This is a genomic window from Moorena sp. SIO4A1, assembly GCF_010672065.1.
Taxonomy (GTDB): Bacteria; Cyanobacteriota; Cyanobacteriia; order Cyanobacteriales; family Coleofasciculaceae; genus Moorena.
On record NZ_JAAHHX010000026.1, the window covers coordinates 57,672 to 115,342 of the forward strand.

Genomic DNA, 57,671 nt, shown 5'->3' on the forward strand with positions numbered 1-57,671 from the left:
AAGAACTATTAATTAGTTTTCCTGGTGCTAGAGTGACAAATAACACGAACAGTAGTCAAGGGTAAGGGAATAAATTGAGAACTAATGTAATATATCTGTAGATATATCAGTGTATTTAGGGATAACTTTTGCGTCCGCTGAATGTGACTAGTAAGTATATCTACTAATCATCTAGGGATAACTTTTGCGTCCGCTACTCCGAGTGAAGCATTTCTGCTGTTTGATTTGAACCCTTGACCAATAACATTAAGGTTTTAACCTTCAAGTTAACACCTTGTTTTTTTGATTCTTAAGCTACGCAAACAAGTAGCTTCCAGCTGGGATGACCCCAAGCTAATACTGATCTTGCAATTAACTAAAGACTTTAGTGAGAATTTCTACAGAAGGGTCAACTTCCAGCCACACCGTAGCCCCACAATCCTTGGGACAATTGGGTTGATAGACTAACCGAGATGGACCCTTGATTTCTACATAATGACCGTAGGTGTTGCGATTGCCTTGTTTGACAGTGAGCACAGGCTTATAGGTGTCGTACTTTTTATTTTGCTTAATCACGTTCTGGTTGACGTGGATGTAAGTCGCCACCTTCTGGAAACCTCTTCTCCAGGTTCCCTTGGGTCCACGGCGACCAGGACTGACCCTAGGCAAGCCGTTAAATAGGGGAATTTGCCAAAATCTGCCTACTTTTTGAGCGCCCTTAATTCTGCCATTTTTGAGAAGTTGGCGAACTCGTTGGACGCAAATCCCTAGAAGAAAAGCTGCTTGGGTAGTTCCGACTATCTTGGTTTGTTGGTTCATTTTTTGTGATCCTTTACTATCGCGCTAACCTTATATCTAATATAACACATGAATTTCAGGTTGTGTTAGGTTTTTTGCAAAACTTTACATTTTATCTAGCGCTAGTTTTTGGAGAGCGCTAAGGGTTGTTTGCGTTAATTAAAGGGATTGTTGAATTAGCGCTATACTTTAGCCGAATTTATCTAGCGCTAATTTTTGGGAGTTTTATGGGATGTTTAACTTGATTAAGTTATGAGCTTAAAATAGCGCTATACTTTAGCCGAATTTATCTAGCGCTAATTTTTTTTACCCGATTCCCGATTCCCGATTCCCCCAAGACTTTGTTACAAAAAATTGCAAAATATGTTATAATAAAATATTTTTTATGTTATAATAGAATCATAGACGTGAAAGCGTTAAGAGCCAGCCCCAAGTTTTCCCAAGGCCAAAGGCTGGCTCTAGACCCCCAGTTAAGGAGATACCTAAAGTATGACTTACAGCGAACGCCTATACCCGTGGGCGTTCGCGTAGCGTGGCCGTAGGCCAATCATCCGCCTATTGCCGAGGATGCAACGGGTCGTTGTTGGTCGGTACCGGAAGCGGTCTGATGCGGAGGGGCATTTGCGGGCACTTAAACGCTTGATGCCTGATGGGGAATTTGTGATTATTTTTGATTTGCCCGAGCCTATAGATGAAGAACCTGAGGTTAGTGGGGAGTAGGGTTTGGCTGAGGGCATGATGAGCAGCATGATTAACTTTGTGGTCACCCTCTCAGGTATTGAATGGGATCGACCTTTGGTCACGCTACGCGATCGCACTCTCTCCAAAATTACTGCAATTTCCAACAGTAAAGGATTTTCACGCCTTGTTGCTGTTGCTAGCGCGATTGACATGCAGTCACGCTATGGGATCACATAATTTCTTAGATTGTTGAAATTTACGATAACTATCGAAGTTGCTCAACCTAACACTATCGTAATTATCCAAAATTGCTGTAATTTCCAACAGTAAAGGATTTTCACGCTTTGTTGATTAAGCTAACGCGATTGGCATGCAGTCACGCTACGCGATCGCACTCTCTCCAAAATTGCTGTAATTTCCAACAGTAAAGGATTTTCACGCCTTGTTGCTGTTGCTAGCGCGATTGACATGCAGTCACGCTAAGCGATCATATAATTTCTTAGATTGCTGAAATTTACGATAACTGTTGAAATTTCCAACAGTGAACGATTTTCACGCTTTGTTGCTCAATAAGGCGCTATCGTGATTATCCCAAATTGCTGTAATTTACGATAACTAAGGAAGTCGATTAAGCTAGGGCTATCGTGATTATCCCAAATTGCTGTAATTTACGATAACTAACGCGCATTGCTCAAGTTAACGCGATGCTCGCTACGAGCCGCTACGCGATCGCATGATTTCCCAAATTGCTATAATATCCAATAGTCAAGGATTTTCACGCTTTGTGGATTAAGCTAGCGCTATTATGATTATCCACAATTGTGGGAATTTTCGATAACTATCGCGCATTGCTTAAGTTAGCTCTATCATGATTATCCCAAATTGCTTAAATATCCAACAGTCAAGGATTTTAAGCAAAGTGGCTTAACCTAGCGCTATTGTAATTTGCCCAAATTGCTGAAATATCCGACAGTAAAGGATTTTCACCGAATCGTGATTATCCGAAATTGCTGGAATTTTCGATAACTATCGCGCATTGCTCAAGCTAGCGCGATGCTCGCTACGAGCCGCTACGCGAACGCATGATTTCCCAAATTGTTGAAATTTCCAACAGTAACGGATTTTCACGCCTTGTTGCTCAACCAGCGCACTATCGCGATTATCCCAAATTGCTGGAATTTTCGATAACTATCGCGCGTTGCTGTTGCTAGCTCTATCATGATTTTCCCAAATTGTTGAAATATTCGATAACTAAGGAATTGACTGAAGTTGCTCCAGCTAGGATTATCGTTATCATTCAAAATTGCGGGAATTTTCGATAACTACCGAAGTTGCTGAAGCTAGCATTATCGCGATTATCCTAAATTGCGGGAATTTTCGATAACTATCGAAGTTGATTAATCTAGCGCTATCGCGATTATCCTAAATTGTTGAAATATTCGATAACTAAGGAATTGACTGAAGTTGCTCCAGCTAGGATTATCGTTATCATTCAAAATTGTGGGAATTTCCAATAGCCAACGAATTGGACTGAAGTTGATTAACCTAGCTCTATCATTTAGATAGCGCTATACTAATTGAATCAGAGCGATCGCATTATTCCCGAAATTGCTGAAATTCTCGATAGTGACAGGATTCTACTGAAGCTAGTTAAACTAGCGCTATACTTATCCATCACCACTCTAATTGCTGAAAATTGCTGCAATTTCCAACATCAAGCTCAACCTTGGCTACCACAAGACCTAGGACTATACCAATTACTCTTAGGAGTAACATTATTCGGCTCAGCTGTCAAGATAATTGTACCATCCTCGCCCACAGTCCAACCCTGAGCTTCCACTATTTTCTTCTTACGACGAGGAGGAGTCGGAGTCTCGACAGTGCGCCGTTTCCCTCTCATGGGCAAGTAACTCACCTCAGGGGTAGGAGTAGAGGTAGCTTCTTCGATAGTCTCTTCTTCAGTATCAAGGGTAACCCAATCTACCAGTACAGACTGTTGATTGATTGGGTCTAGGGGACTTGGGGGTAAGCCACCTCGTCCAGTAACAATGAATTCACCCAGTTCATCTACTGCTATTTTTCCACTCCTGGGACAGTTAGCGACAATTAATGCTGAGGGGTCAACTAGTGATGTGGGTAGGATCTCAGGATCCTGTGCTGAGTTGGTAATATCCCTGGTCACAGTCCCAGATTGACCACCGCTAAAGCTAAGGGCTGCTATTTCACTATTATTATTCTGAAAAGCTAACGATGGGTCTATATTTCGATCTGAGCCAATAAACGCATTAGTATCTTCAAGTACATTTAGATTAAATAAGCCCTGGAGGGTGATGTTGATGTTTCCACCATCCCCATCCTGAGCATTGGCAAATATATCGCTACCTTTGTCTTGATTATTTAAAGGCAGCGCTACTAATACTCCACCTTCAATAGTGATATTTCCACCATCAACATCATCCCCTGTAGCATCAGCCAATATTAAACTGTTGTTATCAAGTATGATCACTCCTGGCACATCGATATCAATAGTTGCTGCTTGTTCGTTGTTGGTGGGATTTTTTCCAGTAGCAGCTACAAGTTGGCCGTTGTCTAGGGTGAGAGAATCAGCCTCAATGGTTAGTTTGCCAGCTTCTCCTAGCTTGCTCTGATCCACGTCACCGTTCTCATCCACTTCAGTCTCTGGAAACCCTTCTTCTGTTAATGGGACACCGCTGACTGCTATGCGTGCTCCCTTCTCGACAGTTAGCTCATCTGTTTCTATAGTCACATTTCTAGCAGTACCACCTTCGGTTGCTTGAGCGAATATTCCTGCAGGAGATTTAGACTTATCTGGTAGATTTCCAGTTAACAACACTGAGTCTTTAGCGTTCACTTCCACATTTCCGGCTGTACCTTTTTCGCTCGAAGAAGTAGAAGCAGAAATCTGACTGTTGTTTACGGTCAAGGTGTTTACATCTAATTTGATATCACCACCGGCAAAGCCACTTTCACTTTGAGCATTCAAAAGTGCGCCATCTGATAGACGCAAGCTCGGTGTTTCTATCTGAATAAGCCCTCCCCCAGCCTCAGCTCCGTTTCGAGTTTGGGTAAATATACCACTTTCTCTTGTCGGTTGGTCATCATTATCAAGCCCAATCCCAGAAATATCAACAAAATCCGTGGCATTGACTGTAATATCACCTGCTGCAATGTTGCCCTGAGTAAAAGCTTCTAATCTCCCTCCATCTTTGAGGGATAGAGAACGAGCTGTAATGGTAATGTTGCCGCCTCCTGGGGTGTTTTGCGCTCTCTCTGGGTCTCCCGCGTTACGCCCTACGGCAGTTGTGATGTCACTATTGGTAAGCTCAATCTTATCCTTAACCGTTATCGAGATATTTCCAGGATTTCCCGGACTGTTGTTTCTAGCCTCAGCATCGATCGCGCTTCTACGGCTTAAGAATAGCGAGCCAGCTTTAATGGTTATCTCGCCACCGTTGCCTGTAGCTCCTCTTTGGGATACTGCTTCAATTTGGGCTTGATCTTTCAAGATGAAGTCTCCCTCCACTATGATGTCGATGTCGCCTGCGTTTCCATTTCCTCGACTTGTTCTTGTACTAGTAGTTATACCATCAGGACCACTTCGATTCGGTCCAATAATCGTCAGGGAGCCAACACGGATTACGATTGGGCCAGCATTACCATTGTCATTAGTGTTAGTTGTAATTTGAGTTTGAGTACTTCTTGGTCTTCCGTCACCACTATCTGACTGAGACTGCAGATCCCGCCGAGAATCCATCAACAGCTCACCAGCAATGATTTCAATTTTGCCGCTATCTCCGTCAGCTCTTCCTACTCTATTCTCAATTCTGCTATCCTCTGTAATCGCAACTGTTCCCCCAGCATGGATGATGGTTTCTCCGCCATTTCCTGTTGCTTGATCACCTCGTCGTCTACTCCTTGATCCTCTTGTCCAAGCCTGAATTCTGCTTCTATCTTCCAAGGTGACATTGCCATTGGGAGCGTTAATCTCTATAGTTCCTCCCTGACCTGAACTGGTGGTCTTGGTCTTAATCGTACCCTTATTGGTCAGCAGTACATCACCAGTCACATTGATCTCAATATCCCCGCCGTCACCTGCTCTCTTCTCTGTTTTGGTAAAAATTCCTTCTTCTGTTTGATCCCTGATGTTTGCTCTAGACCGATCAGAGGTAAGGAAGACCGAGCCAGCATTAATGGTGATTTTTCCTCCGTTTCCAGCTTTGTTAGTAGTTTTGGTCAAGATGCCTTGGTCTTCAGTATCTTCTTCATGATTATCTGTATTGGAAAAAACTGAAACCTTTAGCTGGTCAGCAGTAAGGATAATCTCGCCGCCATCACTGCCAACTGCGGCTGTTTTGGTAAAGATGCCCTGGTCTTCTTCTACTCTTGACCGCTCTTCTGTTTCTTTAGACGTCGATACAGAGATTAAGCCAGAGGTGATAGTAATTTTTCCGCCTTCTCCACCGCTTTCCTCAGTTATGGTAAAAATTCCCTGGTTTGGTTTATTTTCTCCGTCATTGTTAGTGGTTACCGTAACTGAGGAATCAGTAGTGATAATAATATCACCACCTTTCTTACCATTTCCTTGAGTTATGGTAGAAATTCCTTGGTCTTTATTAGAAGTTTCGACTTCTAAAGAATCAGCAATAATCCTAATCTCACCACCATCAACATTTCCATTTTCTGGCACCAAGGTTTCTATAGCGCTATTAATAACTCGAACATTACCTTTCTTGACGCCATTGGGAAAATCTAAACCGAGCTTGTTACCGTCTCTAGTTAATGCTACTTGTCCTTCTGCTGCGCTCAATCCCGCTAACAGAATATTCCCACCTTGATTGGTGGATATCTTACTATCTTCGATAACCTCAACATCACCACCGAGTAACAACAGGTTATCAACGGCTAGCTTCTCTAACTTAGCTCGACTGGTAATACTACCACGAGTCATATTATCGGGAATTTGATTAAAGAAGAACACATTAGGATTAACCGTCAGCAATGGCGAAGGAGGCTCGGGATTAGAGGCACTAAACACTCCTTGATTCCCAAACCCAATCCCATCAGCAGTGGTGCCTACAAAAGAACCGCGTACATCCAGCTTGGCATTTTTACCAAACAAAATCCCCTTGGGATTAATCAGAAACAAATTAGCTCCACCATTGACTCCCAAGGTGCCAAAAATATTAGAGGGATTCTTACCAGTTACCCGAGACAGAATATTTTGAATCCCAGCTGGATTAGCAAAATAAACGCTTTGTCCGTTTCCCACATTAAATTCTAGGAAACTGTGGAACAAATTGATATCCCGGATTGCTCCTCCCTTAATTAGATCAACAATTTTCCCATTTACCTCACCCGAGCCCAGGTCTAGCAAAGACCTTTCCCCTGCGGGCAAAGTGGTATCAGGAGTAATCTGAGCATTAGCTTGGTTAGCTAGCAATGGGTACGCTCCACTAATGGCTAAGCATAGCGCTAAACTCAACTGAGTGTTATACCGTTTCAAGACATCTAATGCCATGGGATTGGTTCTCTTGATCTTGGGGAGGGTTAGTTAGCTTCAGCTATCAGTTATCAGTTATCAGCTTGCCCATTGGCGTACGCTACGTGGGGTTTATTTTAAGCTAACAGCTGACTGCTGATTGCTGACAACTGACGTTTGATTAATAGTTGCTTGAAGCTGCTATTGCTAGTAGCAATACTAATTATTCCTGCACGGAATAATAATAACAGAATTTATTATACCTATACTTTCTAGCCATTGATGTAAAGTTTTGTTAAATAATAACGTTAGCCAGGGCTACAGAGATGGGTATTTGTTTGCTGTTCCCTACTCCCGATACCCGATTCCCGATTCCCGTTCCCCTCCTGGGAGGGGAACGGGGTGGGTTCCGATTCCCTTTGTTATACATAGTCTGTTAATGTAATAAAATGTAAATAAATTTAAAAACTATTTATAAAATATCTGGCTAAAGACTTGACAGACGATAAAAGATATGTTAAATAAAGAAGCCAATGGGGTTTCTAATCCTGGTATGTCCTATACCCAGGAAGAGTGGGCAAGAAGCCTGACTACATATCGTTACTACATATGTTTAACTGTTTGGTAATAGGTTCCGGGCGCAGTGGCACTAGCATGGTAGCCGGTACACTCAGTGGTGCTGGGTATTTCATGGGAGATAGAATGATGTCATCTACAAGCATCAATACAAAGGGCTATTTTGAGTCCAAGAATGTTGAGGCGATTAACGAAGATATATTAAGCAAAGTTGTCCCACCTCGACCAAAGGGAATTTTGGGAAATTTGTTTAAAGACCGACCGACTAGATACCAACGCTGGCTAGCTAGGGTGCCTGTAGGCAAAAGGATTGATTGTCCTGAGGACATAGCCTCTAGAATAGAAACCTTAACTGAGCGACAGCCTTTTTGCTTCAAAGACCCTAGATTTTGCTACACATTGCCAGCTTGGAAACCGTTTCTCAAGGATACCGTATTTCTGTGCGTATTTCGGCACCCGGCAGCGACGGCATCAAGCATTATGAAAGTACATAGCAAGCATAAATACTTATATAGTCTTTCTATGAATTTTGAGCGAGCGGTAGAAATCTGGACACTTATGTATCAACATATTATTCAAACTCACTCCAAGGAAGGCAAATGGTTATTTGTACACTACGACCAAGTGTTGTCAGATCAAGGACTTGACCGCATTGAAGAATTTATTGATGGCACAGTAGACCGTAGTTTTCCTGACAAAGCTTTAGCTAGTGTTGAGGCAAATCAGCCAATATCTTCCAAAGCTCGTGAAATTTATTCACAGTTGTGTAGCATAGCTGACTATCAAGAGGTAACACCATAGGTGGTGATATAGGTTTTGATTGCGATCGCTAACTAAGTATAAATATTTATCCTATGAATCTCATATCCCGTAGGCATTTCAAAATAAGATGCGTTTACCCTGTAGTCTAAGGACTTTGTTAAAAACCATCTAAGATAAGTTTATCAAGGATCAGTTAACTAGATAGACTCATGACAATGCCCAACTTTTTAATCCTAGGTGCAGCTAAGGCTGGAACTACCTCAATTTACCGATATCTAAAGCAACATCCGCAAATCTACATGAGTCCTGCCAAGGAACCTAAGTTTTTTGCTTTTGAAGGAGAAAATTTAGATTTTCGTGGGTTAGGAGATGAAAAAGAAGCTGATTTCATTGTAACTAATATTGACGACTATCGTGCCCTATTTAAGAAGGTAACTAATCAAATAGCTATTGGTGAAGCATCTACAATTTATCTCTACATTGCGAAATCTGTTGAACGCATAAAGTACTACATTCCTAAGGCTAAACTGATCGCCATTCTTCGAGATCCAGCAGAAAGAGCCTATTCCAACTATTTACATTTAATCAAGCAAGAGCGCGAACCATTGGATTTTGCTGAGGCTCTTGCCCAAGAAGAGAAGCGCATTCAAAATAACTGGTGGTCTTTCTGGCACTATAAACACCGGGGACTTTACTATGTCCAATTAAAGCGTTATTATGAGGCATTTGAAAAAAGCCAGATTAAGGTTTATCTATACGAAGATTTGACTAATAATCCTCTAGGTATGCTGAAAGATATGTTTGGTTTCTTGGAGATAGACGATACCTTTACCCCAGATATATCTGAAAAAGTTAGGCAAGCTGCTCCCATTCCCAAGAACAAAGCGTTGGAATCATTTTTGAGCCAACCGCACCCAGTTAAATCAATTCTGAGTCCATTGCTTCCTAGTAGCCTAAGGGATAAACTAGTTAACAAGATTAGATATTTAAATCGTGGTAAACCTAAGTTATCACCAGCAGTGCGGAAGCAATTGATTGAATTCTATCGCGAGGATATCCTCCAGCTTCAAGATTTGATTGGTCGGGATATTTCCCAATGGCTAAAGTGTTGAAAATTAAGTGAACAAGTAAGTAGCGTGAGCTAAAAGCTCACGGCTGATTGCTGACAACTGATGCTTGATTAATAGTGGCTTGATGCCGTTATTGTTACTATAAATACTAATTATTACTGCTGGGAATAATAATATATATTATTATTCCTATACTTGCTAGCCATGGATGTAAAGTTTTGTTAAATAACCTTAGCCAGGGCTACAGAGATGGGTAATGGATATAGGGCTCCCAAATGAATTATGAGAATTTTTGTTTGCTGTTCCCTACTCCCTATTCCCTATTCCCTATTCCCTATTCCCTACTCCCTATTCCCTTTGCTATAGACAGTCTGATAAAGTAATAAAATGTAAATAAAGTTAAAAACTATTTATAAAATAATCTGGATAAAGACTTGACAAGCAATGAAAAATGTGTTAAACAAAGAAGCCAATGGGGATTCTAATCCTGGGATGTCCTATAGCCAGGAATATTGGGCAAGGGGTTATGAGTCCCAACCGGGCGAATACGATTATTGGATTGATCAGGTAGAAGGGGAAATTCCTGGGGAGTTGCAGGGGACTTGGTTAAGGAATGGTCCTGGTTTGCTGGATATTAATGGTTACCCGGTGCATCATCCGTTTGATGGGGATGGGATGATTTGTGCGATCGCATTTGATCACGGTCGAGCCCATTTTCGCAATCGGTTTGTACGCACAGAGGGCTTCTTAGCGGAACAGAAAGCGGGGAAACCCCTTTATCGAGGAGTGTTTGGCACTCAGAAGCCTGGGGGTTGGTTAGCGAATCTATTTGATGTCCAACTCAAAAATATTGCTAATACCAATGTAATCTACTGGGGTGGCAAGCTCTTAGCCTTATGGGAAGCAGCTAAACCTTACGGTTTGGACCCCCATACCCTTGAAACCTTGGGTGAAGATAACTTGGATGGAGTATTAGCAGGGGGTGAATTCTTTGCTGCTCATCCTTGGATTGACCCTAGTAGTAAGCTTGATGGTGGTCAACCCTGTCTGGTGAATTTCGGGATTCAGCCAGGTCTGTCTACCAAAATTACTATTTACGAATTCGACCCAACCGGTAAACTATTACGACGCCAAGCTTATATTGTTCCTGGTTTTGCCTTTATCCACGATTTTGCGATTACCCCAAACTACTGTATTTTCTTCCAAAATCCTGTTAGCTATAATCCTATTCCGTTCCTGTTGGGATACCGAGGAGCTGGTGAGTGTGTGGCATATCAGCCTGAGCAACCGACCCGGATTATAGTGATTCCTCGTAAACAGAATACAGAGGGAGTCAAAATCCTAGAAACCCAATCGGGCTTTATCTTCCATCACGCTAATGCTTTTGAGGAAGATGGCAAGATTTATGTGGATTCCATTTGCTACGAGTCATTATCAGCACTAGACGTAGGTAGTGATTTTCGGGAGGTTGATTTTAATGCGATTGCACCAGGGCAACTCTGGCGCTTTAGTTTAAACTTAACGGAGAAAACCGTAGCGAGTAAGTTGTTAGAAGAGCGCTGTTGCGAGTTTCCCAGCATTAACCCTAATTATGTAGGACATCCCTATCGCTACTTATTTATCGGAGCTACTGATCATCCCACCGGTAATGCTCCATTACAAGGAATTCTCAAAATAGATACGGCAACAAAGACACAACAATTCTGGAGTGCTGCGCCTAAGGGTTTTGTAAATGAACCAATGTTTGTGCCACGACCCAATGCTGAACGAGAAGATGATGGTTGGGTGTTGACCTTAGTATATGATGCTAGTCATCACCGATCGGATCTAGTAATATTAGATGGTCGTGATTTAACTAGTGGACCGGTAGCAACACTCCACTTGAAGCATCATATTCCTTACGGCTTACATGGTAGCTGGAGTTGTGAGTTGTTGGGAGTTGGGTTGAAGGTTGAAGGTTAGTTGGTTGAAGGTTGAAGGTTAGTTGGTTGAAGGTTGAAGGTTAGTTGGTTGAAGGTTGAAGGTTAGTTGGTTGAAGGTTGAAGGTTAGTTGGTTGAAGGTTGAAGGTTAGTTGGTTGAAGGTTGAAGGTTAGTTGGTTGAAGGTTGAAGGTTAGTTGGTTGAAGGTTGAAGGTTAGTTGGTTGAAGGTTGAAGGTTAGTTGGTTGAACGCGATTGCGTGGCCAATAGGCCAAGGTTGAATCAGGTTTTTTAAAGTTTTAACCAACATGAGGAGATAATTGAGCTAAACTTATTAGTTATTAAGCTTGCAGGGGAATTATAGGGTTGGAGCTTTGATAGTTAAAGCTAAGCTAATAGCAGAATTTTCCTCAGGGGTGCCAGATGAAATTCAGCGTTGTCATCACGACTTATAATCGCCTAGATTTACTCAAGCGTGCGATAGAAAGCGCACTTGCTCAGACATTTGCCTGTGAAATTGTTATCGTTGACAACGGTTCGTCTGATGGGACCGAAGGTTATGTCAAAGAGCGCAGCGAAGCCTTAGCACGTGGTGGTGAGCAAAGCTTAGTTTATCACCGAAATGCTTACAATAAAGGTCACGCGGAAGCGGTAAATCAAGGGGTAGAGTTGGCAACTGGTGATTGGATCAAGCTGTTGGATGATGATGACTACTTAGCCAGGAACTGTATTGAAGAAATGGCTGATGCGATCGCATTACATCCGAAAGCAGTGATTTGCTCTTGCCAATCGGCTCAAGTAGATACCTTAGGAGCCGAACTAAGTATAACACGGCGAGTGGGTTCACTGCAAAGGTTATATATTGCCCAAGAAGACATTCATTATGGAATGCTTCTGGAAATGGTACCGTTTGGGACCCCAGTACAAGTCGCTTTCTCCCGTGATGGGTTTCTCAGTTCCGGTGGTTGGGATTCTAGCTTAGATACCAACTTTGATGATATTGATTCCTGGATTAAAATTGCTCAGTTTGGGGATGCTATATTTATCAATAAGTGTTTAGCTTACCGGACGGTTTGGTCTGGTGCTTATAATCAAAAGTTTTCGTTCGGGAAACGTCTGAAGACCCATATTTCCATTAAGGAAAAAATCTATGCACAAATCAGTAATAAATACCAAGGTAAAGTGCCATTACTGTGGGAGCTGGGAGCTTATCTGAGATTACATTGGGGCTTAGTAGCTCTTAAACGAGGTAAGTTGCTCAGTGCCGCTAAGTTATTGTTTCCTGAGTGTTTTTCACCGATTGCTTTCTCACCCATTGCTTGGAAGTTACTGTTACTTAGAAAGACTCTAGGCGGCGAACCCTCATTATACCACAAGTTGCCGGTTTAATGGGGCAACTAACTTAAATCATTGGTCATTGGTCGGAAATTGCCTATTGACCATTAACCATTTTCTTTAACACAAAGTGATTAATTAGTCAACTAAAACTTAAAAATTGGAAATTGGCTAGTAACCAATTAGCTAGTAACCAATTAGCTAATAACCAATTAACAATTACCAATTAACCCTTAAACATTAAAAATTAACAATTTCCCTGAAGCCAAAGTGATTAACCGGATTTGATCTGACTACAGATTATCAATTTGTTTACGAAGGTCTTCCAACTCTTTGTCAACGGGTGAATCTGAGGAAGTAGATTTTTTCTCCTCTGAAGCTGGTAAAGCTTCTTGAGATACAGAACCACCAGCCAACTGAGCTTTCATTGAGGCCAACTCATCATCAACATCATTGCCTTCCAAGAGTCTAAATTGACTTTCCAAGTCAGCACCACCCAGCTCATGGGCAGCTTGAGAACGAGCCTCCATCTCCAAGACTTTCTGTTCCATACGCTCAAACGCTGCTAAGGAGCCACTAGTATTGAGAGACCCCATGGTTTGTTGTAACTTTTCATTAGCCTTAGCCGCCTGAGCTCGTGCTTTGAGCATATTCTTTTTGGTCTTGGCTTCGGAAATTTTGCCTTCGAGAGCAACCAGATTACGCTTAAGAGTATTGACCTGCTCAGTTTGCTGATCCAACTGAGTTTTCAGGGTAGCAGCAGTATCAGCATTGCTCTTCTTACGCACCAGAGCCTCACGAGCTAGGTTTTCATCCCCTTTGGTCAGAGCCAGCTGAGCTCTCTTCTGCCAGTTGTTAGCTTCTGTTTGGTTTTTGTTGTATTGCTGCTCTGTGCGTTTTTGTTCAGCAATTGACCTGGCAACTGCTTGACGCAATTGAACCAGATCCTCTTGCATATCAACAATAGCTTGATCAAGAATCTTTTCTGGATCCTCAGCCTTGCTGACCATATCGTTCAGATTAGCTCTGACCACTCTGCTCAGGCGATCAAATAATCCCATAACACTGTTTATCCTCTAGGAGTGTACATTGTAGGTAAAAAACTGGCTTGCTGGTGCGTAAGCCTAGTTAAGTTGTCTTGAGGGACAAGCAATTGTTGCTGTCGAGTCTCAAGTCTGGTTGGGTAGCTGAAAAATTCGCGGGCTTGACCCATACCCTAGCCATTAAGACAGGGAGCCTTTGATCCAGTGTAAAAACTTCTTGGGAAAAAGTGCTAGACAACAAGCTAAGGTTTGAACTCTCTGGCGGCTGAACCATGGGGGATTTATCGGGATTGCTGTTCGAGGGGTTAAAAACTGGTTTCCACAGGCGCTTATGATATAATAGTGCCATCTTCAGCAGAAAACGTCCTTGTCTTATTCTACCTATTTGCTTTGTGAGTATTCAGAAAGAAGATAGATAAAGGGATGTTTGCCTGTATAGTAACCCCTTGGGTCAAGGCTCTAAGGTGTTTTGATACAACGTTTCCAACCTGCAATTGAGCTGACCACAGGGACACTAATTACTTTTTCCAGCTATTTATCCAATTTTCCCAAATTTTTCGGTTATTCTGCCTGAGTTGAGGGTAATTTGGGAGTTTCGGTTCCTTGAATCAGATTAGCTTTCATGGCGGCTAACTCAGCTTCCACATCATCGTTAGCTTCGAGAGCGGCAAATTTCTGATCCAGTTGATTGCTACCTAACTCAGCCATTGCCTCAGACCGGGCTTCAAGCTCCATTACCTTATCTTCCATCTGCTCAAAAGCACTCAAGGCACTACTGGTACCTACATTACCGAGCATCTCATTAATTTTCATGGATGCCTTAGCTGATTGAGCCCGAGCAATATACAAGTTCTTTTTGGTTTTCGCCTCTGAGATTTTATGTTCTAGGGTACGCAGATCTTCCTTGAGCTTGGACACAATATCAGCTTGCTGGGACAGCTGAGCTTTCATAGTTGTGACGGTCACCTGATCAGATTTCCGCCGTGTCAGGGCATCCCGTGCCAACTGGTCGTCTCCTGCTGACAAGGCTAACTGAGCGCGACGGTACCATTGCTCAGCAGCGGCTTGAGCCTGAGAGGCTTGTCGCTCCGTGCGTTTTTGGGTAGCGATCGCTTGAGCTACAGCCTGCCGCATTTGAATCAAATCCTGCTGCATATCATCGACAGCCTGTTCCAGGATTTTCTCAGGATCTTCAGCTTGGTTAATCAGACTATTAAGGCTAGCGCGAATGATTCTAAACATACGATCTAGTAATCCTATGGCAGCTTTCCATCATGATCAGGGCTTAGGGAATGAAAACTGATGTTATTCAGATTGAACCTGACACTTAACACTTAAGTCAAGGACGATAAATCGAAGCAGAAATTCCCTGTTGCTGGAGTTTTTCTAGCAAACCTTGTGCTTCATGTTCAAATTTGAAGGCTCCCATCTGAATGCGGGTACCTTGAGATAATTTGCGCACATAGGCATCAGGAACAATTGTCCTAGCTTGCTGTAGGGAACGTTTACCATCGTAGTTGATCAGCACATAGTAGAAAGGATCGCGAGCAGGTAAAGAATCCTCTGCCACTGTTCTTAGAGATGCGGCTTGATTTTGGAGTGTTTCAGATATAGCTGGTTGAAGTAATCCCGACTGTACCCGTCTTTCTGGGGGTACTAAAGAGCCTGAAGTTGTTGGTAATGATGACAGGGGAACCTTTGGCAGTGGTTGAACAGAAGGCAAAAGTACTGAAGATAAGGAAGACCCTTTAGGAGGCATCGGTCTATTTACCACCTTAGGAGCTGATTCAACCACCTTAGGTAAAGGGAGATCTTTTGTATAAAAAGGTGTTTGCTGCGGTCTTGGAGTACCTTCTACTTGAGAAAGGGTATGTAAGTTCAAGTCTACAAATTCCTCAGATGCCAAATTAGGACCACCCTGTAGGGGAGAATGGGGAACTGACTCAGTCTGTTGTGGTTGATGTGGTTTAATTTCCTGAGGGGTTTTGGAGATCTTGGGGATGATGAAGCTGATCAGCCGCGACAGATCCAGATTACTTAACACCGATGGATTGGAGAAGATATAGGGTAGGGTAGCGCTTAACAACAGCAAAAGTACCATGAAACCGACATTCAACGGAGTCAACAGTTGGTAGGAAACCTGCTTTTGGTTGTCAAATTCTTCTTCGTCTTCTGCCAGACTCTGTAGTAGTTTTTCTGATGATTCCAGATAATCTTCTGGCTGGGTTTGGTTAGCCCCTAACTTGATCAAACTACCTGAGTCTTCAGGCAATTTTTCAGGAGGGTTAAGTTGCTCGGTAGCCTCTTTCTGAATTGCTAGGCTAGCACTTTCCCCATTATTATGCTGGGATACAACTGGTGGCTGAGTAGGTTTCGGGGACTGTGATGACAGGGAATTTAGGGATTCAGTCTCAACCAATGGCTGTTGTGGTTGTTTGAGAGAAGTTTTCCCTTTGGCAGTTAGGTTTGGCAGTGCAATGGTTGATGGCTGGTTTAGTCGAGGGATGGTCTGGTTTGTCGGTGATGGTGAGGGTTTCTGTTGTACCTCACCGACAGAAATTAACTCTAGGGGTTTACGGACCCGGTTACGACCAAGACCACGGTTAGTCATTACTGGGCGTCCTACTCTTCGACGTCGGTAGCGCGCTAATTCTTCCTCTAGTTGTACATCAAGGCTACTCAGAGCAGCTTGTAAAACTGAGTTGAGGTTGTAGTTACCGGTCGAGCTAGGGGAAGAATTAACTGAGGAGTTTTGGCTCATAGCGGACTCTATCGGTAGTTTGTGCTACAGAACAAGCAACAGGACTTACGCAGCCATTCTATCTTGAGGGTCACCCTACTAACTCTAAGCTAGTTTTTTGCCCAGTGTGGCACAGGCTTCTAGCGTGGCACAGGCTTCGACGCTGTTACCTAAGTCCTGAAGAAATTAATTAATTATAGTAAGGCGATATGCTTAAATCTCTCAATCAGATCTTAGATAGGATTACAAATCAGCCCGAGTGGCAAGGTGTACAACGCTTATCATACCTAATTAAGTGTTGGTCTGAAATAGTAGGAGTGAACATAGCTAATCATACCAGACCCTATGCTATCTCCAGGGATATCTTATATGTGGCTACGTCTAGCTCTGTTTGGGCACAAGAACTAAAATTTCAGCGCCGGATGTTGTTGAAACGGCTTAATGCTCGTTGGTCTGAGCCCCTAGTTGACATCCACTTTTCTCCAGCTCAGTGGCAGAAAACACAAGTTTTGGGCAATGGCTATTCACAATCTGAGACCCCAAGCCATAGACATCCTAGCACCATTTTGCCAATGTCTTCATCACTGGTTTCTGAGCAGTTGGATCACACAGAAAACAGAGAAAGTAGTGAAGCCACTGACAAAACTACTGACAAAACTACTGACAAAACTCAGGTACCCCAAGCAGCGTTTAAACGTTGGGCAAAGATGATGCAGATGCGATCGCAAAATTTCCCACTTTGTCCTCAGTGTCAGTGTCCGACTCCACCAGGAGAACTCCAGCGTTGGGATGTCTGTGGTCTTTGTGCTATTAAGCAATGGCAAATTTAGAGCAAGGTTTTAGTTGGGAGTTGGGAGTTGGGAGGTAGGGAGTTGGGAGTTGGGAGTTGGGAGTTGGGAGTTGGGAGTTGGGAGTATAGGGCATTCCTGTTCCCTCTTGGCTCTTGGCTCTTGGCTGTTGCCTATTCCCAATTCCCTGTTCCGGGATCTGCTGTTCCCTTGATTTTTAGAACACTGAACTGATACTTTTGCATAAGTTAATCCGAATAACTTCAGTATCTAAATACACTTTTGGTGTGTTTTTTTGCTTGATCCCTATGGGGTTTTGGTATAAAACAAGTCAATTCTTTCAGAAGCTATCGGTTTTTGTTACTTTTTGTAAAATAATTTGTATCTATTTGTAACAAAATAATTAAGAAAATATTAAAGCCTCAGTGGTTAAGGATATGGCTATAACCTAGGCTGGTCAACAGCTTGCTATCTATAACAAGCTGAGGTAAGGGGTAGCAGAATTAAATGTGAAGAGGATATAAATTTTTCCGGAAAAAAGAGTTATCATGAAAACATTGAATTTACCTATATCTAGTTGTCGATTCTGTCGGTATTATCAGTCAGAAGGACGCCGAGGGGGTGTGTGTCAACAACTTGGGGTGCCTGTCAGAGCTACCTGGAAAGCTTGTGCTTTTGCTCTGCCTACCTTTTCTTCTTCTTCTTCTTCTTGGGAGAAACTAGAAGAGATTTGGCAAGATGAAGAAATGATGCTCACAGAGGAGCTATCGGTAAAGTGTTCTGAAAACTCCTCTGGGTCAGACATGACCGTTGAAGGTGAGACCATCACCTCTAAGAATTCGTCAACAGACATCATGCTGGTGTAAATTGTTGATGTAAATTCTTCGTTTGATCAGCAAGAGCAGCTTATTAGCAAGATTAGCAGTATCTTACTAGTAACTTCCACCTTAATACAATCAATAATTCAAATAAACAAATTTCACAAAAACCAGTTTAAACCAAATCTTCTAGTTCTAGTAGTTACCTGCTCAAAGGTGTCAGCTTAAAAAGCCAAATAATTTCATAAAAATCGGCACCTGATATTTGCTATTAAAATAGCTTTCGTCGCACTTTGATTCAACATAAGGTGCGTTTTTTGTTGATAATCAAATTTTGCACCAAGTTTAAAATTGTTTAAAATTAATCTGTAAAGGTAGGGAACAGGGAACGGGGAACTTCGGATCAGTGATAAAATTTGACTCTGTCTTGATGCAGCCCCTCCACACTCGTGCTTTGCATCAAGACAGCGGTAATTGTGCCCTACTCCCTAATCCCTACTCCCTACTCCCTACTCCCTACTCCCTACTCCCCAGAAATTTGTACCTCACCAATTGATAACTGCTATTATCTAAGGTAACCAAGGATATTGACGAAAATCTGGTGGACGCTTTTCTAGGAAAGCTTGTTTACCTTCGGCTCCTTCTTCTGTCATGTAATAGAGTAAGGTAGCATTACCAGCTAGCTCTTGTAGACCAGCTTGACCGTCGCAATCGGCGTTAAATGCAGCTTTCAAGCAACGAATGGCAATAGGGCTCTTTGTCAAAATTTCCTTTGCCCACTGTAGCCCTTCCGCTTCCAACTGCTCCACTGGAACTACACAGTTAACTAAACCCATTTCTAGGGCTTGAGATGCGGTGTATTGACGACAAAGAAACCAAATTTCTCGGGCTTTTTTTTGACCAACAATTCGGGCAAGATAGCTAGCGCCAAACCCACCATCAAAACTACCCACTTTCGGGCCAGTTTGACCAAAGATAGCATTATCAGCGGCAATAGTTAGGTCACAAATCAGATGTAGGACATGACCACCACCAATAGCATATCCAGCAACTAGGGCAATCACTACTTTGGGTATGGAACGAATCAGGCGTTGCAAATCCAATACGTTTAAGCGAGGAACGCCATCTTCTCCAATATATCCAGCCTTGCCTCGTACACTTTGGTCACCACCAGCACAAAAGGCGTATTTGCCATCGGTGTGGGGACCAGCACCAGTCAATAGGACAACACCAATACTGTGATCTTCGCGGGCATCACAGAAAGCATCATAAAGTTCAAAGACGGTTTTGGGACGAAAGGCATTGCGTTTGTGGGGACGATTGATGGTAATTTTGGCAATACCGTCGGTTTTATGGTATAGAATGTCTTCGTAAGTTTTGGCAGTTTGCCAGTCAATTTGCATAAAGTTTTCCACGCGATCGCTGTTTAAGTTCACAATGATATCAAATTCATAAGGTTCCCTTGTTTTTAAGCATTGTCATTCCCACTTACAATCGCTTACCGATTCTAAAAAAGTGCCTAATCGCGTTAGAACATCAGCAACTTAGACAAGATAGCCAGATCTGGGATTATGAAGTTGTTTTAGTGGATGATGGCTCAACGGATGGCACTTTAGATTGGTTGGCAGCACACGGGGATCAGTTTCCCCATGTACGCTCATTTGCTCAAAACCATGCTGGACCGGCTGCAGCCCGGAATCTAGGGGTGAAGGAGGCTAAGGGTGAAATAATTATCTTTATTGATAGTGATTTAGTAGTTACTGAGCATTTCCTCCAGTCTCATGCTGATGCTTTGGTACAGACACAGCAGCGTCTGGGATGCGATCGCTTATTCACTTACGGTTGGGTGATCAATACCTGTAATTTCGAGGACCCTACCAGCGAACCCTATAAAATTACCGATTTCTCTGCTGCCTATTTTGCGACGGGGAATCTTGCGATCGCACGAAAATGGCTATTAGAAGCTGGACTCTTTGATACTCGCTTCCAACTCTATGGCTGGGAAGACTTAGAACTAGGTGTCCGACTCAAACAACTGGGCTTAAAACTGATTAAATGTCCCCAAGCTGTAGGTTATCATTGGCATCCTCCCTTTAGCCTCGACCAAATTCCCCGGATGATTGACCGGGAAATTCAACGGGGGCGTATGGGTGTGTTATTCTACCGGAAGCACCCTACCTGGGAAGTCAGGATGATGATTCAGATGACCTGGCTACACCGATTACTCTGGGGGATTCTGTCTTTAGGTGGACGACTCAACGAACGCACCATGGCTCCCTTTTTACAATGGCTAATTGACCGAGGTAAATCCCAGCTAGCCTTAGAAATTGCCCGAATTTTCCTTAACTGGTATAACGTTCAAGGTGTTTATGCTGCTAATCGGGAGATGGAAGGTTGAAGGTTGGAGGTTGAAGGTTGGATGTTGAAGGTTGAAGGTTGGAGGTTGGAGGTTGGAGGTTGAAGGTTGGAGGTTGGAGGTTGGAGGTTGTTCGCGTAGCGTGGCCAATAGGCCAAGGTTAGAAGTTGAAGGTTGTTCGCCTAGCGTGGCCAATAGGCCAAGGTTAGAGGTTGTTCGCCTAGCGTGGCCAATAGGCCAAGGTTAGAGGTTGGAAGTTGTTCGCGTAGCGTGGCCAATAGGCCAAGGTTGACAGTCAACCCTCAAGAAAATAGTTAAGCTGATTTGCATTTAAATTGGTTATTCCCTGTTCCCTATTCCCTGTTCCCTATTCCCTGTTCCCTATTCCCTGTTCCCTGTTCCATAAAATATGTAGTGATTATTGGAAAGAGAAAGCAGCGATCGCTAAACAACCCCATCCTAGGATCAATGCTGCACCACCTAATGGTGCGATCGCTCCTAGCCACTTGATCCCGGTTAAGCTCAGGGCGTACAAACTACCAGAAAAAATTGCAATTCCAGCGATAAAAGCTGAGCCAGCTAAGGTAAGGGGAGTTTGTGCTACTTCTGCGCGGCTCAACAACAAGGCTACCAACATTAGCGCTAGGGAATGGTACATTTGATAGCGGGCACCAGTCTGAAAAATTTCCAATCCTCGTTAGCGCTACGCGCACGCTACGCGAACGGTCAGTTTTTCTTTCAAAGCGTGGCTAGCAAAGGCTCCAGCTACTACTGATAATGCTCCTAAGATTGATGCGATCGCTAAAAAAATCCGAGTCATCAATTTTATTAGTCCTAAATCCTAAAGTGTAAAATTATAAAAGATTCTCCCTTCTTCAGTAACCTCAAAGGTAGCATCATACTCTCTAGCTTTTTGATCGAGATAGTCTTGAGCTACAGCTATAGGAAGTTTGGCTGTCATTGCTAATTTCAATACTGAAATTCTACCATTTTCGTCTTCAATCAAGCTATAAAATGTATACTGAAGGTGTTCGAGGACTTCTTTTTGCTCTTGTCGATACATTCCCCATGCTAACCATACTCCCCAAAAGGTAGCTGGGATACCTACTATCAAACTTCCCAGCGCATCAACTTTATCCTGTGATGTTGCTTCCCTTCGATTTGAAACTACCACAGGTACCGTCAATAATAGAATACCCAAGGTAAGCACTAAGCCAGCAGATAGTTTTTTAAACCGTTTCATTATAATAGCAAACTTTTAACAAAGATGGTTTATTACCATGACCAGACAATTTCGATTAGGTGTAAGCTAAAGGCCTTTGGCAACGCTACTTGAGGTGCTATCAGCTAATCAGCTATCAGGTTTATTTTTAAACTGACCGCTGACGGCTGACCGCTGACTGCTTATTTTTTTTACTTACGAATAGCCTCCAATAAGCGAGAATAGTAAAAGCTAGTGCTAGTCATTTCTTGTCGCTGAATTGAAAACCCATTATTTTCTAAAATAGTAACAATATCTGCTTCTCGATGCTGATAGGCACGAGTGGTTTTACTTGGTCCTGGAAAAAACTCACCAATCTTTTTAAGTGCAGTAAGAAGCAACGTTTTCGGCGCAAAGCTAAGAATTAAACGAGACTCGGCCAAAGAGGCTAAGTGAGTTATCATTTCAGCCGCTTTATCCTGGGGATAATGAATCAAAACATCTAGACAAATTACGGTGTGGTAGCTACCACCTAACCCTTCCAAATCCTTGACCATAAACGAGAGATTGTCACTATTCCCTAAACTCTCCTTTGCCCTTACCTGGGCTTCTTCTACCATTTTGTGAGAAATATCACTCGCAAAAACTATAGCGCTAGATTTTGCGAGTGGAATACTTAGACTCCCAACACCACAGCCAGCATCACAAATCGACAAACTTGACAAATTTCCATCAGCCTCCAGCCAACTGATCACTTTATCCACAGTCTGCTGATGACCAATCCGGATATCTTGCTGTACCCGGTTAACCTCGCCATCACCATAAATCCGCCGCCAACGGTCAAAACCAGTGGCATTAAAATAATCCTTAACAATCGCCTTATCATTAACTGTATTCATATTTAATAACAAAAACTCTCCTGAGCTTGGTGTCTTTCCCGTATTTACGGTTCATCAAAAATCATCCCATGGATATTGACGACCTTCTCCAATCCTTTAAATACTTTGGCGTTGAGCTTGGCTTAGAACGCATACAGCAACTTCTATCGCGCTTAGGTAACCCCCACCAGAAGTTTCCAATCATTCACGTGGCTGGAACTAATGGTAAAGGCTCAGTTTGTGCCTACCTGTCTTCTATACTCACCAAAGCTGGCTACCGAGTCGGACGTTATACTTCTCCTCACCTGGTGGATTGGACAGAACGGATTTGCCTTAACCAAGAACCCATCTCCACCCATACCCTAGGCACAATTTTGGAGCAAGTTATCGCAGCAATTCCAAAAAACTGTTCCGATCCACCAACCCTATTTGAAGTGACTACTGCTGCTGCTTGGTTGTATTTTGCTCAGCAGCAGGTGGATGTGGCTGTAATAGAAGTGGGATTGGGAGGACGGCTGGATGCCACGAATGTATGCGATCGCGTTTTGGTTAGTATTATCACATCCCTGAGTTGGGAACATTGGCAGCGCCTTGGGCCGACCTTGGCTGATATTGCCAAGGAAAAGGCTGGAATCCTAAAGCCTGGGTGTCCTGCGGTCATTGGTCCCCTCCCGCATGAAGCTAGGGCAGTGGTTGAATCAAGGGTGAATCAGTTGGGATGTCCAGTGGTGTGGGTAGACTCGGCAGTGGAGTTGCCAGAGGGTAAGACCCCAAGCACCGGAAAGCATCTCAGATGGGTGGAGTATGGGGGGGTCAGCTATAGTTTGCCCTTGTTGGGGGAGGTGCAGTTGGTTAATTCCGCGATTGCGATCGCAACGGTACAAGTTCTGCAACAGCAGGGTTGGGAGATTCCAGAAGATGCGATCGCATTGGGGATGGCCAAAACCACTTGGCTGGGACGTTTGCAGTGGACTAGCTGGGAGAATCACCATTTACTGATTGATGGAGCCCATAATCAAGCCTCTGCTCAGGCGTTGAGACAATATGTTGATACCCTAGGTAAATCCGTCAACTGGGTAATGGGTATACTCTCAACCAAAGATCATGCTGGTATTTTTAATGCCTTGCTCAGACCAGGGGATCGATTATCTCTAGTGCCAGTACCTGACCATAGTTCAGCTGAGCTAGACTACTTGGCTACTCTCGCGCAACAAATTTGTCCAACCTTAGCCGATTGTGCTACTTATCCAGAGTTAGTGACAGGACTCCGTGCTATTTTTAACAAAGCCGAAGCTGACGAGAGGATTACTGTCCTTTGTGGCTCTCTGTACCTAGTTGGTCACTTTTTGCGAACACAAGCTTTTGTTGGAGGTAATGGGTAATGGGTAATGGCTAATGGCTACAATAATCAATTTCACGATTAATCAAAAAATTGTCATGATTGTGAGATAGATTGGGTACCATAAATAGCACCCTAATGTTGATTTCCATGACCCTGGGTTATACAAAAATTTCCCTGAATTCCCCATCTACCTAACTCAGATAGGGTACCTAAATCAATTGTGAAAATTTTTGAGCCCAAGTTTCCTACTCCCTACTCCCTACTCCCTACTCCCTACTCCCTACTCCCTACTCCCTTTGCTAGATATGGTTAACCGTTTGAAAAATTTATTTTCCCGGCGCAAGCAAGGTGTTGGTATAGAATTAGCCCCAGAACGAATTCATATTGCTCAATTGCAGCGGCAAGGTCAGAGCCTCAAAGCTACCACCCTATATGCTCATGAGGTTCCAGAAGGAATCTGGGAAGGAGGACAGATTGTTGATTCCCCTGGTTTAGCGGAACTGATTCGAGAAGCCCTACAGGAGAGTCAAGTCAAAGTGGAGCGGGTTGCTACTGCTTTACCAATGCGGGAAGCAGTAATCCGGATTATTCCCATTCCTGCTGAGCTAGATGATAACGAGCTCCGGGATATGGTACTCAACCATGAAGCTGGCTTATATTTGCCCTATCCCCGGGAAGAAGTGGATTTGGATTATCAGAAACTGGGCTTCTTCGTGGATGAAGATGGAATCGAAAAGGTACAAGTCCTGCTGGTGGCTACTCGTAAGGAAATCACCGATAGCTATCTCGATACCTTTGAGCAGGTAGGGTTACAAGTAGATGTACTCGAAATTAATAGCTTTGCCCTGATTCGGACTATCCGAGAACAACTGCGTCAATTTCCTTCCCAAGAGGCAGCCGTTCTGGTAGATCTTGAATTTGATAGTACTGAAATTGCGATAATTGTAGATGGTGTACCGCAGTTTTCCCGTACTGTTCCCATTGGTACCTACCAACTTCAGAGCGCTTTATCACGGGCGATGAATTTACCAGCCTCTAGAAATACCGAACTCCTCCAGGGGATGACTATTCCCAGTACCCCAGTTGATGGCATTCGCACCGGCTCGACCGGGGTAAATCCAGGGATGGTGGCTCTGATCCAAGTCTTGGGAGAAATTGCCGATGAACTAAGGCGCTCTATCGATTTTTACCTCAATCAGATGGACAATCTAGAAGTAGCCCAACTCCTACTAGCTGGTCCTGGGGGTGGTATCGGACAACTTGATGAATTTTTTACCCAACGGTTAAGCTTGCCTACGATTCAGGTGGATCCCGTGGCGGCTCTTTCCCTAGAAGTGGAGAAAGATATTCCGATGGTGCAACGACCGAGCTTAGGAACTGTGCTTGGATTAGGATTACGAGAGGTATAACACTATGTATAGTCTTGATATTAATTTTTTAAAAGACCGAAATCCTGAGGAGATCAAGTCTGTTCAGGAGGTCGGCGGTAGACAAGGGATGGCTCTAGGGGAAATGACCCCTCTACTGATTGGAGCTGCAGTGGGTCTAATCCTACCTGGATTGGTGGGAGGCTTTTGGGTAGTTCTCCAACATCAAAACGCCCGCTTGAAAGAAGAAATTGCTGATGTTGACAAGAAACTGGCAGCCTTGGGGGCGCAAAAGCAACGAATTAGTAAGCTAAACAAGGAACTCAAGCTGGTAAACGACGAAACTAATGCTCTTGCCAGTGTCTTTAATCAAATTAAGCCTTGGTCAGCAATGTTACAGGACATTCGTGAGCGCACTCCCCCCGGAGTCCAAATTAAAGACATCGAGCAACAGCAAGTCACTGACAAAAATACTTCTAAGGATGAGTCTAGCGCTAACTCACGACCTAAAATCGAGCTGGATATTTCCGGTACAGCTCGAACCTTTGATGATGTGAATTACTTTTTGCTGACCCTACAGAATTCTTCCTTTTTCGAGAAAAATGACACTCAACTGCTCAAAGCTCAGTTAGTCAATAATCCCACCAAATTAGAAATTCCTGAGAGTCAAAAAGAATTAGTAACTCAGGTCAAATATACCCTGCCTAAAGTCGTAGAATATACTATTAAAACTCAACTGAGTGATATCCCCGCTTCTGAACTCTTAAAAGAGTTAGACCGTAAAGGAGCAGTAGGATTAGTGACTCGGATTAGAAACCTTCAATCCCAAGGAGTGATTCAACAATGACCTATGCTACTGATGACGACTTTATGAGTGTTGAAGGTCAGGAGGAAGATCCTGAGTATCCTACTGCCTTCGGCATTACCTTTACTCCCCAAGTTTCTGGGATTACCTTTGCTATTCTTGGTCTGGCAGCTGCTTTCTATCTAGCGATGAACCTGATGTTACCGGCTTGGCAGGAGTATCAGACTTTAAAAAATGATTTATCAACCAAGCAAAATGACCTCCAAAATCCCGAAGTACTCCAGAAAAAAATTAAAGAGAAAGAGGAGGAACTCAAGCAAGCTAAACAGCAAAACCGCCGGGTATTGAGTCAGTTTTCCACAGAAAAAAGTATGGATACCTTATTGCTTGATCTCAATACCTTTGTTAAGAATACTAGAGGCACTTTGCTTAAATATGAACCAGATTCCGAGGGAATCAATATAGTTAATGATGGCTCTTTAGGAACCCTAGTTGATGGCAAATTAAAACGGAGAACCGTCAATGTGGAAATTGAGGGTAGCTTCCAACAAGTCCAGTCAATTATGCGCAGCTTTGAGCGGCTACAAGCGATGTTGCTGATCAAAGACCTAGAAGCTCAAATCAGTGAACCGCAAACACTAGTGCTACAGCAAGGTAGAGTAGTTCCTGGTCCTCAACCTAAGCTTAAAACTAGCTTAACCCTGGAAGCTCTTATGCCTGCTAGAGATTTGGATAAGGAGGAAGAAGAAAAAGCTGAGGAAAAGGATGGTAAGAACAAGTCAGGTAAGAAGAAATAATCCTAAGTTCCTTTAGTCTTGCTATATTATTGCTATCAATTTAATGATGGGGAGATGGCAAGATGGGGAAATTAAGCGGTAGCCAAGTTGCTGGAAATTGGGATAACCTACTGTTTTATGGAGCTGAGATAGTTATTGTTGTTCTTGTTTGTTGAGTGTTTAGTGTTTTCTCTTTGACGTCTCAACGGTCAATCGTCAATAGTAAACTGTCAATAGCCCTTAATATGACATAATTTCTGTGATTTGAGTCAGGAGATTTAATCAACCGTGAGACAGATTCAAGTATGTGGTGGAGTGGTCGCGGCTACAGCAGTGGCTTTATGGGCAACACAGCCTGTAGTAGCAGCAAGCCAAGTTAGTGCCATACGGTTCAACCAGCAAGGGAGTGAACTGGAACTTAAACTTGAGACAAAAGGGGGTAATGAGCCTCCACAGATTTTTGCTGTCAACCAAGGCAATGTCTTGGTAGCTGATCTGGTTAATACCCAGCTGAGTTTGCCCCAAGGGACTAACTTCCGTAAGACAAACCCCCTACCCAATATTAGTGCCGTTGCGGTAAGGGAACTGGATGACAACCGGGTCAGGGTGACGATTCGAGGCACTGACAAACTCCCCATTAGTTCACTGATCCAAAGGGATGCCCAGGGAATTACCTTAGGCATTGACACCACTACTGAGAATCAGGGGATAGTATCTATCCAAGACTCATCGGTGATGAAGCTGGCTCAAGTTCCTAATAGAGGAACTAATGCTGAAACGGAACAGATGGAGAAACCAGCGGAACTTTCGGAACCAGAACCAGAGCCAGAGGCTAACCCCTCAGAAACTCCTGAACCTCCAGAAATAGTCGCTCCTGAGCCAGATGTGCTGGTACCTGAGCCAGAAATTATTATTGATGGGATACCGGCAGCTCCAGCTAATGCGGTGCAACCAATTGCGCCAGCGCCCCCCTTCTTACCTAGAGCAGTAGCACCACCAGTGGGGGATATTGCTGTTTCCAATATTAATGCTGCTGCTAGCACTATAGATCTCGGCACAGCAACTCTAGTGCCTCGTTTAGTATTACGAGAAGCACCGATTCGAGAAGTGTTGTCTCTGTTAGCTCGTTCTGCTGGACTCAATCTGGCCTTTGCTGAGTCAGATGAAGACTCCGGTGCAGCACAGTTCACCATTTCTATTGATTTAGAAAACGAACCGGTTCAAGATGCTTTCAACTATATTCTCCAGCTGTCTGGTCTTCAGGCTAACCGTCGGGGAAGCACAATTTTTGTTGGGGCAAAACTCCCTCAAGCGGCTCGTAATCTAATTAGTCGTACTCTACGGCTCAATCAAGCCAGTGTCCAAGGGGCTGCTACTTTCCTAGCCACTCAGGGAGCAGAAGTGCAACAGGTAGTAATCGAGACGGAAGAAATCATCGATCCTGAAACCCAACGAGTGGTGCGACAAATCGAACGACCCCCAGAAATTCGAGCAATTACCAGTGAGCAGGAAGACGGTAGCCAAGGGGCACTGTTGCTGAGGGGATTAGCAGTATCTACGGATGACCGACTTAATTCCATATCTCTGGTGGGTGAGCCCAGGCAAATTGAAATTGCAACCTCTTTACTCAAACAGTTGGATGCTCGTCGCCGTCAAGTGGCGGTAAATGTCAAGATTATCGATGTTAACCTGGCTGGAACGGATGCCTATAATGCCAGTTTCTCCTTTGGGATTAATGATACCTTTGTAGTCAGTGATGGCGGAGCCGCAGCAGTTAATTTCGGTAGGGTTAATCCCCCCAGTAGAAACACTGTGGTTGATAGTCAGATTCCTACTGTTACCGAATTTCAATTCTCCGACCCAGAGGGAGATGGTGATATATTCCTAGAGAGACAAAATGCTCCCTTTGATAACCTAATTGAGGGTTTCAATGAAAGCGCTGGTACTCCAGCCGTCTTTGCACGTCCTGGCTTTGGTCGAAATAATAATCCATTCCAGCCAGGTTTGGCGGAGGTGGATGTTCAAGATGATGGAGTTGATTTCGGGTTTGCGCTTCCTTCTCTATTTGAGTTCCCTGATAAGTTTTTATTAACATTGCAGGCTCAGATTACCAGCAACAACGCCAAGATTCTGACCGACCCAACTCTAGTCATCCAAGAAGGGCAGGAAGCTAGTGTCCGGTTGGTTCAGGAAGTACTGACCAGTGTGAGGACAGATATAGACACAGACGGTGGTGCTACCACTAGAACCATCACCCCGGTTATTGAAGAGGCTGGTTTAGTGCTAACGGTCAATGTTGAGAGAATTGACGACAATGGTTTTATCACCTTATCTACAGCTCCGTCGATCACAGCCCCCTCCGGAACTCAAGATTTTAACAGTGATAATGCACAAAACACCATCACATTCCTCAGTCGCCGAGAACTCAGCTCTGGACTAGTTCGTCTGCGGGATGGTCAGACGTTAATTCTATCTGGCATTATTCAGGACACTGACCGCACAACGGTATCGAAGGTGCCAATTTTGGGTGATATTCCCTTACTTGGTGCTCTGTTCAGAAGCACCGATAAGCAGAATCAGCGTACTGAAGTGATTATCCTGGTGACCCCTCAAATTATGGATGACACAGACCGCAATGGTGGGTATGGTTACAGCTACACTCCTGGACGGGATGCCCGTCAAATGTTAAACCGGGGAGGGTTTCAGTCTCCAGGTAACTAAGGGGAAATCAAGGTAAAGTTCAGCTAAAAGTGCCTTAACACTTCCGGTTTGACAGCTCCCGCCTACTTTAGTGGTGGGAGTAGTTACGTTTTGAGACTTTTACGTGTTGAATTAATTTTATTGAGTTGGTTTGGTTGATTTTTGATAAACAGAAATTATAACTTAATATAATGGTCATTGTCAATACCTAAAAAGGGCTCTCAACAATGCTTATCCATGCTTATCCATAGCAGACCTACCAAGCACGCCTAGAGCGGGGGGCTTACCGTAAAATAATTAGTTATATATAATTAACAATCAAAGATCATAAAAAATTATGATTGTCTATTCCCTAAGGAATAAATTTAGGGGAGCATTTTGGGACAAAATTCTGAAATCTATATAAATTAAAGCATTCAACGATCCATATCGGCATTGCAAACATTAGAATAATGCAGTGAAACCTTGAAGCTGCGAGTGTTGCAGCGATTTTTTTGTTGAAAACCCTGGTTGGATGATCTGAAAAACAAGGAGATTTGAATGAATAAGGGTGAATTAGTTGATAAAGTGGCGGAAAGAGCTACTGTAACCAAAAAACAAGCGGATGCAGTACTAACGGCTACGATAGAAACGATTATGGAAGCAGTGTCTGAGGGTGATAAAGTCACCTTAGTGGGCTTTGGTTCCTTTGAATCCCGGGAGCGTAAGGCTCGTGAGGGCCGCAATCCCAAAACCGGTGAAAAGATGGAAATTCCGGCAACTAAGGTTCCAGCCTTTTCTGCTGGTAAGGTCTTTAAAGAGAGAGTTGCACCACCGAAGGAGTAATCGCTGATTCACTCAGAAACTTGTCCTTGAAACGACCAAGTCACGGGGGAAATTTAGCCTGGGCAGCAGCACGGGCTAACTGTCCTCCTTCCTTAATTCTTGATTTTTCTGCCAGCATCAATCCTCTTGGTCCCCCTAAAAGTGCGATCGCAGCGATTGAGTCTGGGCTAGATAACCTGGTAGCTTATCCTGACCCCAATTACGCTGAACTGCGGCAGTGTTTGACGCAACTGCATCCAACCCTGACCCCAGACTGGATTCTTCCAGGTAATGGCTCAGCGGAATTATTAACTTGGGCTTGTCGCGAGCTATCAGAACTAGATCAGACCTTGATCATTACTCCAGCATTTAGGGACTACCAACGGGGACTGAAGGCATTTGGAGCAAGAATTAGGGAGTGCCCCCTGATGAGGGAACTCTCGACACCTAGTCAGAGATGGGGAGATAGGGAGATGGGCCGGGAGATTGATTCTTTCATCCCTTTACTCCCTGACTCCCTTACTTCCTTACTCCCACAAGAGGGGACTCGAAAGGGTTTGCTGCTGAATACCCCCCACAATCCCACAGGTCAATTGTTTACCTCAGAAGCAATTGAGCCTTATCTGAAGCAATTTGCTTTGGTGGTTGTGGATGAAGCTTTTATGGATTTCCTGCCTCCTGACCAGGAGCAAAGCCTGATTCCTTTAATTGGGGATTATCCAAACTTGGTAATTTTGCGATCGCTTACCAAGTTTTACAGTCTTCCTGGACTCAGACTCGGTTATTGCATCGCCCACCCTGAGCGACTTCAACGTTGGCAGCAGTGGCGGGACCCTTGGCCAATCAATACCTTAGCAGCGGCAGCGGCAGCGGCAGTGGTTCAGGATAGAGCATTTCAACAGCAAACCTGGGATTGGCTAGCACCAGCGCGTAAGCAACTGTTTCAGGGACTGGCTAAGTTACCTGGTCTTCAACCTTACCCCAGTGCAGCTAACTTCTTGCTAGTACACTCTCAAAAATCCACTTCACAGATCCAAGCACAACTACTCCAACACCATCGGATTTTGATCAGAGATTGCCTAAGCTTCCCGGAATTAAGCGATCGCTTTTTCCGGGTCGCTGTACGTACACAGGCAGATAACCAACGCTTACTAACAGCTTTAGACGCTATCTTGATAAGTTGAAGGTTAGAAGGTTAGAAGGTTAGAAGGTTGAAGGTTGTTCGCGTAGCGTGGCCTTTTGGCCAAGGTTGTTCGCGTAGCGTGGCCTTTTGGCCAAGGTTGTTCGCGTAGCGTGGCCTTTTGGCCAAGGTTGAAGGTTAGAAGGTTGAAGGTTGAAGGTTAGAAGGTTGAAGGTTGAAGGTTAGAAGGTTGAAGGTTGTTCGCGTAGCGTGGCCTTTTGGCCAAGGTTGAAGGTTGTTCGCGTAGCGTGGCCTTTTGGCCAAGGTTGAAGGTTGTTCGCGTAGCGTGGCCTTTTGGCCAAGGTTGAAGGTTGCTGGCCGTAGGCGTCTGTTGTGGGATAGGTTAGTTAGATGGTTGTTCCCGTAGCGTGGCCAAAAGCCCAAGGTTAGAGCCTGAAACCTGTAACTTTCAACCGGAAACCTGTAACTTTCAATCTGAAACCTATAACCTGCTAACCTGTAACTTTCAACCTGAAACCTTCTAACCTGCTAACCTGTAACTTTCAACCTGAAACCTGTAACTGTTGCACGAATGACCGTTGACTATGACCTAATTATCATTGGTGGCACTCCTGCTGCTGTGTATGCTGCTGTTGCGGCTGCTGGTTTAAAGGCTCGTGTGGCTCTGGTAGACCCTCAGCCAGGACACACTAGCTGGCTAGGACAGGGGGCGATCTACACCAGAGTATTAAGTGAAATGGGGCGTAAGCTTGAGCAGATGCGTGACGCTGCTCAATTGGGTATTTATCCTCAAATAGATGATTTAACCGAACCCGACATGTCACAGACCGGGTTTCCATCCCTACCACTAACTGAGGTGATGGAATGGGCTAATCTAGTGGTTGCCAACTGCTCAGAACAGAATTCTTCAGCTATTTTAGCTACTTTAGGGATTGATCTAATCACTGGTGAGGGGGAATTTTGCCGACTGCCTCACCTCGGTTTTGTAGTCAACAACCGACGTTTGCGGTCTCGTGCCTATCTGATCGCTACTGGCTCTCGCCCAGCTATTCCCGATATCAAAGGGTTACAGACCATAGACTATTTCACACCAAAGGATATCTGGCACAAAGTGTTGAAGGTTGGAAGGTTGAAGGTTGAAGGGGAGTTGAAAGTTGGAAGGTTCAAGGTTGAAGGGGAGTTGAAGGTTGGAAGGTTCAAGGTTGAAGGGGAGTTGAAGGTTGGAAATGAAAACCAGCAACCTAAAAACCAGCAACCCGATAATCAGCAACCTGAAAACCAGCAACCTGAAAACCAGCAACCCGATCACCTTGGCCAAAAGGCCACGCTACGCGAACAACCTTGGCCAAAAGGCCACGCTACGCGAACAACCTCCCAACCTTCAACCTCCCAACCTTCAACCTCCCAACCTTCAACCTCCCAACCTTCACTACCCAAAAGCTGGGTAGTGATTGGGGATGAGCCTATTGCTCCAGAACTAGCTCAGACCTTAGCTAGACTCGGTTGTGAGGTAACGTTGGTGGTCAGTACTACTCGTATTTTGTTCCAGGAAGACCTAGAAGCATCTAGGCTCATACAAGCTCAGTTAGAAGCTGAGGGAATTCGAGTTCTGACGGATAGTCCAGTTGATCAGGTCAGAGAGATTGACGGGAAAACCTGGGTTCAGGCTGGTAATAAGGCCATTGAAGCTGATGCCATTTTACTGGCTACGGGTGAGCAACCCAATGTGGAATCCTTAAATCTAGAAGGGGTTGGGATAAAGTACACTCAGCAGGGTCTTCAGGTCAATCAGAAGCTACAAACGACTAATCCCCGCATCTATAGCTGTGGCAAGATGGCTGGTGGTTATCCCTGTGCCCATATTGCCCAGTATCAAGCCAGCATTGCCGTGAAGAATGCATTGTTTTTCCCCTGCTTTAAGGTGGATTATCACGGGATTCCCTGGACAATCTTAACTGAACCCCAATTAGCACGGGTAGGTCTTACAGAAGTAGAAGCTAGAAAGCGCTATGGCAAGAATGTGTGGGTGATTCGAGAATATTTCAAAGAGTTAGATCAGGCTCAGCTCCTGGGGCAAACCACTGGGTATATGAAACTGGTAGTGCAGCGCAATGGGACAATTTTAGGAGCAACCATAGTTGGATCACACGCAACAGAATTAATCGGGGAAATTACCCTAGCGATTCAGCAGAAAATTAAATTGGGTATGTTGGCAAATGTCTATTATCCCTATCCCACCTTGTCAGAGATTTTTAAGAAAACAGCAATACAGTGGCAGCACCAACGAATTAGTCGTAATCAGACCTTAAAAAACTTTCTGGAAGGTTTCTTTAACCTACGCCGTAGTTGGTCAAAATGAATGTTGATTACCATTACTTCACGCTTAAACCTTAAACATTTAACAGTTAACATTTAAAATTTAACAGTCAACATTCAAGCTTCAACTTCTGCATTAAAATGACAGCAATCACCAAACCAAGTCAATTCCAGTACAAACCCCTGCACAAGCCTAACCAACTAATTTACGGTACAGGTCAAACGGCGGTAATTACTGGTTGGACGATCAAAGAAGCGATCGCAAAAAAGTTAAACCCTTCTGAGTTTGCTGTGGTCGGACAGTTATACAGTCCCACCCGGGGAATTAGCCTGCTCATTCGTAATCTCCTCGCTAATCCCCATGTCCGCTACTTAGTGATTCTCAACGCTACGAAGGAAGACCGCAATGCTGGCAGTGGAACTTGCTTGCTGGACTTTTTCCGCCATGGGGTTGAAGAAGGAACTAGTGATACTGGTCGTCACTGCTGGGTGATTCGCTCCTCTATCAAAGGTTATATTGACATGGAGATTCCCTTAGTCATCCTAGAACAACTCAGAAGGGAACTTTCTGTGGCAGAGGCTGATTCGATTACCCAAGCCGTTAGTCTGGTTAAGTCTTATGGCTCCAAAACTCAAGAGCCCTGGGGAAAATCGTTGGAATTTCCTATGGCCAATGATGTCGGGGCATCTGGCTGTGCCCCCCTAAAACCAGGACCGCGCTACGGACATCGCATTGAAGGACGAACGATAGCTGAAACTTGGGTTAAAATAATTCATCGCATTAAAACTACCGGCACAATTCGGCCCACGGGTTATGACGGATATTGGCAAGAGCTAATTGATTTAATGGCAGTAGTAACGGCAGAACCTCCTGAATTTTACTTTCCTCAGCCCAATTATTTACCATGCGATCGCGACTTTATCCAAGAATACATTCATCAAATCCTGGACGACGCACCCGTAGTAGAAGGAGTGAAATATACTTATGGTCAACGTCTACGTTCTTGGTTCAAACGTGACCAAATCGAGCAAGTCATCACCAAACTCATTGGTGAAATCGATGCAGCCAGTGCAGTGATGTCCCTATGGGATGTCAAAGACCATGAGAAAGGGGGCAGTCCTTGTCTGAATCACATCTGGCTGAGAGTTGTGGATAATGAATTGTCCCTAACCGCCACATTGAGAAGTAATGATATGTTTAGCGCTTGGCCAGCTAATGCCTTTGGACTCAGAGCCCTACAGCAGTATATTAAAGACCAAATTGCTAAGCGCGGGGGTATTCAATTAAAAATGGGACCGCTGATTACCGTTAGTCAAAGTGCTCATATTTATGATGATTGTTATGACTATGCTAATCGGATTATTCAAAATCACTATCAACAAATTATCAATTCAGAACAGAAACAGTATGCTGATCCCATTGGTAATTTCTTGATTGAAACGGAAAATACTGATATTATAGTGAAGCATACAACCCCTGGTAGCGGGGAAGTAATTGCTACGTATTCTGGTAAAAATGCCATGAGTTTATCTAGAAAAATTTGTAGTGATAATCCTTCAATACAACCTAGTCATGCGGTCTATTTAGGAATAGAATTAGAAAAAGCTATGATAGCTATAAAAGAAGATAAAAATTATCACCAATTATAGCATTTTTAATACTTATGATATACAAAATCCTGGGTATTAAGAATTAGGGAGTAAGGAGTGACCCATGGGAAAATTGACTGTACTTCATGACTAGGATAAGTTATTGATAAGCAGTTATTGATCAGCATCAACTATAGATAACCTAAAAAACGAGTTTGGTGTAAAAAATAACCAAAGATAGTTTGGTGAATAGTTCTTGGTAAAATGACAAGTTATAGCAACCACAGTAAAGGTTAAGACATGTTTCTATTTACTGTTCTCTTTTACCTGCTCCCTGTTCACTTAAAAAAGACGATGATAGTTTATGTCATCAACTAAACTGACATTGATATAAAATTGATCATTAACAACTTTAAAATTACCAATGACTAATGAAAGACCAAACTGGGATGAATACTTTTTAATGATGGCTAAGCTAGCAGCTACTCGCTCAACCTGTTTAGCCTTTCCTGTAGGAGCAGTGATTGTTAAAAACAATCAGATTTTAGCAACAGGTTACAATGGTCCCCCATCTGGCTCAAGTCATTGCACAGCTCAGGGATACTGCTATGCTGGACTAAGTAGCTGCGATGCGTCTCGTACCATGCCATCCCGAGCTGTTCATGCTGAAGCGAATGCGATCGCGTTTGCAGCTAAACATGGTATTGCCACTGCTGGAGCGACTATTTATGTCACCCTAGAACCTTGTGTATCGTGCTTGAAGTTAATCATTTCAGCTGGCATAAAGAAAGTTTTTTATGAGACTATCTTCAATAGTGGAGAGAAAGCTCTAGTTAGAGATCATTTTCTGAACGACGGCTTAGTTAGCCTAACCCAAATCCAGTTAAGTGAAGAAACAGCTAAACGAGCAGCTTCATTTCTCCTCAATCCAACATCTGTTACTAAATTGTCGGACAAAATTATTGAAAACAATTACACAATTATTAACGGTGACTAGCTCGATAATATAGCTCAATAATATTGTGATAATTTTTGTTCCCTACTCCCTACTCCCTACTCCCTACTCCCTACTCCCTACTCCCTTTGCTACATAACTTATGTCTTGGCAGCGTCCTGATCACCGACAAGCGGATCAACTACGTCCCATTTTGTTTGAGCGAGAGTTTACCCGCTATGCTCTTGGTTCCGTTTTAGCTCACTGTGGTGAGACCAAAGTACTTTGTACCGTGACGGTTCAGGAGGAAGTCCCCCGATTTCTCAAGGATACTGGCAGCGGCTGGCTAACCGCTGAGTATAGGATGTTACCAGGAGCAACACCGGAACGCCAAAGACGGGAACTTCTCAAGCTTTCCGGTCGAACTCAGGAAATTCAGCGGTTAATCGGACGTAGTTTACGGGCTGCTGTTGATCTCAAAGCCTTGGGCGAGAGGACCATTACGGTAGATGCGGATGTTTTACAGGCGGATGCAGGTACCCGCACTACCTCCATTACTGGGGGATATGTTGCTCTTGCGGATGCTGTGGATAAACTGGTTAAAACGGGAGTACTAGAGCGATCGCCTTTAATTCACCAAGTTGCTGCTGTCTCCGTCGGTTTATTGGAAGGTGAGCCCTTTTTAGACCTCAACTATCTCGAAGATGTGGCGGCTGATGTGGATTTTAATGTAGTGATGAACGACCAAATGGGTATTATTGAGGTTCAGGGAACAGCGGAGTCAGGGGCTTATACTCGCCATCAACTCAATCAGTTGATGGACCTAGCAGAAAAAGGTATTAAGGAGTTATTAGAAGCACAGCGCTAGCAGAAACATAGTGCTGAGTAATGAGTAGGAACTCCTGCAACCTAGCTATTAATTTCCGGAAAATTCCGGAAATTACGGGGATTTGACCAGGTGTTAAGTTTCTGAAGCTGATGATTCACTAATCACTGGTGACAAGTAAGCCACAATCGCACCGAGAAGAAAACCAATAATATTGCGCAATAGTGGCAAGTAATCAGATGTCCGTGTCACCACAGGTCCAATACCGAAGGCAATAAACAGGATACCCCAAAGTGGCGACAAAATCAAAGCCCATTGCCAAGCGAAAACCTGTTCCCGTTTGCGGGGGATAGCCGCAAATCCAAAAATCACTCCTCCGAGAGTAGAAGTAATTAGGGTCAGAATCCACTGTTCCCGTGGTAGTCCAGGTACCACCCGACATCCACCTTGGCGCAGGCATTGCTTGACCGTATCTAGGGATTCGATAATGGATTGGTTTTCGCCATTATCCCGTACAAAGTAGAGATTACCAAATCGGGTTTGCAACTCTACCCAAAATGTCCGAGGAAGGAATTCATAGAGGGCATCACCCACGTTAAACCCTAGAATATTACCCCCTCGGGCGTCAGCAATCAGTAACACACTTTTGTCGTTAAGTCCCCAAAACTCTTTGACTGCCCGACCAGGGGTGCGGTCATATTGGGTCAAAACTCGGAGTTTCCAGCCAGTTTCCTCCTCAAAGCTTTCTAAATCTTCGACTAGTTTCTGCTCTTGAAGCTCTGGAATAAAGTTCGCTAAATCAATGACTGGTGTTTGAACCTCGGGCAGTAACTCAGGATTGTCGTAAGCCTTTGCCTCAGGAGCAATCGCCCACATAGAACAAGCTAGGAACAGTGCTGCTAAGGATACTAAAATTCGTTTTGGAAACAGATACTGCATAGTTATTTTCAACCGGCAATGGACAGTATGCTTATCTTTTAGATAAATAATCAAGTAAAACTAAGCATTTCTTTACACTTGTTTACTTTATTCTAATCTTGGTTGCGATCGCAAAATGTTCGATCGCTTTTAGCGGAAGCTTCGCTTCATCGCGTAGCGTGACCTACGGTCAATCTTGTACAGTACAGGGATGATTGACAGGGGTAAGTTTCTGACATCAGGGTCAAACAGGGAGTGTGGGAGGTGTGGGAGGTGTGGGAGGAGAAGGGAGTGTAGGTTGGTTACATGTTGAATTGCCAGAACTATCTCCAGTTAGCGGCTGGATTCCATCAGGTGGTGATCAAAAATAAACCTGTAGAATTAGAATCAGAATTAGGGGTTAAATTAAACAGTATTGTAAAGGATAAAATAGCCACGTAATGCAGTAATTACTTAAAATTGAGAGCGATATTATTTTTACGATTGACCATAGGCCAATCTACGCGAAGGTTTATAATAAGGTAAAAGCATTAGCAATTAAAAATAAAATTTAAATTCCTAATTAACCTAATTAACCTAATTAACAATTCCCAAAGGATAATGGTAGAAACAATCGTAGCCCAAGATATTTCTCTGCCTCAATTGAAGGAAAAATTTGGACTAGAGCCCAATACAGAAGAGCAATTATTTCCAGAATGGCAAGAGGATTTACCGGAACTAAATGAGCTAGAAAAACAATGGCTAGATCGAGTCAAGGATGACTATCTTCACTTATCTGAGTATCCCATGGTAGAACCGATTGTCAAAATGGTGGTGCTATCCCCATTGTTGAGAATTGCTGATTTTTATCGCCCACCCTTCTATATTATTGCTGAAAAGGATGTACAAATTTCATCGGAAGATCAGGAAACGATTGTCAGGGGACGAATTGATATTTTGATTTGCCAACCTCAGTTTTGGATAGTGGTGATTGAAGCGAAACGAGCAGAATACTCTTTAAAGGTAGGGATACCACAAGCTCTAGCTTATATGTTGGCTAATCCTGAGCTACAAAAGCCTGCTTTCGGATTTGTCACGAATGGCGGTGAATTTATTTTTATAAAACTGATTCGACAAGATAAACTGCAATATGCTTTTTCTAATCAGTTCTCTCTGCTGAATCGTGGCAATGATCTATATACTGTCGCGAGAATATTAAAACACTTAGGTCAGTTAGTACGTCAATGACTGACAGCTGATAACTGTCAGCTCTGAGATAAACAAGGAAGTATAGCGCTTTAACATCAGATGTGAAAACGCTATAGTAACCATTGAAGAATTTTTAATTTTTAATTGCGCCCAGCGGTACTAGGTGGTGGAGATTTTTAATTTCTCTTGCCCAGCTTCCACATTTGTACAAGATGCGCGGATTTTTGCTACCAGGGTTCCGGATTAGAAGCCGTCCGCTAGACCTACTTCGCTTTTTATGTGTGCCCTTTACCGCTAACATCAATAATAGCTTAAAGCCGTCCTAAAAGGACGGGGCTTTAAACCCAAATTTTTTTGGTCATAGTATGCTGGCTAAGCATGGTTTTAATGCCAGACTTAAAAGGATTATAGTAAGGCATCAAAATGAGATACAACAAGAGATACTGAAATGCGATTCGGGCAAAGCCCGACGCTGCGCGAACGCATAAGTCTGTAAAGCTATTACCGATAGCACTTCAGTATTTATTCATGTCTCCTTTTCTCCATGTATATATACGCCATTTTGATCAAGCCACTTGTCAATTAATTCATTGACAACATCGCTCATGTCCCTGTCTTGCATAACACAAGCTGCTTTAAAGTTCTTTTTTTTATCTTTGGATAGATAAACCCGTATTGATTCTTCAGCCACTGTCCTACTACCAGTAAACAACTTTACTCCATTCTGGCATCAATGATTTTTTTTACAAAATTTATAAATTTATTTTCCCAGGGATGAGGTAGGATGGGGAAAGCCCGCGCGCCGACGCTTCAGAGTTCATCGGCTGGCTACTACTCGATTGTTCAACGGAGATAGCTACATTATGGCTTATCCACAAAACCTCCAGCCTTGGGCAGCGACTCCTCTAGTTCCCCCAACCCAATGGGTAATCATCGGTCGCTACCGCACTTGCTCTTATACAGAAGGATCCCGTCAGCGAATCCCTGACACCCAATTTGAACTCGTGTTTCGTTCCCATCTTCTCTAGATCAACTCAGCGCCCCCAACGCTTCCAGTGCTGACTTCTGTGCTAGGGTCAAACCCGTAACCCCTGTGATATTCATACCTTGGTAAGGTCGATCAGGAATCAGGGTTTTAATACACTGACCTGTGTGAGTAGCCCAAACTTTAATAGTCCCATCATTACTGCCACTGGTAAGCCAATAACTGCTCACCTGTTCTTGATCAGACCTACCCTGGTGATCTTGATGTTTTACAGGACTAAACCCAATCGATGACCGTACTGAATTCCTATGACCATGTAAGGTTCTCAGATAGTTACCCGTACTTGCTTGCCAAAGCCTAATGGTTTGATCTAAGCTACCACTGGCAATCAACTCACCATCAGGACTAAAGGCGACAGACCAGACGCCTTTACTATGGCCTCGTAAAATCTTGACACATTCCCCAGTCCTAACATCCCAAACCCGAACAGTTTGGTCTCCACTGCTACTAACTAGGGTTTTGCCATCAGGACTAAACGCTACCGACTGTACTCGACTAGTGTGACCCTGTAAAACCTTGAGACATTCACTACTGCTGACATTCCATAAGCGTATGGTTTCGTCTTCACTACCACTGGCTAGGGTTTGACCGTCTCGACTGAAGGTAACAGACCAAATCCAACTGGTGTGACCCCGTAATATCTTAAAACATTCACCAGTATTGACATCCCATAACCGGATGGTTTTGTCATCACCACTACTGGCAAGAATCTCACCAAGAGGACTAAAGCTAACGGATTGCACCCAATAGGAGTGACCGCGCAATACTTTCAGGCATTGACCTGTTCTCACTGACCACAAGTGTATGGTTTGGTCAGCGCTGCTGCTAGCGAGAATTTCACCATTGGGATGAAATGCCACAGAAGTCACCCAACCGGTGTGTCCCTCCAGTCTCTTTAAACAGCTATCACTACTGACATCCCACAACCTGACCATTTTGTCAGTACTGGCACTGGCTAATTGTTGACCATTGGGACTGAATACTGCTGAAAATACAGAATTAGTATATCCTTGTAGAATTTTAAGACATCGACCTGTGTTGCTATTCCATAGACGTACGGTTTGGTCACTGCTGCCACTAGCTACGGTGCGACCATCCCGATTAAATGCCACTGAAAATATAGAATTGGTGTGTCCTTGTAGGTAGTTCAGGCATTCACCACTGCTGACATTCCACAGTCTCACCGTCTGGTCATCACTGCCACTGACTAGGGTTTGCCCATCTGCACTAAACATCACCGACCTTACTCTATCGCTATGGTTAGTTAAGGTGTTGAGACATTCACCTGTGCATCGGTCCCACAATTTAATGGTAAAGTCAGCACTTGCACTGGCTAAGATAGCACCATCGGGACTAAAATTAACAGACCAAATCCGATTAGTATGACCATGACAGATCTGGCGACATTCACCAGTACTAAGATCCCACAGTCTCATTGTCTGGTCATCACTACCACTGGCTAAGGTTTTACCATCTGCACTAAAGGCCACCGCAAGGACTTGACCGGTGTGTCCCTGACATACCTGACGGCATTCACCAGTGTTTACATCCCAAAGCCTTACTGTTGATTCATCACTACCACTGGCTAGGGTTTTACCATCCCTACTGAATGCTACTGACCAAATAGAACTGGTATGGCCTTCTAAAGTTTTAATACACTGACCTGTGCTGACATTCCATAGTTTAATAGTTTTGTCACTACTGCAACTGGCTAGGGTATTACCATCAGGACTAAAGACAACAGACCAAACCCAACCAGTATGACCTTTGCAAATTAAAATTGGCTTACCATTCTCGACTTGCCATAAACGCAACTGACCTTCCACATCTCCAGTAGCTAAAAGCTTACCATCAGGACTAAACGCTACCCCAAATACTACTCCTAAGGTTTTAGTAAACACTGACTTAGATAAATCGGAGTGAGCGAAATTGACATCTTGTAAATCCACCCCTTGTAGATAAGCTTGCCAAATGGTAACTCTTGAAAAATCATAGCCTTTTAAACAGATTTGCTGTTGACAAAGGAGATTAATAATATTTCCACCAGCGTAGCCAATGGCTAAGGCAGGTTTGCCTCTAAGAGTGTCGAGAATCTGATTTAGATGGGTTTCTAGGTTAGCTTTACCAGTTAAAGCAATCTGTAGACGCTCTACAATGGGTTTGATAATTAGACGAATTTGAGTATTTCTAAGATAATCTTTGGTCTGAGCTTTGAGGATAGCATGAGTTCTAAATAGGTAATTTTCCCAGTTATTAGTGTTATTAATGGCGCTTACCCCAGCAATAATGTCTTCACAAATTTGCTCAACCAAGCGTTCAGTTACGTATTCCATCACCACCGGTTGTAGGGAAAACAGAGACGCTTTTCTTTCCACAAGCGATCGCTGTTCTAAGGATTCCAAGGTGTCGATCAGTTGTTGGGGTGGGACAGGAGGGAATATATCATCTCGTAAGTCAGCAAATGAGGCTTCTTCTCGATTGATGGCGAGCCAAAAAATTACTGTTCGTTCTGGATCGCTTAATCGGGCAAAATGCTGATCTAAAAGATTTTTAAAATTACCGAATATTATCGCATCTTGATTTAAAAATTCTGCAATATTACCCGCGAATAATTTATGAATTGTTGTGGCCACAATTTTTAGAGCTAAGGGATTACCAGAATACCCTGTAATTAACTGATTCCATTCCCTTTCTTCACCTTTAAAAGACCCGATTATATTAAAAATTTCTTGTCCTTCAGCGGTTGTTAAGCCACTTATTTGTAGGGAGCGAACAGGTAGAACTTCTGCTTCTAGCAGTCCAATTTCTTGAGGCTTCTCCCGAGAGGTTAGTACTAAGCAGCTTTGATGGGAGGTTTCTCCCCACCGTCTCAATAGTTGACCGTATTCTTCATATCCAGCTTGATAATGTCCAGCAGCATTGCTTTGAGCTCCCCCTTGTAAAATTGTCTCCATATTGTCGAGAACTAGCAAACAGCGGTGGGAGCGTAAATAATTCAGCAGTCGGGAAATTTTATCGTCTGTGGTATCTGGTAAATCAATGTCTTGCTGATTGGATAGAAATCTCAGCAACTGAGTCAAAATCTCTGATAGGTCAGGAGCATTACGTAGGGAGCGCCAAATAACAAACTCAAACTGGTTTTGGAGTTGTTGGGCAAGCTTGATGGAGAGGGAGGTTTTGCCCATGCCGCCCATACCTAACAAGGCCACTAGCCGACAGTGTTCGCTCAGAATCCATTGCTGCAACTGGGCTAGTTCTGATTGTCTTCCATAAAAGAAACGAACATCAACGGCTTCTGACCAATCTTGACGTGGTTTTGCGTTCCTGTAGCGTGGCCTTAGGCCAATCCCATCTGTTTCCTGTCGAGTTACTGGTTGGTTCGAGGGGATCGTTTCCTGTTCACTGCGCCACCTTCGTTCGATTGCTGAGCGAAAGTTCTTTTTACTGACTCTTTCCCCCAAAGCCTCTGAGAGAAGTTTCCACAGCTTGGGACCGACATCATGTTTGAGGTAAGTCGGGGCATAGCCATAGGTATCTGCAATAGTATCATAACTCTGACGCTTCCAAGACCAAGATGCCTCAATTAAGGCTTGCTGTAAATCAGTGAGATGATTCCCCGATTTGGCAAACACTAAGGCATTGGCGAATTCCAGAGCGTCTTCAAGGTTCATATACAGTTTTGATTATAGTTTATTCTGCTATAATAGAATATTGTGATTTACTAACAGTTAAGGTCGTAGGTGTTAGGTTTTATGGATCAGGGGGTGACACAATAGCCGAAAAAGCTTATTTGGTAGAGAGTGCAGCAATTTAGGGTAAAAAAAAATCGGTCTAGTTACCTCAATCAGACCAATCCACATTACAATGTTACCTGAATTTTAGCTGACTCCGCGAGAAGCCCCACATCTCAATGCTACGCCATGAGTGTTTAAAGTTACCGTAAGGATAGGGTCGCCTTTATGGTTAGTCGGTTATGGGTAAAACAGGTGTGACCCGTGGCGAATTAAATTCGCCGTAGGCGAACGGAAAACTTTGCCGATTTTGGCGACCCTATCTATCGGTTTCGTCTCCAGGGATGAATCGCGGACAGGGTCTTTGGGATTCGGCTTTCGCCGACGCGGGGCGCGTTCGGGGAAACGAGCTATCAAGCTTCTGAGCAACTCGGAGGAAGTCATCCCTCTACGATTGACCGTAGGTCACGCGGGGCGCGTTCGGCCTCCTGTTTAAGTTGTCGCTTTTCAAAGTCAGTCAACCTAATCATCACTGTTTTATCTTTCATTTTGCCTTGACACCTGTTATTACACCTGTTACTATGATAGGTCAAGAAACAGGAGGTTCATTTTCCCTATTCCTTGTTCCATTTACTATCAATCCAAGCTATACAGAAGCTGTCGAATTTTGAGCTGTTGCTGCTCTTCCATTGATTGTGGGAAACTTAACTCGATCGCAATCGAATTAACAGATCCGCTATCAACTGGCTCTATAGTTTGCACCTTAGCCAAAAAACTAATATCTTTTAAGTTATTAGATTCTTGAGTTACCAGTAAACTGACGATGGGTTTAGTGTCCTGCATGATATCGAGATTGCTAATCTGCCTGCCATCTAATTCCAACCGTAAATCATGAGTTCCAATTTCCGTGATTGTCGCGCTAACGGAATAGTTTTTCCAGTAATCCCAATATAATTGCACCGCCGTTTGAATCTTTTGACGTACCTTCGTCTCTTTAGCTGGTCGGAATTCACGGAAGACTCGTCTGATACTCGTAGCAATAAACTTAAGGGATTCCAGAGGATGGTCTGTCTCAGATCGTCTCTGGGAATACCACTCATTGACATCAGAATAAATAACTAACACCAGATCATCTTGCTGAGTACGGGTGAGATTAATAAAATCAACATATAGCCTCACCTGCTCCCCCATGGCAACTTCTCGCATCACCCGCCCTCGGACCAAGCACTTGTGTCCGTAGTCTCCTTCGAGTTCCACTCTGATTTCATCAGGGATGTTGGGTCTGGTATTCAGCAGAATTTGGACGCCACTTTCACTAATATTAACGGTTTCACCTCTCCAACTGTGGTGTGGAGTATGAATCACAGCCTTTAACTTCCTTGGCATCCGGTGGGAACGACGGAGTTGGGGTTGCTCGAAAGCAACTAGACAAGCAGCCATCAGCAGGATTAAGTTAAAGATAGACCAAAACACATTAACAATCACCGCTTGGCTATCCTCCGGTCTTAACCATAGCCACAGGGGTACAGTTAACAAGGCAGCAGTAGCCACTACTGTCACTAACACCAGGTACTTGACCGAATCAAAATCAAAGCTGCGCTTGGTAACATTCATCCCTTTATCGGTAACATTGAAAGACCCTAACTTAGGATTAATCAGAGCTAAGAGGGTAACAATTCCCGCCTGGAATGACAGGGCAAATTCAAAAATCTCGTTCCAGAAGGAGAAACGGACGTGCTTGTAGGGAATGTGGTTGGTCTGCATCGATAAAATAACGTGAGGCAGAGCATAGCACAAGGTTTCAAAACCCAGACCCTTAACCGAATTGATGCCAAATAATAAGAATAGAGTGGGTGCGATCGCATACATCAATCGCGGGAAGCCGAAGAAAAAGTGGGCTGTGGCACTCGTGTAGCACAACCGTTGGGGTAGGCTCAACCTCACCTTCCGGTTGAACAAGGGATTTTCCAGGCGCAGAATCTGAGCCATTCCCCTAGCCCAACGTACCTGTTGACCGATATAGGCCGAAAATTTCTCTGGCGCTAAACCTGCCACCATAATCTTGTCGTAATAGACCGACTCGTAACCCAATGAGTGGAGACGGAACGCAGTATGGCAGTCTTCGGTAACTGTTTCGGTAGCAATACCTCCGATTTCCAGCACGTGCTTTTTCCGAATCACAGCCGCAGACCCACAAAAGAAAGCTGCATTCCAGAAATCATTGCCCTTTTGCAGCACTTTATAAAACAGTTCATTACCCACAGGTATTCTGCCTTCTGTGAGCAGATTACGCTCAAAGGGGTCTGGGTTATAAAACCAGTGGGGTGTTTGGACAAAGGAAACCTTAGGGTTAAAAAAGAAGCCAACAGTTTCCTTCAATAACCTTTTAGCGGGAATGTGGTCACAATCGAGAATAAGGACTAAATCTCCTTTGGTATTGTGAAAAGCCGTATTGATATTGCCAGCTTTAGCATGATCATTGTTATTCCTAGTCAGTAGTTCGCAGCCTAGCTCCTCGCACATTTGGCGCAACTTTTCCCTACGCTCTGGATACTTTCTGCCATCATCAAGGACATAAACCGATTTTTTATCAGCCGGATAGTCAATGGCTACAGCCCCTAAGGTTGTTTTGCGGACAATTTCGATATCTTCGTTATAGGTAGGAATGTAAATATCAACCCTAAACCACTCCTCTTGGGGAATATTTTCTAAACTAACCGCTTGACGTTCTTTGATTTTTAAGGTTTGAAAGTACGCCAAAAATAAGGTGGCGATCGCATAGAATTCTGCTCCATACAACAGCAAGCAAAAAACGATATTCAGCCACCCTTCAAAATTAAGGGTATATCGAGTGCGGTAATAAAAATAGCGTAGGCTAGTAAAAACGCTAAGTAAAACCAACAATAAGTGGAGATATTCACTGGTTTTACGATTGGGTTTATCTTCCTCCATCTGAATAATCACCCGTCCCAGCAGTAACACAATTAAAGCAAGCAACCCTTGTTGCCAAATTGGTGGGCGAGCAGTAATTAGAGGAATGAATAGCAATAGTAAAGATCCAATTAGCAACAGCAATTGACGACGACTTAGCCACTGTAAAATCTGGTCAAATATATAGGGGAAGTCTTCCACTACCCAGACTGTTAGTTTCTCTCGCTGTTGGGGTGTGGTCACCAAGCCTTTTTGACCCGGTTTTGACCTAATCTTTAAAAATGGAATAGTCATTAATTTCTATCCCTAGCCATTTTTTGTAGATAAAACTGAATAACACCGTAACTAATCATGGTAGCAGCTATAATAGCTGGAGCTAACATCAACCAACTTCTTATTATGAAGTTAAAAATTTGCTGAGTCAACTCAGGTTTTTCCAGTTGACGCTTTCGCTTTTCCTGGAAAAACTCCATATTATAAGAATTTTGTTCATAAATATTGGGATTTTCAGAGTTAGCACTAATCAGTACTGTGTCTCCCTTGATTTGATAGAAGAGTGGGTCTTGGTTTAATAAATATTGGACTTTATCTAAGCCTTTTTCGGTTTGAGCAATTAGAGCAAGCAGCACCCGTTCTTTATTCCATGGTGAGATAATTTCTTTGATCACCCCATCATGATCAGACCAGGTTTTAATCTGACTATCACTGCGCTGCCGTGTCAATAAATCTTTTAATTTCAAGCCACTAGAGGATAAAATTTCGGGAAAAGGAAATTTCTCTTGAGTACCAATTCCTACCAGATGATGGTCACTGCGTTCCTCAGTGGGTAAAGAATCTTTGGTGTAAACTGATAACTGGATTGATTCCGCTTTGCTTAACCGTCCCAATCTGTTAGTGAACTTTAGTAATGTCATCAGTACACTAGTTGAGGGGTCTTTTGGTAGCACAATAACGGTATTGGATAAATCCTGAGGAGCAGCAAAGGGATAACCCGTTTTCAGCAACCCCAAATCTGGCACTTTGGCAACACTGGTGCGCTGGAGTTGAAAATTTGTATCACTGTGCAAGGTACCCCAAAGCTGTTGGTCAGTTACTTTGCTACAGGAGCGGCGTTCCCGAGCATCAAGACGAAAATCGACCTGGATTTTAGAATAGGGGGTAATTTTGTCATTAGGCAGGGCAATCCTCAGGGATTCTCTAGTTCCACCATCGATGGAAGTTAGCTTTTTGCCGATCAGGGCAATGCCATCTAGCTTGACTTCCACTACTGAGGTTTTGGGATTAATTTGGGGGCTGTAGCTATAAATTAGGTTCATATAGTTATCCCCCTCAAACTTATCATCCGGCAATGCCCGGAAGTTAATCGTAATGGGTGGGGAATCAGAACCCCTGACTGTGATATCCTCAATCGGCTGATTGTAGGGAGTTTTGAGGTCGCTGACCTTGAATGTGGGTTCTAGAGGTAAATAGTCTGGCCAATCACGGGGTGCAGGGGTTGGCACTTCGTCGAGCTTTTCAACTAAGATCACTTGACTGGTACCAATTTGACGGTCTTGGGATTGCACTAAAAACTGTACTGCTTTCGCCACTCCTTCTGGCCCATTACCTGTTGCTACCAATACTGCGGCTTGATTGCCAGGAGTGCTGGTTAACATTAAGACCCCGACATCGGGTGGTAAGGCTTTTTCCTTAGCATCGATAATCTGATTGTTTGCTACAGGAAGGGGTAGTTTCAGGGATTTGAGTTCTGGCTGTTGTTCTGGTGTGCCGATGATTACCAACCGATTACCAGAAAAGCGATTAATCCCCGTTCCACTGGCCTCTTTGACAGATTTCACTAAGGAAGTCTTCAGGGGACGATAATCCGCTAGCCTACCTAAGGAAGCTTGGAAACGAGCAGTGCTAGTTAACCAATTATCATTAATCTCCTTGGGCAACAGATAAGTAATTTGATTTGGTTCTAGGCTCAGGTCATCAAAGATCGGGTAAGGATAGCGATTGAAGTCTAGAGAAACCGGTTGGGGTTCAAAATCAAAGACTATTTTTGAATCCGGCAGAATTTCTGTCCATAGGGAAGGATCATAGGGGTCTTGAGTACAGGTAGGAGAGTTATTCTGTAGCGCCGCAATTGTGATTTGGTTGTAGTTACGGAGTTGGTCCATAGGAATATTAAAGAGCACATTCCCAATTTCCCCCTCCTGGCGGTTGAGAGGAATACTGCCAACGCTAACACCATTAATTAGAACGGTAAGATTAGAGCGAGTGGCATAGAGGGCTGGAGAATGGCGAAAGCGAATCAAGGCTTTGACAGATTTGAGTTGCCAATCTCGGGGACGAGTAAACCCTAGCCGCGCCTCGTCATAGATGCCTCTTAAACTAAGACGAGACCCTACTACTGGGCTGCGATTGAATTCTAGGATGTACTGACCAGCAGGAGGAGCATCGATCTCAGGAGCTTTAGTTGGTGGGGAAGGTAAAGCAAAGGTCGGTTGAGATTTTTCCTTGAGTTCCTCGATGGTACTCTCCCGTAGGGTTTTGTTGGAATCGGTGGTACTGCCATCACTTTGGGCATACACTAAACCTGTGCTTAACCCAATGGAAATACTACAGCTGAGGAATAATAGCAGGACTAAAGAATATCTTTGGAACGAATGCCGACGATGATCTGCTTTAGTATCACACCTCACAGAAGTAGAGGCTTGATTAGCGCTAGAGTGACCATCTGATGGCTGTGACCTAGGAGTTTTTTTGGGTAGATGGGCAAAAGTCTTGCGAAAAAAGCGTTTCATCAGCAGAAGGAAGTTTTAACTCTGATTACAAATTAAATTGCCTCATGGGATGTTTAGGTATTCATACAAGGCTAGCGCTACCTAATCCGGAGCTAGCTAGTTAGATTCCCAGCGGTTGAATAAAAATCAGATACACCCTTGACTGATGAGAATTGGGGAACGGAATCCTTCTTATCCCAACCTTTGCGATCGGGAAGCTTCCGCAGTCTTTGAGTTAAATTTACCACAGGCTTCTAGGAGATTGTGGCTACCATAAAAGTTCAGTAAAGTGGGTTGACAAATTTAATTTTATATGCATTAAGGAAAATCCCTGGATTGGTATCGGGTTTCTAAATGAATTGTAAACAGCGATTACAGTTTTTTCCATTGCCAAAAATCTCTATATAGCTCTTGCCTCTTGCCTGTGGCTTCTTGGCTCTTGCCTCTTGCCTGAGGGATTATGTTTACAACTCAAATACAAATGCGAGAATTTTTGATGCCATATTCCCGACTCCCGACTCCCGACTCCCGACTTCCTACTCCCGACTCCCGACTCCCGACTCCCGACTCCCGACTCCCGACTCCCTGTTACCTTTGCTATTGTGATCCAGATCACACCAATCGGTTGAAAAAATCACTAAGGTGGGTGAGCTAAGTCGGTGCAGTGAAATTATTGTGGACTGTAGTATATTCACATCAACTTTAAAGAAGTTTTAGATAACTGCTGGAGGAAATAGGTAATTATGAGTAGTCAACAGATTCGCTTCGCCACTATCACCGTTATTGATATCGCTCTGTTGTTTACAGCCCCCCTGTTAGTACAATTCATTTCACGGATGCCCTGAAAGTGTTTCAAGGGAGCTAAGGCCGTTGGCCACGCTTTGCGAACAGACCAGGGTTAAGAAAATTTAAGGTACCTTGATAAATGAGGAAATAAGTAATTATGACTAATCAACAAATTCGCTTCGCCACTATCACTGTTATTGATATCGCTCTGTTGTTTACAGCCCCCCTGTTGGTACAATTTATTTCTCGCATGCCCTGAAGGTGTTTGAAGGGAGTAGGGAGTAGGGAGTAGGGAGTAGGGAAGAAAAATTATCAAAATTTCGACACGGATTGCTTTAAATATAATATAAAGCGCTATTTTCGATAACAATTGTTGTAAACTGAAAGTTGTTGTTAAATTCAGCAATAAAGCAGTGGCAAGAGGATCGACTTTCCAGAGGGTGCTGACAACGCTAGGGCTACCTGCATAGAGAAAACCGCTAGGCAAACCAATATATTCATCTAAACCACTAGGTAAGCTAGAATCTTCTTCTTCGTTACTGGAAAGGGTCATCCCAGTTTCACAGGCAGAAAAGCCGACAATACGACATTGATTGAGATCAAGTTTAAAAATTTTGTACAAGGTTAGGTCTGCATCTGCTAGAAGTAGGGCTGATTCTAGGGGAGATTTAGGCTCGAACTTGCCATGACAAGAAAAGTGGACACAGTGAGCAGAGTGGAGTTGCTTGATATTTTGATTTAGTTTGGCTTCGGTTGCCTCTGCTTCAGCAAGAACTATACTGTGCTTGGGGTCAAAGTATTGTCGGATTTTATCAACTTCTAGTTTCGAGCCAGGCAAGGGTTTTGCTTCAGGTCTAGTTGGGTTTTGGATAGCAAATAAGTTATTGAAGTCGGGGCGATGTTGTTGTTTTGTTAGTTTCAGTAACTGGCTACTAGGGGCATAACTTACTCCTCTTTCAAAGCGATCGATAAGTAAATTATCCTTTGATAAAGGTAAAGCATGGAGTGGAAACAGATGCAGGAAACGATGGGGCACTAGAATTAAGCGATCGCATTTACCCCCAACGTTCTCAAATACTCGATCAATCTCAGAAATAATGTTATCAATATCTAATATTGTAGCGAGTTCCGCGAGACGAGTGGATAGATTGGTTATCCATTGATTTTTTTGGTTGCGGTAGGCATTGGTATAGTCTTTATCCCACTCTTCCAACCTTTCCAGCTTTTCAGCAGAGGATGACACAACTATGGGCTGCTGACTGTGACTGGTGACAATAAAGGTAAGAATTTTATCCCTGGTAACATACCACTCAATGATAGCGGTGCCTTGATCAATCAGGCTCTGAATATCCCTAAAGGGAATAGTTTCCACGGTTTGAGTTAGACTGAAACTGGAGTCATAGTTATCATTGATTTGCTTTAGTACCTGATCTAGCTGCTGTCGCGACTGCTGTAATTCTTGCTGTAGTCGTTTCCGTGACTCCTCTAAAGATTGTCGTTGCTGTTGTTGTTTGTCATCGCTATTTCCTGATAGTTTATCAAAAACTACTTGTAACTGTTTTTCCAATGATGGAATGTTTCGACGTAGTTGATTTAACTCGGTGATTATCCCTTGGGGAACATTACCTTTTGGATAAAGGTCGCGGTTGGTGAGCAGTTGCACTAGGTCCCGGGCTTTGCTGCGCTCGACTGTTTCGATGGCTTTATCCTTCTGTTCTATATTGATATAGGCTTGCACTAGTTTGTGATAAACTTCTATAGCGTCAGCCATAATCTGTTGACGATTTTGATCATTAATTGCCCAACTGCGACTGATTTCGACTGCGGTGATTCCTTGTTGGTAGGCATCGATGGCGGTTTGCCAGTTACCTTCGCCAAAGTGAAGGTGGCCTAAGTTGCGGGAAGTTCGGAGACAGTTAATCGGATCTGCTTCTGGGGTGTAAACTTCCAATGCTCCTTGGTATGCTTCAATAGCAAGTTTCAGATTCTCTTGCTTATCACCACGAATTCTCTGGCTATAGGCATTGCCCAAGTTGTTTTGAGTCCCTGCCCAATCAATGGGGAAGTCTGATTTGGTGCAAACTGACAATGCTAGTTGGAATGCTTCAATCGATTTTTCGAGATTCTCTTGCCTACTACCACAGATTCGGCCACGATAGGCATTTCCCAGGTTGTTTTGAGTATCTGCCCAATCTTGGGGGAAGTCTGATTTGGTGCGAACTTTTAATGCTAGTCGGAATGCTTTAATAGCTCTTTCGAGATTCAATGCCCTGTGGCCACGGATTCGGTCACGGTAGGCAATGCCCAGGTTGTTTTGAGTCGTTGCCCAGTGGATGGGGAAGTCTTTTTGGGTACGAACTTTCAATGCTAGTTGAAATGCTTTAATCGCTTTTTCTAGATTGTCAGCCCTGTCGCCATGGATTATGTAAAGGTAGGCAGTACCCCGGTTGTTTTGAGTCATTGCCCAGTGGATGGGGAAGTTTTCTTTGGTGTAAACTGACAAAGCTCTTCGGAATGCTTTAATAGCTTTTTCGACATTCTCAGACCTGTCGTGGTGAATTCTTTGACAGTAGGCTATACCCAGGTTGTTTTGAGTCATTGCCCAGTGGATGGGGCAGTCTTCTTCGGTGCGAACTTCCAATGCTACTTCGTATGCTTTAATCGCTTTTTCGAGATTCAATGCCCTGTTGTCACGGATTCTGTTAATGTAGGCATTGCCCAGGTTGTTTTGAGTCCCTGCCCAACTTTCCCGGTTACTCTCACGAGTAAAGACGTTTAGTACCTGTTCGTAACCAGCAATGGCGATTTCTATATTATTAGCTTTATTCCCCAGGGGAAACTGCTGGATGAGGTCGCTGAAATACCAGATATTATTAGCAATGTCTTGTGCTAGTTCTGGTTCCACTTCTGAGAATTTAGCACTTGTCCACCTTTGCAGAATATCTATAAAGTTATCATCGAGTTTGTCTAGGTTTGCTTCCAAAAGTGGGTACACGACTTTGGGGTCGCCATTGCTGTTACCAGTTGCTTGCAATATCTGTTTAAATAATTTCAGATAGTCTTGGGATGAGGGATTAGTTGAGGTAGGGGTTTCTGATATTACGGCTAAAATATCACTCCTAAGATGGAGTAAAACATCAGCGCTATTTTGGTCGCCATTTGCTGCTAGTTGTTCTGCTACTTGTGCCATTACCTGCAATAACTCTGCATCCACTAACTCGCGGTTGCTCTCAATAATTTGGACTTCTTCACCGCTGGAACAAGTTAGCAGTTGCTTGATCAGGTTGACGTATGCTTGTAGTCTTTGTTTGTCCATTTCCTACTCCCTACTCTCTGCTCCTAGTAAGTACTTCACCCAATTAATAATTTCTTTAACTATAGCGCTTTCTAGTAAAATCTAAATTTTCGGTGTTGCTGAATCTTCAAATGAATAGAAGTAGAGTGGGCAGGATGCCCGCAGGAAAATAAGCATGAAACTGGCAAGATGCCAGTTCCACGCAAGATGCCCATTCTACAAAACTCTTAAAATCATTCCATTATTAAGCAAAGCCAAATTTTATTCCCTACTCCCTACTCCCTACTCCCTACTCCCTTTGCTATTAATAACAATAAAAAAAATTCGGTCAAGTTCTGGTTAACCCCAAGTCTTGACCGAATTCTAAAGTGTACACAAAAACGAGTACACAATAGGTCAACTCAATGAAATCAATTCTGATGACTAAAAACATTCCACCAGAGTTAGTCAGCAATTGCTCGAAAGCAACCACATTCTAAACTCCGATTTATGCTATTCCATACTACTTCATCCCACTTCATAAAACAACCTTAAATCTTGATGGTGGCCAGGGCGTCAAAGCCCTGGCAAATTCCTATCCTAGTCTAGGTAAAAATATCCGACCAAAGTGGTCATCACCTCACCAGGCTTTTCAGTGGGCTCGGGAGTGCTCCACTCATAGGGATATGCATACTTAAGGGAATACAGGGCATTAATTGTATCGCGAACCTGTTGAGGAGTTCCGATCAACAAGAGCTTGGATTTCTTAGGTTGGCGACCTTGGTTGTCTGGGGTGGGGGGAATGTTTTCAGTCATGATAATCTTTCCTCTTAAGTGCTTATATTATTAATATATAAATAAATTAATTAAAATGTCAAGGGGTTTGGGATTTTTTTTTTATTACGAAATATGGCCAATAGTAGAATGTGGAAAGTGTGGAGAGTATGGCAAAAAGTAAGAGGTAATAGTATTAAAACAAAGCTGATAATTTTCTGGTGTTGTTATCATCAGCTTTTGGGTTGTAGCGTTTCTAGGATTTATGAGGTCAAAGTCCCCCTTGATAAGGGGGACCAACGGGGGATCCCTTTCTAGGATTTATGAGGTCAAAGTCCCCCTTGATAATAGGGACTTAGGGGGATCCCTTTGTACCTCATGGCATAGAGAATTGCTATATTTGGTTTATAATGTAAACTATCAGCTATCAGCCTTCAGCTGAAGGCTTACTTAATTCGAGTTATTATTGGTAATCAAAAAATTAGCTTCCTATCTTTTATGGCAACAAAAGACAGAAAGCTGAAATAGGGATAGCATTTTTAGTTAAGATGTAAACAAGGGAACAGGGAAAAGTTGAGGGCATCATAGGATGGGATGAATGCGATTGACCTAAGGTCACGCGGGGCGCGTTCGCATTTTGACCTTGAGGCGATCCCATGGTGAGATGAACAGGATTGGCCTAAGGCCACGCTACGCGAATGCAATAAAAATCTCCTCATCTCCCCATCTCCCCATCTCCCCATCTCCCCACACTCTCTTCTCGAGGGGAATCATGAAATAGTCGTAATTGCCCGACCAATATTAATTTGCAGGCCATAGCAACCCACTGGGCAAAAGCAGCTTCAGGATGAGCAGCTTAAACTCTTCAATAGTCAAGTCTTTAACTTGCATGGTCTTTCCCATCACATAGTTACTCTATATTATAGCATTTTTTAGAGGAGATTGTCTTTCAGCAGTTTCTGGAATTGGACACAATTGGCTACCCAAAGTAAGCCGGTGTTTTTAATCCCTGCACTGCCTAACTTTTTCTGCACCGTAGGGACTCACCATCCCAAGGGATTTTCTAAGAGATCCGTGCCGACGTAAACTGAGTCGTTAGCGCTGCATCTGTTAACTATAAGTATGATCAACGCTATAAATCGGCTTTAATGGATTTACCAAACTAGTAAATTAACGTTGCACACTATTGAATTTATACTAATTATTTGATAATGTAATTTGTAAATTACTGTTTGTTTTACCCTTTAACTGAAGTTAATTAAACCCTACATAAACAACTGTAAAAAAAAACAATTAGTTTTTTTCTAAAAAACCTAATTTGACCTAAAATTTAAATTATAACAAAAATTAAATAAAGCAATTTGTGTGATTTTTGATAAAGTAATTATAAGAGCCGACATAAATCAACTAAATTACCTAAACTCTCAACCGTACACTGTCAACGGTCAACAAATAGCAACTGAATCGAATCTATGAATAGCCCTTTCCTCAATCACCTCCATAGCCCAAAGCGCCCGGTTATCGTATTTGATGGGGCAACTGGAACATCTCTCCAAACCCAAAACCTTACCGCTGAAGACTTTGGTGGACCTGAGTACGAGGGATGTAATGAGTACCTTGTCCATACTAAACCAGAAGCAGTGGAAAAGGTGCATCGGGGCTTCCTGGAGGTGGGAGCAGATGTGATTGAAACGGATACCTTTGGGGGTACCTCGATTGTACTGGCAGAATATGATCTAGCTGACCAAGCCTATTACCTAAATAAAGCTGCTGCGGAACTAGGGAAACGGATGGCAGCGGAATACTCTACTCCAGAAAAACCTAGGTTTGTGGCAGGGTCCATGGGTCCTGGTACTAAACTCCCTACCCTGGGACATATTGATTTTGATACCTTGAAGAACGCCTATGTGGAACAAGCCTTAGGGTTGTATGATGGCGGTTCTGATTTGCTGATTGTGGAAACCTGTCAGGATGTGCTGCAAATTAAGGCAGCGCTGAATGCCATAGAAGAGGTATTTGAAAAAAAAGGGGCAAGACTCCCACTGATGGTATCGATCACTATGGAAGTGATGGGTACTATGCTGGTGGGGTCAGAAATTAATGCGGCGCTAACGATTCTAGAGCCTTACCCGATTGATATCCTTGGTCTTAACTGTGCCACTGGGCCAGAGCAAATGAAGGAACATATCAAATACTTGTCTGAGTGTTCCCCATTTGTGGTTTCTTGTATCCCTAATGCTGGATTACCGGAAAATGTCGGAGGGCATGCTCACTACAGGCTTACTCCCATGGAACTGCGGATGGCACTGATGCATTTTGTAGAGGATTTGGGAGTACAAGTTATTGGTGGCTGTTGCGGTACTAGGCCAGCTCATATTCAACAGTTAGCGGAGCTTTCCAAAACCCTGACCCCGAAGGAGCGACATCCTAAGCATGAACCGTCAGCAGCATCGATTTACAGCTCCCAACCTTATGAGCAAGATAATTCTTTCCTAATTGTTGGTGAACGCCTCAATGCTAGTGGTTCTAAAAAGTGCCGCACCATGCTCAACGCAGAAGATTGGGATGGATTGGTATCTTTGGCTAAATCCCAAATTAGGGAAGGGGCTAACGTCCTAGATGTTAACGTGGACTATGTGGGACGGGATGGAGTTCGGGATATGAACGAATTGGCCTCCCGTTTAGTCACAAATTCCACCTTACCCCTGATGCTGGACTCTACGGAATGGGAAAAGATGGAGGCTGGCTTAAAGGTAGTTGGGGGTAAGTGTATCCTGAACTCCACTAACTACGAAGATGGGGAACCTAGGTTCTATAAGGTACTGGAGTTAGCTAAAATCTATGGCGCGGGAGTGGTAATTGGTACTATCGATGAAGATGGTATGGCGCGGACAGCGGATAAGAAGTTTGAAATTGCTAAACGTGCTTATAACGATGCGATCGCATATGGTATCCCAGCTCATGAACTCTTCTTTGATACGCTAGCGCTACCAATTTCCACAGGAATTGAGGAAGACCGGGAAAACGGCAAAGGGACAATCGAATCCATTCGTCGGATTCGGGAAGAATTGCCTGGGTGTCATGTTATGCTTGGGGTTTCTAATATTTCCTTTGGACTAAACCCAGCAGCTCGAATTGTGCTTAATTCCATGTTCTTGCACGAAGCAATGCAAGCAGGGATGGATGCAGCAATTGTTAGTGCTAGTAAGAT

Annotated in this window: 46 protein-coding genes (1 of these 46 only partly in view); 27 read left to right on the forward strand and 19 right to left on the reverse strand. The window is 43.5% G+C overall.

Annotation, left to right across the window (positions count from 1 at the left end):
• Window positions 1-351 precede the first annotated feature (351 nt).
• Window positions 352-798 (reverse strand): helix-turn-helix domain-containing protein, encoded by a 447-nt coding sequence (locus F6K53_RS18495; RefSeq protein ID WP_293067140.1) that lies wholly within the window; start codon window positions 796-798, stop codon window positions 352-354.
• Window positions 799-1,344: 546 nt separating this feature from the next.
• Here F6K53_RS18495 and F6K53_RS18500 point away from each other — a divergent pair.
• Both F6K53_RS18500 and F6K53_RS18505 read left to right on the forward strand, forming a co-directional pair.
• Window positions 1,345-1,497 carry a hypothetical protein gene (locus F6K53_RS18500; RefSeq protein WP_293067138.1) on the forward strand — a complete coding sequence of 51 codons (153 nt, stop codon included), beginning with the start codon at window positions 1,345-1,347 and terminating at the stop codon, window positions 1,495-1,497.
• A 15-nt stretch (window positions 1,498-1,512) separates the two neighbouring features.
• Window positions 1,513-1,695 (forward strand): hypothetical protein, encoded by a 183-nt coding sequence (locus F6K53_RS18505; RefSeq protein ID WP_293067135.1) that lies wholly within the window; start codon window positions 1,513-1,515, stop codon window positions 1,693-1,695.
• 1,483 nt (window positions 1,696-3,178) lie between these two features.
• On the opposite strand, the gene F6K53_RS18510 is transcribed toward F6K53_RS18505, so the two are convergent.
• Complete coding sequence (locus tag F6K53_RS18510; protein ID WP_293067132.1) at window positions 3,179-6,997, reverse strand: filamentous hemagglutinin N-terminal domain-containing protein; 3,819 nt, start codon at window positions 6,995-6,997, stop codon at window positions 3,179-3,181.
• A gap of 570 nt (window positions 6,998-7,567) precedes the next feature.
• Between F6K53_RS18510 and F6K53_RS18515 the strand changes: the two genes are divergently transcribed.
• From F6K53_RS18515 to F6K53_RS18530, 4 genes are all read left to right on the forward strand, one after another.
• Window positions 7,568-8,335 carry a sulfotransferase gene (locus tag F6K53_RS18515; protein WP_293081631.1) on the forward strand — a complete coding sequence of 256 codons (768 nt, stop codon included), beginning with the start codon at window positions 7,568-7,570 and terminating at the stop codon, window positions 8,333-8,335.
• A 176-nt stretch (window positions 8,336-8,511) separates the two neighbouring features.
• On the forward strand, window positions 8,512-9,408 hold the full coding sequence (locus tag F6K53_RS18520; RefSeq protein ID WP_293081634.1) for a sulfotransferase: 897 nt from the start codon (window positions 8,512-8,514) through the stop codon (window positions 9,406-9,408).
• A 402-nt stretch (window positions 9,409-9,810) separates the two neighbouring features.
• The gene (locus tag F6K53_RS18525) at window positions 9,811-11,328 is read left to right on the forward strand and encodes a carotenoid oxygenase family protein (protein WP_293067123.1); all 1,518 of its coding nucleotides are present in this window, start codon (window positions 9,811-9,813) and stop codon (window positions 11,326-11,328) included.
• Between the two features lie 380 nt (window positions 11,329-11,708).
• Window positions 11,709-12,674 carry a glycosyltransferase family 2 protein gene (locus F6K53_RS18530; protein WP_293067120.1) on the forward strand — a complete coding sequence of 322 codons (966 nt, stop codon included), beginning with the start codon at window positions 11,709-11,711 and terminating at the stop codon, window positions 12,672-12,674.
• 239 nt (window positions 12,675-12,913) lie between these two features.
• On the opposite strand, the gene F6K53_RS18535 is transcribed toward F6K53_RS18530, so the two are convergent.
• From F6K53_RS18535 to F6K53_RS18545, 3 genes are all read right to left on the reverse strand, one after another.
• The gene (locus F6K53_RS18535; protein ID WP_293027643.1) at window positions 12,914-13,681 is read right to left on the reverse strand and encodes a PspA/IM30 family protein; all 768 of its coding nucleotides are present in this window, start codon (window positions 13,679-13,681) and stop codon (window positions 12,914-12,916) included.
• A gap of 543 nt (window positions 13,682-14,224) precedes the next feature.
• Window positions 14,225-14,923, reverse strand: a complete 699-nt coding sequence (locus tag F6K53_RS18540) for a PspA/IM30 family protein (protein WP_293067150.1) — start codon at window positions 14,921-14,923, stop codon at window positions 14,225-14,227.
• 79 nt (window positions 14,924-15,002) lie between these two features.
• On the reverse strand, window positions 15,003-16,424 hold the full coding sequence (locus F6K53_RS18545; RefSeq protein WP_293067116.1) for a hypothetical protein: 1,422 nt from the start codon (window positions 16,422-16,424) through the stop codon (window positions 15,003-15,005).
• A gap of 188 nt (window positions 16,425-16,612) precedes the next feature.
• Here F6K53_RS18545 and F6K53_RS18550 point away from each other — a divergent pair, with 188 nt between their 5' ends.
• The 4 genes from F6K53_RS18550 to F6K53_RS18565 all read left to right on the forward strand — a co-directional run bounded on the left by F6K53_RS18550 (window position 16,613) and on the right by F6K53_RS18565 (window position 18,565).
• Window positions 16,613-17,233, forward strand: coding sequence for a DciA family protein (locus tag F6K53_RS18550; RefSeq protein WP_293067113.1), 621 nt, complete (start codon window positions 16,613-16,615; stop codon window positions 17,231-17,233).
• A gap of 49 nt (window positions 17,234-17,282) precedes the next feature.
• A complete protein-coding gene (locus tag F6K53_RS18555) occupies window positions 17,283-17,405 on the forward strand; it encodes a hypothetical protein (RefSeq protein ID WP_293067110.1) in 123 nt (40 codons plus the stop codon).
• 334 nt (window positions 17,406-17,739) lie between these two features.
• The gene (locus F6K53_RS18560) at window positions 17,740-18,057 is read left to right on the forward strand and encodes a hypothetical protein (protein WP_293067107.1); all 318 of its coding nucleotides are present in this window, start codon (window positions 17,740-17,742) and stop codon (window positions 18,055-18,057) included.
• 358 nt (window positions 18,058-18,415) lie between these two features.
• A complete protein-coding gene (locus F6K53_RS18565; protein ID WP_293027632.1) occupies window positions 18,416-18,565 on the forward strand; it encodes a hypothetical protein in 150 nt (49 codons plus the stop codon).
• Between the two features lie 13 nt (window positions 18,566-18,578).
• Here F6K53_RS18565 and menB read toward each other — a convergent pair whose 3' ends face one another.
• The gene (gene menB, locus F6K53_RS18570) at window positions 18,579-19,412 is read right to left on the reverse strand and encodes a 1,4-dihydroxy-2-naphthoyl-CoA synthase (protein WP_293027652.1); all 834 of its coding nucleotides are present in this window, start codon (window positions 19,410-19,412) and stop codon (window positions 18,579-18,581) included.
• Window positions 19,413-19,471: 59 nt separating this feature from the next.
• On the opposite strand from menB, the gene F6K53_RS18575 reads away from it, so the two are divergent.
• Window positions 19,472-20,407: a glycosyltransferase gene (locus F6K53_RS18575; RefSeq protein WP_293067104.1), complete on the forward strand. Its 936-nt coding sequence runs from the start codon at window positions 19,472-19,474 to the stop codon at window positions 20,405-20,407.
• Here F6K53_RS18575 and F6K53_RS18580 read toward each other — a convergent pair.
• The 4 genes from F6K53_RS18580 to bchM form a co-directional block, all read right to left on the reverse strand.
• Window positions 20,377-20,523 (reverse strand): hypothetical protein, encoded by a 147-nt coding sequence (locus F6K53_RS18580; protein WP_293067101.1) that lies wholly within the window; start codon window positions 20,521-20,523, stop codon window positions 20,377-20,379. The two genes, F6K53_RS18575 and F6K53_RS18580, sit on opposite strands and share 31 nt — an antisense overlap.
• A 260-nt stretch (window positions 20,524-20,783) precedes the next feature.
• On the reverse strand, window positions 20,784-21,023 hold the full coding sequence (locus F6K53_RS45910; protein WP_366511355.1) for a DUF423 domain-containing protein: 240 nt from the start codon (window positions 21,021-21,023) through the stop codon (window positions 20,784-20,786).
• A 183-nt stretch (window positions 21,024-21,206) separates the two neighbouring features.
• Window positions 21,207-21,608 carry a hypothetical protein gene (locus F6K53_RS18590; RefSeq protein WP_293067098.1) on the reverse strand — a complete coding sequence of 134 codons (402 nt, stop codon included), beginning with the start codon at window positions 21,606-21,608 and terminating at the stop codon, window positions 21,207-21,209.
• 170 nt (window positions 21,609-21,778) lie between these two features.
• Window positions 21,779-22,465, reverse strand: a complete 687-nt coding sequence (gene bchM / locus F6K53_RS18595) for a magnesium protoporphyrin IX methyltransferase (protein WP_293067096.1) — start codon at window positions 22,463-22,465, stop codon at window positions 21,779-21,781.
• 68 nt (window positions 22,466-22,533) lie between these two features.
• Between bchM and F6K53_RS18600 the strand changes: the two genes are divergently transcribed.
• The 7 genes from F6K53_RS18600 (at window position 22,534) to cobD (ending at window position 31,422) form a co-directional block, all read left to right on the forward strand.
• Window positions 22,534-23,826, forward strand: a complete 1,293-nt coding sequence (locus F6K53_RS18600; protein WP_293067094.1) for a folylpolyglutamate synthase/dihydrofolate synthase family protein — start codon at window positions 22,534-22,536, stop codon at window positions 23,824-23,826.
• 265 nt (window positions 23,827-24,091) lie between these two features.
• The gene (pilM, locus tag F6K53_RS18605; RefSeq protein ID WP_293027649.1) at window positions 24,092-25,195 is read left to right on the forward strand and encodes a type IV pilus assembly protein PilM; all 1,104 of its coding nucleotides are present in this window, start codon (window positions 24,092-24,094) and stop codon (window positions 25,193-25,195) included.
• 4 nt (window positions 25,196-25,199) lie between these two features.
• The gene (locus F6K53_RS18610; RefSeq protein ID WP_293067091.1) at window positions 25,200-26,000 is read left to right on the forward strand and encodes a PilN domain-containing protein; all 801 of its coding nucleotides are present in this window, start codon (window positions 25,200-25,202) and stop codon (window positions 25,998-26,000) included.
• A complete protein-coding gene (locus F6K53_RS18615) occupies window positions 25,997-26,755 on the forward strand; it encodes a GspMb/PilO family protein (protein ID WP_293067088.1) in 759 nt (252 codons plus the stop codon). Before F6K53_RS18610 ends, F6K53_RS18615 begins: the two co-directional genes overlap by 4 nt.
• A gap of 267 nt (window positions 26,756-27,022) precedes the next feature.
• Complete coding sequence (locus F6K53_RS18620) at window positions 27,023-29,455, forward strand: AMIN domain-containing protein (RefSeq protein ID WP_293067085.1); 2,433 nt, start codon at window positions 27,023-27,025, stop codon at window positions 29,453-29,455.
• A 519-nt stretch (window positions 29,456-29,974) separates the two neighbouring features.
• Window positions 29,975-30,259: an HU family DNA-binding protein gene (locus F6K53_RS18625; protein WP_287251158.1), complete on the forward strand. Its 285-nt coding sequence runs from the start codon at window positions 29,975-29,977 to the stop codon at window positions 30,257-30,259.
• A 26-nt stretch (window positions 30,260-30,285) separates the two neighbouring features.
• Window positions 30,286-31,422 carry a threonine-phosphate decarboxylase CobD gene (cobD, locus tag F6K53_RS18630; RefSeq protein ID WP_293067081.1) on the forward strand — a complete coding sequence of 379 codons (1,137 nt, stop codon included), beginning with the start codon at window positions 30,286-30,288 and terminating at the stop codon, window positions 31,420-31,422.
• Between the two features lie 134 nt (window positions 31,423-31,556).
• On the opposite strand, the gene F6K53_RS18635 is transcribed toward cobD, so the two are convergent.
• Window positions 31,557-31,802, reverse strand: coding sequence for a hypothetical protein (locus tag F6K53_RS18635; protein WP_293067078.1), 246 nt, complete (start codon window positions 31,800-31,802; stop codon window positions 31,557-31,559).
• Between the two features lie 148 nt (window positions 31,803-31,950).
• Between F6K53_RS18635 and F6K53_RS18640 the strand changes: the two genes are divergently transcribed.
• From F6K53_RS18640 to rph, 4 genes are all read left to right on the forward strand, one after another.
• Complete coding sequence (locus F6K53_RS18640; protein WP_293067075.1) at window positions 31,951-33,738, forward strand: FAD-dependent oxidoreductase; 1,788 nt, start codon at window positions 31,951-31,953, stop codon at window positions 33,736-33,738.
• 98 nt (window positions 33,739-33,836) lie between these two features.
• The gene (locus tag F6K53_RS18645; RefSeq protein WP_293028959.1) at window positions 33,837-35,345 is read left to right on the forward strand and encodes a thymidylate synthase; all 1,509 of its coding nucleotides are present in this window, start codon (window positions 33,837-33,839) and stop codon (window positions 35,343-35,345) included.
• Between the two features lie 364 nt (window positions 35,346-35,709).
• Window positions 35,710-36,282, forward strand: a complete 573-nt coding sequence (locus tag F6K53_RS18650) for a dCMP deaminase family protein (protein ID WP_293028962.1) — start codon at window positions 35,710-35,712, stop codon at window positions 36,280-36,282.
• Window positions 36,283-36,382: 100 nt separating this feature from the next.
• On the forward strand, window positions 36,383-37,087 hold the full coding sequence (gene rph / locus F6K53_RS18655) for a ribonuclease PH (protein WP_293028965.1): 705 nt from the start codon (window positions 36,383-36,385) through the stop codon (window positions 37,085-37,087).
• Window positions 37,088-37,180: 93 nt separating this feature from the next.
• Here rph and F6K53_RS18660 read toward each other — a convergent pair whose 3' ends face one another.
• The gene (locus F6K53_RS18660; RefSeq protein ID WP_293028968.1) at window positions 37,181-37,984 is read right to left on the reverse strand and encodes a TPM domain-containing protein; all 804 of its coding nucleotides are present in this window, start codon (window positions 37,982-37,984) and stop codon (window positions 37,181-37,183) included.
• A 579-nt stretch (window positions 37,985-38,563) separates the two neighbouring features.
• Between F6K53_RS18660 and F6K53_RS18665 the strand changes: the two genes are divergently transcribed.
• Window positions 38,564-39,190: a type I restriction endonuclease gene (locus F6K53_RS18665; RefSeq protein ID WP_293067070.1), complete on the forward strand. Its 627-nt coding sequence runs from the start codon at window positions 38,564-38,566 to the stop codon at window positions 39,188-39,190.
• A 487-nt stretch (window positions 39,191-39,677) separates the two neighbouring features.
• Here the strand turns inward: F6K53_RS18665 and F6K53_RS18670 are convergent, their stop codons facing one another.
• Window positions 39,678-39,842 (reverse strand): plasmid partition protein ParG, encoded by a 165-nt coding sequence (locus F6K53_RS18670; RefSeq protein ID WP_198954017.1) that lies wholly within the window; start codon window positions 39,840-39,842, stop codon window positions 39,678-39,680.
• A 172-nt stretch (window positions 39,843-40,014) separates the two neighbouring features.
• On the opposite strand from F6K53_RS18670, the gene F6K53_RS18675 reads away from it, so the two are divergent.
• A complete protein-coding gene (locus F6K53_RS18675) occupies window positions 40,015-40,179 on the forward strand; it encodes a hypothetical protein (protein WP_293028936.1) in 165 nt (54 codons plus the stop codon).
• Window position 40,180: 1 nt separating this feature from the next.
• On the opposite strand, the gene F6K53_RS18680 is transcribed toward F6K53_RS18675, so the two are convergent.
• The 3 genes from F6K53_RS18680 to F6K53_RS18690 form a co-directional block, all read right to left on the reverse strand.
• Window positions 40,181-43,867, reverse strand: coding sequence for an NB-ARC domain-containing protein (locus F6K53_RS18680; RefSeq protein WP_293067066.1), 3,687 nt, complete (start codon window positions 43,865-43,867; stop codon window positions 40,181-40,183).
• A 696-nt stretch (window positions 43,868-44,563) separates the two neighbouring features.
• Window positions 44,564-47,152, reverse strand: a complete 2,589-nt coding sequence (gene bcsA / locus F6K53_RS18685; RefSeq protein WP_293081639.1) for a UDP-forming cellulose synthase catalytic subunit — start codon at window positions 47,150-47,152, stop codon at window positions 44,564-44,566.
• On the reverse strand, window positions 47,152-49,647 hold the full coding sequence (locus F6K53_RS18690; protein ID WP_293067060.1) for a cellulose biosynthesis cyclic di-GMP-binding regulatory protein BcsB: 2,496 nt from the start codon (window positions 49,645-49,647) through the stop codon (window positions 47,152-47,154). Before F6K53_RS18690 ends, bcsA begins: the two co-directional genes overlap by 1 nt.
• Window positions 49,648-50,037: 390 nt before the next feature.
• Here F6K53_RS18690 and F6K53_RS18695 point away from each other — a divergent pair, with 390 nt between their 5' ends.
• Window positions 50,038-50,232, forward strand: a complete 195-nt coding sequence (locus F6K53_RS18695; protein ID WP_293081642.1) for a hypothetical protein — start codon at window positions 50,038-50,040, stop codon at window positions 50,230-50,232.
• 292 nt (window positions 50,233-50,524) lie between these two features.
• Here F6K53_RS18695 and F6K53_RS18700 read toward each other — a convergent pair whose 3' ends face one another.
• The gene (locus F6K53_RS18700) at window positions 50,525-53,728 is read right to left on the reverse strand and encodes a CHAT domain-containing tetratricopeptide repeat protein (protein ID WP_293067054.1); all 3,204 of its coding nucleotides are present in this window, start codon (window positions 53,726-53,728) and stop codon (window positions 50,525-50,527) included.
• 154 nt (window positions 53,729-53,882) lie between these two features.
• Between F6K53_RS18700 and F6K53_RS18705 the strand changes: the two genes are divergently transcribed.
• The gene (locus tag F6K53_RS18705; protein WP_293067051.1) at window positions 53,883-54,050 is read left to right on the forward strand and encodes a hypothetical protein; all 168 of its coding nucleotides are present in this window, start codon (window positions 53,883-53,885) and stop codon (window positions 54,048-54,050) included.
• Window positions 54,051-54,286: 236 nt separating this feature from the next.
• Here F6K53_RS18705 and F6K53_RS18710 read toward each other — a convergent pair whose 3' ends face one another.
• Together F6K53_RS18710 and F6K53_RS18715 are read right to left on the reverse strand one after the other, a co-directional pair.
• Window positions 54,287-54,502, reverse strand: a complete 216-nt coding sequence (locus tag F6K53_RS18710) for a hypothetical protein (protein WP_293023363.1) — start codon at window positions 54,500-54,502, stop codon at window positions 54,287-54,289.
• A 497-nt stretch (window positions 54,503-54,999) separates the two neighbouring features.
• Window positions 55,000-55,203 carry a hypothetical protein gene (locus tag F6K53_RS18715; RefSeq protein ID WP_293067048.1) on the reverse strand — a complete coding sequence of 68 codons (204 nt, stop codon included), beginning with the start codon at window positions 55,201-55,203 and terminating at the stop codon, window positions 55,000-55,002.
• Window positions 55,204-55,932: 729 nt separating this feature from the next.
• On the opposite strand from F6K53_RS18715, the gene metH reads away from it, so the two are divergent.
• A protein-coding gene (gene metH / locus F6K53_RS18720; protein WP_293067045.1) for a methionine synthase crosses the window boundary here: on the forward strand, window positions 55,933-57,671 show its 5' portion. The gene runs 1,867 nt beyond the window's last position; 1,739 of the gene's 3,606 nt are visible here — the first part of the coding sequence; its start codon is at window positions 55,933-55,935; its stop codon lies beyond the right edge, outside the window.

What these genes read in the sequence shown, in the direction of transcription:
- F6K53_RS18495 (WP_293067140.1), bottom strand. Translation starts at nt 798, where the DNA reads ATGAACCAACAAACCAAGATAGTCGGAACTACCCAAGCAGCTTTTCTT.
- F6K53_RS18500 (WP_293067138.1), top strand. Translation starts at nt 1,345, where the DNA reads ATGCAACGGGTCGTTGTTGGTCGGTACCGGAAGCGGTCTGATGCGGAG.
- F6K53_RS18505 (WP_293067135.1), top strand. Translation starts at nt 1,513, where the DNA reads ATGATGAGCAGCATGATTAACTTTGTGGTCACCCTCTCAGGTATTGAA.
- F6K53_RS18510 (WP_293067132.1), bottom strand. Translation starts at nt 6,997, where the DNA reads ATGGCATTAGATGTCTTGAAACGGTATAACACTCAGTTGAGTTTAGCG.
- F6K53_RS18515 (WP_293081631.1), top strand. Translation starts at nt 7,568, where the DNA reads ATGTTTAACTGTTTGGTAATAGGTTCCGGGCGCAGTGGCACTAGCATG.
- F6K53_RS18520 (WP_293081634.1), top strand. Translation starts at nt 8,512, where the DNA reads ATGCCCAACTTTTTAATCCTAGGTGCAGCTAAGGCTGGAACTACCTCA.
- F6K53_RS18525 (WP_293067123.1), top strand. Translation starts at nt 9,811, where the DNA reads ATGAAAAATGTGTTAAACAAAGAAGCCAATGGGGATTCTAATCCTGGG.
- F6K53_RS18530 (WP_293067120.1), top strand. Translation starts at nt 11,709, where the DNA reads ATGAAATTCAGCGTTGTCATCACGACTTATAATCGCCTAGATTTACTC.
- F6K53_RS18535 (WP_293027643.1), bottom strand. Translation starts at nt 13,681, where the DNA reads ATGGGATTATTTGATCGCCTGAGCAGAGTGGTCAGAGCTAATCTGAAC.
- F6K53_RS18545 (WP_293067116.1), bottom strand. Translation starts at nt 16,424, where the DNA reads ATGAGCCAAAACTCCTCAGTTAATTCTTCCCCTAGCTCGACCGGTAAC.
- F6K53_RS18550 (WP_293067113.1), top strand. Translation starts at nt 16,613, where the DNA reads ATGCTTAAATCTCTCAATCAGATCTTAGATAGGATTACAAATCAGCCC.
- F6K53_RS18560 (WP_293067107.1), top strand. Translation starts at nt 17,740, where the DNA reads ATGAAAACATTGAATTTACCTATATCTAGTTGTCGATTCTGTCGGTAT.
- menB (WP_293027652.1), bottom strand. Translation starts at nt 19,412, where the DNA reads ATGCAAATTGACTGGCAAACTGCCAAAACTTACGAAGACATTCTATAC.
- F6K53_RS45910 (WP_366511355.1), bottom strand. Translation starts at nt 21,023, where the DNA reads ATGTACCATTCCCTAGCGCTAATGTTGGTAGCCTTGTTGTTGAGCCGC.
- F6K53_RS18590 (WP_293067098.1), bottom strand. Translation starts at nt 21,608, where the DNA reads ATGAAACGGTTTAAAAAACTATCTGCTGGCTTAGTGCTTACCTTGGGT.
- bchM (WP_293067096.1), bottom strand. Translation starts at nt 22,465, where the DNA reads ATGAATACAGTTAATGATAAGGCGATTGTTAAGGATTATTTTAATGCC.
- F6K53_RS18600 (WP_293067094.1), top strand. Translation starts at nt 22,534, where the DNA reads ATGGATATTGACGACCTTCTCCAATCCTTTAAATACTTTGGCGTTGAG.
- pilM (WP_293027649.1), top strand. Translation starts at nt 24,092, where the DNA reads ATGGTTAACCGTTTGAAAAATTTATTTTCCCGGCGCAAGCAAGGTGTT.
- F6K53_RS18610 (WP_293067091.1), top strand. Translation starts at nt 25,200, where the DNA reads ATGTATAGTCTTGATATTAATTTTTTAAAAGACCGAAATCCTGAGGAG.
- F6K53_RS18615 (WP_293067088.1), top strand. Translation starts at nt 25,997, where the DNA reads ATGACCTATGCTACTGATGACGACTTTATGAGTGTTGAAGGTCAGGAG.
- F6K53_RS18625 (WP_287251158.1), top strand. Translation starts at nt 29,975, where the DNA reads ATGAATAAGGGTGAATTAGTTGATAAAGTGGCGGAAAGAGCTACTGTA.
- F6K53_RS18640 (WP_293067075.1), top strand. Translation starts at nt 31,951, where the DNA reads ATGACCGTTGACTATGACCTAATTATCATTGGTGGCACTCCTGCTGCT.
- F6K53_RS18645 (WP_293028959.1), top strand. Translation starts at nt 33,837, where the DNA reads ATGACAGCAATCACCAAACCAAGTCAATTCCAGTACAAACCCCTGCAC.
- F6K53_RS18650 (WP_293028962.1), top strand. Translation starts at nt 35,710, where the DNA reads ATGACTAATGAAAGACCAAACTGGGATGAATACTTTTTAATGATGGCT.
- rph (WP_293028965.1), top strand. Translation starts at nt 36,383, where the DNA reads ATGTCTTGGCAGCGTCCTGATCACCGACAAGCGGATCAACTACGTCCC.
- F6K53_RS18660 (WP_293028968.1), bottom strand. Translation starts at nt 37,984, where the DNA reads ATGCAGTATCTGTTTCCAAAACGAATTTTAGTATCCTTAGCAGCACTG.
- F6K53_RS18665 (WP_293067070.1), top strand. Translation starts at nt 38,564, where the DNA reads ATGGTAGAAACAATCGTAGCCCAAGATATTTCTCTGCCTCAATTGAAG.
- F6K53_RS18675 (WP_293028936.1), top strand. Translation starts at nt 40,015, where the DNA reads ATGGCTTATCCACAAAACCTCCAGCCTTGGGCAGCGACTCCTCTAGTT.
- F6K53_RS18680 (WP_293067066.1), bottom strand. Translation starts at nt 43,867, where the DNA reads ATGAACCTTGAAGACGCTCTGGAATTCGCCAATGCCTTAGTGTTTGCC.
- bcsA (WP_293081639.1), bottom strand. Translation starts at nt 47,152, where the DNA reads ATGACTATTCCATTTTTAAAGATTAGGTCAAAACCGGGTCAAAAAGGC.
- F6K53_RS18690 (WP_293067060.1), bottom strand. Translation starts at nt 49,647, where the DNA reads ATGAAACGCTTTTTTCGCAAGACTTTTGCCCATCTACCCAAAAAAACT.
- F6K53_RS18700 (WP_293067054.1), bottom strand. Translation starts at nt 53,728, where the DNA reads ATGGACAAACAAAGACTACAAGCATACGTCAACCTGATCAAGCAACTG.
- F6K53_RS18705 (WP_293067051.1), top strand. Translation starts at nt 53,883, where the DNA reads ATGAAACTGGCAAGATGCCAGTTCCACGCAAGATGCCCATTCTACAAA.
- F6K53_RS18710 (WP_293023363.1), bottom strand. Translation starts at nt 54,502, where the DNA reads ATGACTGAAAACATTCCCCCCACCCCAGACAACCAAGGTCGCCAACCT.
- F6K53_RS18715 (WP_293067048.1), bottom strand. Translation starts at nt 55,203, where the DNA reads ATGGGGAGATGGGGAGATGGGGAGATGAGGAGATTTTTATTGCATTCG.